Source organism: Streptomyces sp. CC224B (assembly GCF_030010595.1).
Lineage (GTDB): Bacteria > Actinomycetota > Actinomycetes > Streptomycetales > Streptomycetaceae > Streptomyces > Streptomyces longispororuber.
The window spans coordinates 1-57,671 of the sequence record NZ_JASCXL010000005.1; the positions used below are offsets into that span (position 1 = coordinate 1).

A 57,671-nucleotide genomic window follows, 5' to 3' on the forward strand; every position below is an offset into this window, starting at 1 on the left:
GCCGGGGCGCGGCGCGCCCTGGACGCCGGAGCGGACCTCCTGATCTTCCTCGACGTCGACTGCGTCCCCGGCCGCGTCCGACGCGCCCGGCACCCCGGCACCGCCTCCGCCCCCGGCCCAGCTCCTGGGCGCCCTGCACGCGGCCGCGGCGGCCCGCAGCGCCCCGGAGTTCGCCCAGCTCGGGCCGGCCGACCCGGCCGCGGCGGACGACGGGGCGCTGCCGGTGCGCGTGCCCGAGGAGAAGGCGCTGGGCGACGAGGAGCTGCGCTTCGGCCGGGCGCTGCGCCTGCTCAAACAGCCCCAGCCGCACCCGCACCGGCGGGAGTTCGACGAGCAGGCCACGGCCGCGGCGCTCGCCGAGACCGGGCTGCCCGACATCGTGACGCGGGCCGCGCGCCAGCGCTGGCTCGACCTGGTCCTGCTCATCGACGACGGCGTCTCGATGCTCCTGTGGCGGCGCCTGGCCACCGAACTCCGCGCCCTCCTCGAACGCCTCGGCGCCTTCCGCGGCATCCGCGTCCTCGGCCTGGACACCCGCTCACGGCACGCGCCCCTGCTGCGCTCCCGCCCCTTCGACGCGCGCTCCCCGCTGCTCTCGCCCGCCTCGGCCGTGGACCCCTCCGGCGGCACCCTCGTCCTGGTGATCAGCGACGGCGTCGGCGCCTGCTGGCGCGACGGGCGGATGCGCGGCGCCCTGCACCGCTGGGCGCGCCAGGGGCCGACCGCCATCCTGCACGCCCTGCCCGCCCACCTGTGGGGCGGCTCCGGCATCCGCTCCGAGCCCTGGCTCGTCACCACCCGCCGCCGCGGCGCCGCCAACGACACCTGGGACGTGTCCGACCCGCTGCTGCCGCCCGGCCTCGGCGAGGACTTCACCGACGTGCCCGTGCCGGTGCTCGAACCGTACCCTCCGGCCGTCGCCGCCTGGGCGCGCCTCGTGGCCTCGCCCGGCGCGAGCACCGAACTTCCCCTGCTGGTCCCCCCGCACGCCCCGGCGCCGCGCGGCCGGGCCGACACCCGCGCCCCGGACGCCTCCACCGCCGTGCTGCGGTTCCGGGACGCCGCCTCGCCCGAGGCCTACCGCCTGGCCGCGCACCTGGCCGCCGTGTCGCCGCTGACCGTGCCCGTGATGCGGCTCGTCCAGGCGGCGGTGCCCTGGCCGGCCGACACCGCGCACCTCGCCGAGGTGTTCCTCGGCGGCCTCATGCAGCAGGTCGAACCCGCCGACGCGCGCTCGCCCGCCCAGCACCGCCGGTTCGGGTTCACCCGGGACGCGCAGGACATCCTGCTCGACACCGCCTCGCCGATCGACCTGCTGCGCACCACCCGGACCGTCACCGAGCGGCTGCGCGCGCTCGTGGGCCGCTCCCCGGACTTCCCCGCCTGGCTCGCGCACCCCTCCGGCACGAGCGAACTGCTGCCCGGCACCCGGCCGTTCGCCTGGCTGGAGGACCGGCTCCTGACCCACCTGGGCGCCCGGCCGATGGCGGCGCCCGCACCCCGCGGCACCGGCGAGCCGGAGCGGGTGCCGCTGCCGTCGGCCCTGGAGGCGGCACCCTCCTGGCGGCCCCTGCGGGAGCTGACGGACCCGCAGACCCTCGGCCCCTACACGCTGCTGCGCCGCGAGGGCCCCGGCAGCACCCCCGCCGCGTACATCGGCGAGGACGAGGACGGGGTGCGGGTGCTGCTACGCGTGTCCTCCTCCTCGGGCTCACCGGTGGTCCGGCGGGAACTGCTCGACATCGAACGCCGCGCGCTGCGCCGCATGGACGGCGTCTACGCCCCGGCCCTCGTGGCCAGCGACCTGCGCTACGTGCCCATGCCGTGGCTGGCCCTGCGCCTGGACACCCTCGGCGACGGGCAGCCCGCGCCCACCCTGCGCGCCGTCCTGGACGCGGCCGGGCCGCTGGCGGGCACCCCGCTGTTCCTGTGGCTCGGCCAGCACCTGACGCGGGCGGTGGGCCGCTGCCACCGCCGCGGCATCGTGCACGGTTCGCTGGCCCCGGGCGGGGTCCTGGTGACCGAGTCGACCCTGCACATCATCAGCTGGACGTCCGCGCGCATCGACGGGGCGTGGAGCGCCTCGGTGTCGACGACTCCGCCCGCCTCGCCCTACCGGGCCCCCGAGGTGACGTACTGGGGCGAGTCCCGGATCGCGGCCGGTGATGTCTACGCCCTGGGAGCCGTGCTGCTGCACGCGGCAACGGGCCGCCCCTGGCACGGCTTCGAGCACGCAGCCCTGCGCAGGGACCCCCACTTCGCGCGGCTCGACGGCGACCTCGCCGACCTGCTGATGCGCTGCGTGACGGCCGAGCCGGAAGGCAGGCCCACCGTACGGGAGGTCGCCGAGGCCCTCGACACGCGGCGGCCGGGAGCGCAGCCGTGGGACGAGACGGCGGACGACGTCCTGCCGGCCGTCGCGGCGGAGCGCGCGACCGCCGACGAGCCGGAGGACGACGAGAGCGGGGCCTGGGCCCGCACCATCCGGGCGCCGTTGGCGAAGCCGCTGCGGATCGCGGTCGTGGGCGTCAAGGACGGGGCCGGCTGCACCACGACCACGATGATGCTGGGCGCGGTCCTCGCCGACCAGCGCCAGGAGCGGGTGCTCGCCGTCGACGCCGACCGGCACGCGGGCCGCCACGTGCGCCTCGGCGGCCGCGTCTTCCGCAGCACTCTCGTGGGCCTGACGGACCTGGCCGCGGCCCTGCGCGACGTCCGCCGGTTCGAGGACCTCAGCCTGTTCCTGTCCCCGCACCGCTCGGGCCTGATGGTGCTCGCGAACGACTCGCCGACACGGCCGTCGGCCGGGGGCCAGTACACGGACCAGGACTTCCGCGAGGTGCTGCGGACCACGCGGCCGTACTTCCGGATCACCCTGATCGACTCCGACAAGCCGGTACCCCTGACCCTGGAGGACGCCGACCGCATCGTCATCGTCTCGCGCGCCGACCCCGCGGGGCTGACCCAGGCGCAGCACACCCTGGACCGCCTGCTCGCGCTCGACCGCCCCGACCTCATGGAGGACGCCGTCGTCGTCCTCAACCACAGCCGCCCGGCCGCGGGCTGGAATCTCGACTCCGGCGGGATACGCGTGCTGCGCTCCCGCTGCCGCGGCATCGTCACCGTGCCGCGCGACGGCCACCTCGCCATGGCCAGCACCATCGAACTGTCCTGGCTGACGCCGCCCGCGTACAAGGCCTACCTGCGCCTCGCGGCGCTGCTGCTCGGCCGGCGCCCGATGTTCCCGTAGCGGGTGCCGGGTGCCGGGTGCCGGGTGCCGGGTGCCGGGTGGCGAGCGGCGGCGGAGTGCGCGCCGTCAGCCGACCGCGCGCCCCGAGCGGGCCAGCCAGCGCCCCCGGTGCCGGGTGACCTCGACGGGGCGGCCGAAGCAGGCCGTCAGGCGCCCGGCCGTGAGCACCTCGCCGACCGGCCCCCGCGCCTGCACCCGCCCGTCGCGCAGCAGCAGCGCGTGGCCGATGCTCGGCGCCAGCTCCTCCAGGTGGTGGGTGACCGTGACGGTGGCCAGCCCGGGGCGGCCGCGCGCCAGCCGGTCCATGGCGTCGACCAGGTCCTCGCGCGAGGGCAGGTCCAGGGCGTTGAACGGCTCGTCGAGCAGCAGCAGCGCGGGGTCCGCCAGCAGCGCGCGGGCGATGAGGACCCGCGCCCGCTGCCCGCCCGAGCAGACGCCGAACGGCCGGTCCGCCAGCTCCTTGCAGTCCAGCTCGGCCAGCAGCTCGTGCGCCCGCCGCCGGACATCGGGGCCGTACTCCCGCCACAGCGGCTGGACGGTGCCGGTCGCCCCGGTGAGCACGACGGTGTGCGCGGTGGCGTCCTGCGGGACCTTCTGCGCGGAGGACACGAGACCGATGCGGGCGCGCAGTTCGCGCACATCGACGCGGCCGAGGCGGTGGCCGAGCACCTCGACGGTGCCGGTGGTCGGGTGCATGAGCGCGCCGAGCAGCCGGAGCACCGTGGTCTTGCCCGCCCCGTTCGCGCCGAGCAGCGCCCAGTGCTCGCCGGAGCGCACGGTCCAGTCGACGCCGTCCAGGATGACCTGGTCGGTGGTGTGGCGGCGTACGCCCACGCCCGTGAGCGCGGCCACCGCCCGGGCGCCGCCGCCCGCCTCCGCGGTGCTCCTGCCGTCGTCCTCCGCGGCTGTGTTCACGGGGGTCTCCACCGGTTGCGCCTCCTCGTCCCGCCGATCGCGACGCCGTGCCGTGCAGTGCAATGCAGTGCAGTGCAGTGCAGGGTCGTCGCGCGCGTGTCGTTCCGTGCCGTGTGGTGGGCACGGTAGCTGCATACGCCACACTTCTCGTCGCCCGTCCGAACGGTGGACGGCGCGGTACCGGTCGAGGTGCTGCGCACCAGCCAGGACGTGGGGCCCCGTCAGCCCGCCGCGTCCCCCGAGCCGTCGTCGGCGCCGCCGCCGTCGGAGTCGTCGCCCGCCACGCCCTCGACGTACGTACGGACGACCTCGATGTCCCCGATCCGCCCCGGGTCCACGCGCCGCGGGTCGTCGCCGAGGACGACGAGGTCGGCGCGCTTGCCGGGGCTGATGCTGCCCGCGCTGTCCTCCCAGCGGCAGGCGTACGCGGCGTCGACGGTGTACGCGCGCAGCGCCTCCTCCACGCCGATCGCCTCCTCGGGGCCGATGAGCTGCCCGGAGGAGGAGGCGCGTTCGACCATGAACTGGATCGCCCGCAGCGGCGCGCCGTCGGCGACCGGCCGGTCCGAGCTGCCCGCGAGCCGCACCCCGTGGTCGAGGAAGCCCCGCCCCCGGTACAGCCACGGCGCCCGCTCGGGCCCCATCACCGCGGCGTAGTCGTCGCCGAAGTACCGCAGGAACGACGGCTGGACGACGGCGGTCACGCCGAGCGCGGCGAACCGGGCGAGCTGGTCGGGGCGGACCAGACCGGCGTGTTCGACGCGGTGCCGGGCGTCGGGGCGCGGCTTGGCGCGCTGCGCCGCGTCGAGCGCGTCCAGGGCGACGTCGACGGCGCGGTCCCCGATGGCGTGCACAGCGAGCTGCCACCCCGCCCGGTGGCCCTCGACGACGGTCTCCGTGAGCGCCGCCGGATCCGCCTGGAGCTGTCCGGTGGAGTCACTGCCCACGTACGGTGCGGTGAGCGCGGCCGTACGGGCCATCATGCCGCCGTCGGTGAACACCTTCAGGGCGCCCAGCGACAGGTTGCCGTCGCCGAACCCCGTGCGCAGGCCGAGCCCGAACGCCCGCGTGGTGGTGTCCTCGGGCGCGGCCTCGACCGGGCGCAGGGCGTCGGCCGCCACCATGAGCTGGACGCGCAGCGGCAGCCGCCCGGTCTCGTGGGCGAGCTGGAACGCCGCGGCCTCGACGGGGCTGTTGCGGAAGAGCCCGCTGCCGATGCCCGCCTCGGCGCAGCCTGTCACGCCCTCCGAGCGGCACACGCGCCCCGACTCCGCGAGGGCGTCGGCCAGTTCGGTGAGCGCGTACGGCGGGCGCAGGGCGAGGGCCGCGCCCATCGCCTCCTCCGCGAGGAAGCCGTCCGGGCGCGCGGCGGGCGCCGGCAGCTCCGCCAGGACGGCCGAGTTCACCAGGCAGGCGTGCCCGGAGAGGTGCCCCAGGTAGACCTTGCGGCCCGCGCTCACCGTGTCCAGGTCCGCGGCCGTCAACGGCCGGTCCAGTGTGCGCTGGTCGTATCCGCCGAGGGTCACCCAGGCGCCCTCGGGCCGGGCCGCGACGGCCGCCGCCACCGCCGCGAGGACGTCCTCGGCGCGGCGGCTGGGAGCGACGCTCGGGGCCCGCGCCGTGAGGCCCGCCCAGAGGAGGTGGACGTGGCTGTCGATGAAGCCCGGCAGCACGGTCGCCCCGTCGAGGTCCACGACGCGGCGCGCCGGCAGGTCGGCGACGTCGGAGTCGAGCCCCACGACGCGGCCGCGCCAGACGCCGATCTCCTGTGCGACCGGACGGGCCGGATCCATCGTGAGGACGGTGGCGTTGGTGATTCTGGCGCAGAGCACGAACCCATCCCTTCGGGGAGTGAATCTTCATCCTGCACGAGCTATCGTTAGGGAAGCCTAGCCTAAGTTGATGATGGAGGGTGGGGTGGACGAGAGACGGGTGGACCGGCGCACCGGCTGTGCGCACCGGCTCGAGGCCTGGGCCGATGGTGTGGTCGCGGGCCTCGACGCGCAAGAAGACCTCGAACGTTCCTTACAGCGTGCCCTGCGGGGCGCTCCAACTCTGCGCGAGGAGACGGCCGTTCGCCGGGCGGACGCGCTGCGGGCCGCGGCGCTCGGGCTCGGCCCTGAGGGGTGTGCCGTGGCGGCCGGGGTGTCCCGGCGGATGCTGCGTGACTGGCAGGAGCGCGACCCCTCGTTCGCCGCCGCCATGGAGGCCGCGGCGGACCTCGCCGAGCACGACCGGACGCGGGCCCGCGCCGCGGCCGCCCCCGCCGGGCTGAGCCCGGCCGCGCTGCGCGTCGTGCTCAAGGCCGTGCGGGACGGTGCCGTCCAGGCTTCCGCGGCGGAGCTCGGCGGCTGGACCGAGCAGTCCTTCCTGCGGCTGCGGCGCAGGAGCCCGGAGGTCGCCGCGCTGCTCGCCGCCGCGCGCCGGGCGCGCACCAAGAAGGCGGACCGGCGCGGGCGGCACCGGTTCGAGCGGGGGTACCGGCTGGTGCGGGTGGACGAGGGCGAGATGAACGGCGGCGCGGGCACGGGCCGGGGGAGTGCGCACGGCCCGGGCGCGTCGAGCCGGGACGCGTAGCACCCGTCGGCCCGCAGGCAGGGACCACGACGCCGCCGTACGGAGGGATCCGTGCGGCGGCGTTCGGCGGGGCCGGTGGCCCGGTGCCTCAGGGGCGCTGCGTCAGGTACCCGCCCATGGACGTGAAGTACTCGGTGGCGGGCAGCTCCCGGCCGTCCTCGGTGCGGACGCGGGTGATGGCGAGGCCGTGGTTGCGGCCGGTGCGCGCGTCGGCCCCGGCGACGATGACCACGCCCTCGCCCTCGCGGTAGAAGATGCGGCCGGGGGTGCCGCCGTACCGGCCCTCGGACACGACCGCGGCCAGGACCTCCAGGCGCTTGCCCTTGTGGAAGGTGTAGGCGCTCGGGTACGGCTCGGACTGGGCGCGCACCAGGCGCTCCAGGTCCGCCGCCGGCCAGGTCCAGTCGATGCGGCTGTCCTCCAGGGACCGCTTGTGGAAGAAGCTCGCCTGGGACCGGTCCTGCTTGGTGAACCCCGTCTGCCCGGAGGCGATCGCGTCGAGCGCGGCCGTGGTGACCGGGGCGATCAGGTCGACGGTCTTGTGGAACAGGTCGGTGGCGGTGTCCTTCGGCCCGACCGGCACGGACTCCTGGCGGACGATGTCGCCCGCGTCCAGCTCGTCGTTCATCATGTGGGCGGTGACGCCCACCTCGGACTCGCCGTTGATGAGGGCCCAGATCAGCGGGGAGAAGCCCGCGTACTTCGGCAGCAGGGAGTCGTGCACGTTCAGCGTGCCGTGGCGCGGGAGGCCGAAGATGCGCGGGGGGATCCACGTCCGCCAGTTGTTGGCCACGATGATGTCCGGGTCGGCCTCCTTGAGGCGCTCGAACAGCTCGTCGTCGTCGGGGCGGTTGCGGATGAGCACCGGGACGCCGTGCGCCTCGGCGAGGTCGGCGACCGAGTCGTTCCAGATCTTCTCGTACGCGTGCTCGCTCTTGGGGTGCGTGACGACCAGAGCCACGTCGTGCTCGGAGTCCAGGAGGGCTTGCAGGGTGCGATGCCCCCAGGTCTGGTAACCGAACATGACGACCCGCATGGGGTTCCTCCTCAGGACAGGAATGAATCGGCGGTAAGTAAAGCAAGGCTTACCTTATGACGCAATGGGCGCCCCCGGTGCTCCGGTTGGCGGAGCTTGGTGATCGTTCCCGGACGGCGCCTGTCGACACCTGCCGAAGTTTAGCTTAGGCTCACCTAAGTTCGATAGGGGTGTCGCCGAGGCGTGCCCGCTTTCAACGGTTTTGTACGCCTGGCAGTTCGCTCGTCCGTCGCGTGTCGTACGCGCGTTCCGCGCGCCTGACAGGCGGTCGTCCCGCATGAAGAGGAGAGACATGTCGCAGGTTCTTCCTGGAGACGCACCGCTGGTCCACGACGTCATCGGCATCGGCTTCGGGCCGTCCAACGTGGCCATGGCGATCGCGCTGCGCGAGCACAACGCGGGCGTCGGTCCGGAGGAGGCGGTGACCGCGCACTTCTTCGAGCAGCAGCCGAGCTTCGGCTGGCACCGCGGCATGCTCATCGACGACGCGACCATGCAGGTGTCGTTCCTCAAGGACCTCGTGACGCTGCGGAACCCGGCGAGCCGGTACAGCTTCCTCTGCTACCTCAAGAGCCGCGGGCGCCTCATCGACTACGTCAACCACAAGAACCTCTTCCCGCTGCGGGTGGAGTTCCACGACTACTTCGAGTGGGCCGCCGCGCAGGTCGACGACATGGTCTCCTACGGCCATGAGGTCGTCGGCGTCACTCCCGTCGTCCGCGACGGCCTCATAGAGCACCTGGACGTCACCGTCCGCTCGGGCGAGGGGCTCGCGGTCCACCGGGCCCGCAACCTCGTCGTCGCCACCGGTCTGCGGCCCGTCATGCCGGAGGGCGTGGAGCGCGGCGACCGCGTCTGGCACAACTCCGAACTCCTGGCCCGGGCCGACGAGCTGGAGGCCGCCTCGCCCTCGCGGTTCGTCGTCGTGGGCGCCGGGCAGAGCGCCGCCGAGAACGTCGCCTACCTCCACCGCCGCTTCCCGGGGGCCGAGGTCTGCGCCGTCTTCTCCCGGTACGGCTACAGCCCCGCCGACGACAGCAGCTTCGCCAACCGCATCTTCGACCCGGCCGCGGTCGACGAGTACTTCGCCGCGCCCGAGGACGTCAAGCGCCGGCTGATGGACTACCACGGCAACACCAACTACTCCGTGGTCGACATCGACCTGATCCAGTCCCTGTACCGGCAGATGTACCAGGAGAAGGTCACCGGCACCGAGCGGCTGCGCTTCGTCAACGTCTCCCGCCTCACCGGCGTCGAGGAGACCCCCGGCGCGGTCCGCGCCACCGTGACCTCCCTCGTCACCGGCGAGGAGACCCTCCTGGACGCGGACGTCGTGGTCTGCGCGACCGGCTACAGCCCGGCCGACCCCTTCGCCGTCCTCGGCGAGGCCGCCGACCACTGCCTGCGCGACGACCAGGGCCGCGTCCGCGTCGAGCGCGACTACCGCGTCACGACGGACCCCGCCCTGCGCTGCGGCATCTACCTCCAGGGCGGCACCGAGCACACGCACGGCATCACGTCGTCGCTGTTGTCCAACACCGCCGTCAGGGTCGGCGAGATCCTCGACTCGCTCCTGGAGCGCGGGCTCACGTCCGCCGGTCACGGGGCCCGCACGGCCGCCGACGGAGCCGGGAGCGCCGCCCGCTAGGGTGGTGCGCCGGAAGTCGCGGGGCGCCCCCTGCGCCGGGCGCGAGCCGCCCCACCGGGCAGAACTCCCCGCTGGATCAAAGGGATGACGTACGTCGACATGGCCATGACTGCAGTGGAGCGCCCCGTGCCCCGGGGCTCGTCGGAGGCCCGCCGGCGGCGGGTGGTGGGGTTGGGCGCGCTCGCGGTGGTCCTCGTGCTCGTGAGCGCGCTGTCGCTGGCCGTCGGCGCGCGCTCGCTGAGCCCCGGGGACGTGTGGCACGGCCTGTTCGCGGAGCCGGACGCCGACCGGCGGCTCAACGAGATCCGCCTCATCGTGCAGACCGTCCGGGTGCCCCGGACCGTGCTCGGCATCGTGGCGGGCATCGCCCTCGGGGTCGGCGGCGCGCTGATCCAGGGCTACACACGCAACCCGATCGCCGACACCGGGCTGCTCGGGGTGAACGCCGGCGCCTCCTTCGCCGTGGTGTCGGCGATCGCCCTGTTCGGCCTCTCCAACCCGTTCCAGTACGTCTGGTTCGCCTTCCTGGGGGCGGCCGTCGCGGGCGCCGTCGTGTTCGGCCTCGCCAGCATCGGCAGGGGAGCGGGCAACCCCTTGACGCTCGCCCTGGCGGGACAGGGCATCACCGTGTTCCTGGTCGCGATGACCACGGCCATCGCGATGTCCGACCGGGAGTCGCTGAACGCGCTGCGGTTCTGGAACGCGGGCTCGGTGGCCGGCGTGGGCTTCGACATCATCTGGCCGGTGACCGCGTTCATCGCCGTCGGCCTCGTGCTCGCGGCGATCACGCTGCCCGCCATCAACCTGCTCAACCTGGGCGACGACGTCGCGCGCGGCCTGGGCCTGAACATCGCCCTGAGCCGGACGGTCGGCATCGCCGCCATCACCCTGCTCGCGGGCGGGGCGACGGTGGCCTGCGGCCCCATCGCCTTCCTCGGCCTCATGGTCGCCCACGTCGCCCGGTACCTGACCGGGCCCGACTACCGCTGGCTGGTGCCGTACGCGGGGCTGCTCGGCGCCGTCGTCCTGCTGGTCTGCGACATCGTGGGACGGCTGGTCGTACGGCCGGGCGAGCTGGACACGGGGGTCGTCGTCGCCCTGCTCGGCGCCCCGTTCTTCGCGGTCCTGGTGTGGCGCGGGAAGTTCAAGAACGCATGAAGGTCCAGGAGCCCATGAACGGGACAGAAGTGAAGGCATCGGTGGCGCCGGGCGTCCGGCTCGGCGGCGTGTCGTTCGTGTGGCGGCCCTGGCTCGCCCTCGTCACGCTGGTCCTGGCGGCGGTGACGTTCCTGCTGTTCTGCCTGTCCATCAGCGTCGGGGACTTCCCCATCGGCCTGTCCCAGGTGGTCGCCACCCTCTTCGGGCACGGCGAGTCGGTCGACGAGTTCATCATCATGGACCTGCGGATGCCGCGCGCCATGGCGGGGCTCGTCGTGGGCTTCGCGCTCGGCGTCTCCGGGGCGATCACCCAGTCCGTCGCGCGCAACCCCCTGGCCAGCCCGGACATCCTGGGCATCACGTCGGGCGCCAGCGTGGTCGCGGTGTTCCTGGTCACGGTCTCCGGGGGAGCCGCGGCGGCGGTCGTCAGCTCCGTCGGCCTGTCCGCGGCGGCGCTCGCGGGCGGCCTCGGCACCGGACTCCTGGTCTACTTCCTGGCCTGGCGGCGGGGGATCGACGGCTTCCGGCTCATCCTCATCGGCATCTCGGTGAGCGCCGTGATGGAGGCCCTCACCACCTGGCTGCTCGTCAAGGCCGACATCAAGGACGTGGCCCGGGCCCAGGCGTGGCTGGTCGGCTCGCTCCAGGACCGGTCCTGGGACGAGGTCCGGATCGCGCTCTGGTGCACGGTCGTCCTCATGGTCGTCGTGGGCTGCGTGGCATTCCAGTTCAAGCCGCTGCACCTCGGCGACGACGTCGCCGCGGGCCTCGGCGTGCGCTACCAGTGGGTGCGCGCGGCCCTGCTGCTGTGCGCCGTGCTGCTGGCCGCCGTAGGCGTGAGCGCCGCCGGCCCGGTGCCGTTCGTCGCCCTGGTGGCGCCGCAGGTCGCGATGCGCCTCGCGCGGTACCCGACGCCGCCGCTGCTGGCCTCCGGCATGACGGGCGCGCTGCTGCTGATCGGCGCGGACCTGGTGGCGCGCACGGCGCTGCCCGTCACCCTGCCGGTCGGCGTGGTCACCGCCGCCATCGGCGGACCCTTCCTGGTGTACCTCCTGGTGCGGGCCAACCTCAAATAACTGATACAAAGGTGAGGCATGCCTAAATTGGATTGAGGGGGGCTTGTGGTCGCTCAGTACGTCACCGAGACCGGGTCCGAGGCCGTCGACTCCGCGCGCCTCGCGGCCAAGGGTGTCAGCGTCGGGTACGGCGGCAGCATGGTCATCGACGATCTCGACGTGGCGATACCGCCCGGGGTGATCACCACGATCATCGGCCCCAACGGCTGCGGCAAGTCCACCCTGTTGCGCACCCTGTCGCGGCTGCTCAAGCCCGCCAAGGGCGCCGTGGTGCTGGACGGCCAGGACATCGTCAAGCTCAAGACCAAGGACGTGGCGAAGAAGCTCGGCCTGCTGCCGCAGGCGCCGGTCGCGCCGGAGGGCCTGACGGTGGCCGACCTGGTCGCAAGGGGCCGCCACCCGCACCAGAGTTGGCTGCGGCAGTGGTCCTCGGACGACGTCGACGTCGTGGAGCGCGCGCTGGCCATGACCGGGGTGTCCGACCTCGCCGACCGCCCCGTCGACGCGCTGTCCGGCGGGCAGCGGCAGCGCGTGTGGATCTCGATGACCCTCGCCCAGGGCACCGACCTGCTCCTGCTCGACGAGCCCACCACCTATCTGGACCTGGCGCACGCCGTCGACGTCCTGGACCTGGTCGACGACCTGCACGAGTCGGGGCGCACCGTGGTCATGGTGCTGCACGACCTCAACCTGGCGACGCGCTACAGCGACCACCTCGTCGTGATGAAGGACGGGGCGGTCCTCGCCCAGGGGCACCCGCGGGACGTCATCACCGCCGACCTCCTGGAGGAGGCGTTCGGCCTGCGCGCGAAGGTGGTCGACGACCCGGTGGGCGACCGCCCGCTGATCGTCCCGATCGGCCGTACGCACGTCCAGCTCGGCTGAGCGGGCTTCTTCTCCCCGGCACCGGCCAACGGACACCGGCCAACGGCCACCGGCCAACCACACCGGCCCACGAACACCGGACTTCGGGCACCTCACGCCCGAAGCCCCCTTCGGCACGGCTCCGTTCGACGCGGATCCGGCCCGACCGAGGTCCAGCCGAGCCCAGTTGAAAGTTAGGCTAGGCTAACCTCACAACTGCACGATAAGGTTTGCCTGCCCTGACAGGGGCGCATCAGGCAGCGAGAAGGCAAGGGATTTGGGATGCACCTCCACGGAACGACGCGTACGAGGCCCCGGCGGCGGTTGGCGGCAGTCTTGACCGCCACGGCCCTGGGCGTCGGCCTCCTCGCCGGATGCGGCTCCGACAAGGACGACGACAAGGGCGACAAGGGCGACAACGCGGCCCCGGCCGCCGCCGGCAAGTTCCCGGTCACCGTGGAGCACGCGTTCGGGACCACGAAGGTCGACGAGGCCCCCAAGCGGGTCGTCACCGTCGGCTACACCGACGACCAGGCGGTCCTGGCGTTCGGCGTCAAGCCGGTCGGCATGACCGACCAGTACCCGAACCCGGCCGGCAAGTCCCCCGACATCAACACCCAGTGGCCCTGGGTGAAGGACAAGTGGGGTGACACCAAGCCCCAGGTCATCATGAAGAACGGTGACTCCGGCCCCAACTACGAGAAGATCGCCGCCCTCCGGCCGGACCTGATCATCGCGGTCTACTCCGAGATCGACAAGGCCGCCTACGACAAGCTCTCCAAGATCGCCCCCACCGTGGGCCGCACCAAGACCGAGAAGGAGCCGTTCAGCGCCCCCTGGCAGGACAACGCGCTCCACATCGCCAAGGCCCTCGGCCAGGCCGACAAGGGCGCCCAGCTCGTGAAGGGCATCGACGCCAAGCTCGCCGCGGCCAAGAAGGCCCACCCGCAGTTCGGCAAGGAGACCGCCGTCGTCCTGTCCTGGTACAAGGACTCCGTCGCGCCGTTCACCTCCACCGACGTGCGCGGCCGTCTGACGACCGGCATCGGCTACAAGTACCAGACGAAGATCGACAAGGTCGCGGACGGCAACTTCTCCACCACGCTCTCGCCCGAGCGCATCGACCTCGTCGACGTCGACCGCGTCTTCGTCGTCAACGACAAGGCCGACCAGAAGTCCCTGAAGAACTTCAAGCTCTTCGCCAACCTCAAGGCCGTCAAGAAGGGCAAGGTCTCGTACCTGCTGGACAGCGAGGGCCCGGCGGTCGGCGCCGCGATGTCCCAGAGCACGCTGCTGTCCCTGCCGTACGCGATCGACGAGCTCGTCAAGTCGGTCGACTAGGGCCGGGTGTGAGCACTACTGACATGCGCGCCGCCCCGGCGGCGGCGCTGCGCACGGCGACCGGACGCGAGGCCACCCGGTGGGTCACGGCGCACTGCCGCGAGGTGCCGTGGCTGACCGCGGCCACCGTGCTCACCACGGTGGCCGGGGCGGCGCTCCAGGTGCTGCCCGTGCTGCTGCTCGGCCGCGTGGTCGACGCCGTGGTCGAGGGCGAGTCCCGCTCGGTCCTCGTCACCGTCGGAGTGCTGATGGGGGCCGCCGCGCTGCTCGGCGCGGTGGCCACCGCGGCCTCCACGTACCTGATCGGACGCCTCGGCGCCGACCTGCTCGCGCGGCTGCGCGAGGCCGCGGTCCGCGCGGTGCTCGGCATGCCGAGCACCCGGGTCGAACAGGTGGGCCGCGGCGACGTGCTGTCCCGGGTCGGCGACGACGTGGCCGTGCTGTCCAAGGGCATCCGCACGGCCATCCCCACGGTGTTCTCGGCGGGCGTCCTGGTCTTCATCGCCACGGTCGGCATGTTCGGCCTCGACTGGCGGCTCGGCCTCGCGGGCGCCGGCGCGCTGCCCGCGTACGCGCTCGCCCTGCGCTGGTACCTGCCCCGCTCCGCCCCGCTCTACCGCAAGCAGCGCGTCGCGCAGGCCGACCGCGCGCAGGCGCTGATCAGCGGCCTGAACGGCATCGACACCGTACGGGCGTACCGGCTCGAGGACACCTTCCGCGAGAAGGTCACCAGCGAGTCGTGGCGGGTGCGCAACTACGGCATCGAGGTCTTCCGGTTCTTCGGCCGCTTCGTCGGCCGGGAGAACCGCGCCGAGTTCATCGGCCTGGTCCTCATCCTCGTCGTCGGGTACGCCCTGCTGGAGGCGGACGCCGCCAGCCTGGGCGAGGTGTCGGCGGCCCCGCTGATGTTCCACCGCCTGTTCACCCCGCTCGGCGCCATCATGTTCACCTTCGACGAGGCGCAGAAGTCCGGCGCGAGCCTGACCCGCCTCGTCGGCGTGATGGGGGAGGAGGCCGAGGACCGGCTCGTCGGCGACGCGTCCGTCACCGCCGCCGGCACCGCGCCGCAGGCGGTCACGGTGCGGGGGCTGACCTACAGCTACCCCGGCACCACCCGGCCCGTCCTGCGCGACGTCGACCTGACGATCCCGGCCGGCGGCTCGCTCGCCCTCGTGGGCGCCACGGGCGCGGGCAAGACGACGCTGGCCGCGCTGATCGCGGGCATCGGCACCCCGCAGGCCGGGTCGGTGCGCATCGGCCCGACCGACCTCGCCGACGTGGACGAGGCCGCGGCCCGGTCCCTGGTGAGCATCCTCACCCAGGAGACCCACGTGTTCTCCGGCACGCTCGCCGACGACCTGCGGCTCGCCGCGCCGGAGGCGACCGACGCCGCGCTCATGGACGCGCTGCGCACGGTCGGCGCCGCCGGGTGGGTCGAGGCGCTGCCCGAGGGCCTCGACACCCTCGTCGGCGAGGGCGGCGAACGCCTGGACGTCACCAAGGTCACCCACATCGCCCTGGCCCGCCTCGTCCTCGGCCGCGCACCGGTGGTCGTACTCGACGAGTCGACCGCAGAGGCGGGCAGCGAGGGCGCCGCCGAGCTGGAGCGGGCCGTGCTCGCCGCGTGCGCGGGCCGGACCACGCTGTTCGTGGCGCACCGCCTGACCCAGGCGATGACGGCCGACAGCATCGCCGTACTGGACGCGGGACGCGTCGTGGAACAGGGCACGCACGACGAGCTGGTGGCCCTCGGCGGCCGCTACGCACGGCTGTGGCAGGCGTGGCGAGAAGGTAGTTAGGTGGGCCCCATCCCAAGGGGGTGGGGGCCACGTTCATTGCTTGGAAGGAAACGCTGAGTCTTCGATGAACGCTGAGTCTTCGACGATGGAACCGGGCGCTCGTCGCGTACTGCTCCCCGCCACGGGGCCGGCCGACATACGCCGGCGCACGGGCGACCACTCCGACAGGACCATCGCCGAAGCGTGCGCCGTCGGGCTCGCGTACTGGGCGACGGGCGCGAGCCCCGACGGCCTGGACCTCACCCCGAACACCCTGTTCGCGGACGTCCTCGGCTGGGTCGACAACGGCGGCCGCGCGCCCGCCGGCTGGGAGGTCGGCGCGGACGGCCGGAGCATCACCGTGCCCGACGGCGTCGCGCCGGAGCAGGCTCAGCGCGCCCTGGACGACCTGGCCGACTTCCCGGACCGGCCGCTCGGCACCATCAGCCCGGTCGGCGTGGCGGAGCGGCTCGCGACCCTCGCCGAGTGGAACGACACCCACGCCGAGCGGGTCCGCCCCACCGTCGTGGAGATGTTCCTGGAGCAGGTGCGCAGCAGGCCGGACGCCGTCGCCGTCATCGACGAGCACCGGTCCCTGACCTACCGTCAGGCCGCCGAGCTCTCCGCCCAGCTCGCCCACCACCTGATCGAGTGCGGCCTCGGCGCCGAGGAGGTCGTCGGCATCTCCCTGGGCCGCTCCGCCGAGATGGTGATCGGCCTCCTCGCCGTGTTGCGGGCGGGCGGCGCCTTCGTGCCGCTCGACCCGCAGTGGCCCGCCGCGCGCCGGGCCGTCGTCATCGACGACGCCCGCGTCGTGCTCCAGCTCAACACCACCGGCGAACACGCTCCGGGCGAGCCCGACGCCGTCCCCGTCGACCTCGGCGCCTGGGCGTACGGCTCCCACCCCACCGGCGGCACCGGGATCACCCCGGCCGGCGACGCCCTCGCCTACGTCATCTTCACCTCCGGGTCGACCGGACGCCCCAAGGGCGCGATGATCCGGCACGCGGCCATCAGCGAGCGCCTGCTGTGGCAGGTGCACGAGGTCCTCGGCTTCGGCCACGACGACGCCTCGCTGTTCAAGGCGCCGCTGTCCTTCGACATCTCCATCAACGAGATCTTCCTGCCGCTGGTCTCCGGCGGCCGCCTCGTGGTCCTGCGGCCGGGCGGCGAACGCGACCCGCACCACCTGCTCGGCGTCATCGCCGAGCAGCGCGTCACCTTCACCTACCTCGTCTCGTCCATGCTGGATGTCCTCCTGGAGATAGCGGGCGACTCCGGGCGCCTGGACAGCCTGCGGCACGTGTGGTGCGGCGGCGAGGTGCTCACCCCCGAGCTCTACGAGCGCTTCCGCACCAAGCTCGACATCCCGATGTACCACGGCTACGGCCCCGCCGAGACGACCATCGGCGTCTCGCACGTCGTCTACCGGGGTGCCGCCGAACGCCTGTCGACGTCGATCGGCAAGGCCAACCCCAACACCCAGCTCTACGTCCTCGACGACGAGCTGCGCCCGGTCCCGGTCGGCGTCGGCGGCGAACTGTACGTGGGCGGCTTCCTGCTGGGGCGCGGCTACGTCAACGCGCCCGGCCTGACCGCATCGCGGTTCGTGGCGAATCCTTTCGCCGACGACGGCTCCCGGCTGTACCGCACCGGCGACCTCGCCCGGTTCGCCCCGGACGGCTCCCTGGACTTCCTCGGCCGCGCCGACAACCAGATCAAGATCCGCGGCATGCGCCTGGAGATCGAGGACGTCGAGGCCGGCCTCGCCGAGCACCCCGCGGTGCGGCACACCTGCGTCGTCGCGAAGAAGAACGCCGCGGGCGGCACCTACCTGGTGGGCTACGTCATCCCGGCCGCCGGCAGCGAGGACCTGCGCGCCGACGACGTCAAGGCCTGGGCCGGCGCGCACATGGTGGAGTACATGGTGCCCGCCCACGTCGTCGTGATGGAGGAGTTCCCCCTCACCGCGAACGGCAAGCTCGACCGCAGGGCCCTGCCCGAGCCCGTGCTCGGCACCGGCGCGTTCCAGCCTCCCGCCACCGAGAACGAGCGCCTGGTGTGCGCGGCCGTCGCCGGGCTCCTCCAGCTCGACGGGGTCGGCGTCGACCAGGACTTCTTCCAGCTCGGCGGCGACAGCATCCTGGCCATCTCGCTGCTCAGCGCCCTTCGCGACGCGGGCCTCTACGTCACGGCACGGCAGATCTTCACCCACAGCGTCCTCGGGGCCCTGGCGGCGGTGGCGAGCCGCGAGGACGTCACCGCCGTCGACCACGCCGACACCGCGACCGGCCCCGTCGCCGGGTCGCCGATCGTGCAGTGGCTCGGCGCGACCACGGACGCCGTCGACGGCTTCGTGCAGTCGGTGGTCCTCAACACTCCGGCGGAGCTCACCGCCGAGGCCCTGGACACGATCCTCACCGCCCTCGTCGAGCGGCACGCCATGCTCCGCGCCCGGCTGGTGCGCGGCGAGCGCTGGAGCTTCGACATCCCCGAGGCGGACGGCGCCACCGTCGGATGGCAGGAGAGCGACCTGCCGCTGGAGGCGTGCGTGGCGCTCGCCACCGAAGGACTCGACCCGGACGGCGGCGTCATGCTGCGCGCCGTCTGGCGCCGCGCGGACCGCCAGCTCGTCCTCGTCGCCCACCACGTGGTCGTCGACGGCGTGTCCTGGCGCGTCCTGATGGAGGACCTGGCCACGGCCTGGCGGCAGGTGGCCGCGGGCGAGCCCGTCGACCTGCCCGCCGTCGGCACGTCGTTCCGGCGCTGGACGCAGTTGCTCGAACGGGCGGCGGCCGACGCCGACGGCGCGTACTACCGGCAGCCGCTGCCGGGAGCCGACGCGCCCATCGGCCGGCGCGCGCTCGAACCGGCCGACACCGTCGCCCGGGAGCGGATACGCACCGTCGCGGCCGGCCCCGAGGTCACCGCGGCGCTCCTCGGCGACGTCCCCGCCAAGTTCCACGCGGGCGTCAACGACGTCCTGCTCACCGCGCTCGCCGTCACCCTCGCCCGCTGGCGCCGCGACCTCGGGCAGGACCAGACGTTCGCGCACATCGAGCTGGAGGGCCACGGCCGCGAGGGCCGGTTCGTCGCGGCCGGCGCGGGCTTCGAGCCGGAGCTGTCGCGGACCGTGGGCTGGTTCACCACCCTGTTCCCGGTCACCGTCGACCCCGGCGCGGCCACGGACCCGACCGACCCCGCCTACCTGGCCGCCGCCCTGAAGGCCGTCAAGGAGGACCTCGCGCGGGTGCCGGACAACGGCATCTCCTACGGCGCCCTGCGCTACCTCGGCGGCGCGGAGTTCGACGCCCCCGCACCGCAGGTCCTCTTCAACTACCTGGGCCGCTTCGACGCGGGCGCGCCCGGCGACTGGCAGCTCGCGACCACCACCGGCCAGCTCGGCGAGAAGCGCGACCCCAGGATGCGCCTGCCGCGCGCCCTGGAGTTCAACGCGATCGCCGAACCCGCCCCGAGCGGCGAGTACGACCTGGTCACCACGGTCTCCTGGCCCGAGGGGATGTTCACCGACGAGGACATCACCACCCTCGGCCGGTACTACCAGGAGGCCCTGGCCGGCCTCGCCGCGCTGGAGCACGGCGGTCACACCCCGAGCGACTTCCCCCTGGTGCCGCTCACCCAGGCCGACGTCGACGCGCTTGACGGGCCCGCGCTGCGCGACGTCCTGCCGCTGACGCCGCTCCAGGAGGGCCTGTACTTCCACTCCGTCTTCGACGACGACGCGGCGGGCTCCTACGTCGAGCAGCAACTCCTCACCCTGGAGGGCGAGGTGGACGCCGACCGGCTCGCCGCCGCGGCCACCCGCCTGCTCGCGCTCTTCCCCAACCTGGCGGCCCGCTTCGTCGCCCTCGCCGACGGCCGCGTGGTCTCCGTCCTGGAGAGCGGGGTGGAGGCGCCCTTCACCACCCTCGACCGCCCCGGCATCACCGACGCCGAGGTCCGCGCGTACGCCGAGCGGGACCGGCGCGCCGGGTTCGACCTGGCCACCGGGCCGCTGATGCGCTGCACGCTGATCCGCGCGGGCGCCGGCCGCACCGTCCTCGTACAGACCGTGCACCACATCATCGCCGACGGCTGGTCGGTGCCGCCGATGCTCCGCGCGCTCCTGGCCGAGTACCACGCGCCCGGCACGGTGTACGCGCTCGGCGGCTTCCCCGACTACGTGCGCTGGCTCGCCGAGCGCGACGACGAGGAGAGCGACCGCGTCTGGCGCGAGGAACTCGCCGACCTGCCCGGCCCCTCCCTGGTCGCCGAGGGCCACACCCCCTCCGACCGGTTCGCCGACGTCGCCCTGGAGCCCGCCGAGGACGTCGACGCCGCCGCCCGGACCGCCGGCGTGCCGCTCAGCGTCGCCGTGCACAGCGCCTGGGCGGTGACGCTCGGCGGCCTCCTGCACGGCCAGGACGTGGTGTTCGGCTCCACGGTCTCCGGGCGCGACGCGGACGTGCCCGGCATCGAGGACATGGTGGGCCTGTTCATCAACACCATCCCCGTACGGGCCCGCTGGGACGCCGCCACCACCGCGCGCGACCTGCTCGCCGCCGTGCGCGAGCACCAGAGCGCCGTACTGCCGCACCAGCACGTCTCCCTGGCCCGGATCGGCCGCCAGGCCGGCTCCGGCTCCCTCTTCGACACCCTGGTGGTGTTCGACGTCGCCACCGACGTGACCGCCCTGCGCAGGCCCGGCGACACGCTCGTCGTCTCCGGCCTCGTCAACGAGGGCGCCCCGCACTACCCGCTGACGCTCGTGGTCGAGCGCGCCCTCGACGGCCGCCCCCGCTTCAACCTGATCTACGACGGCGAACTGCTGCGCGAGGACGGCGCCCGGACGATCCTGCACGCCTTCACCCGGGCCCTGACCGGCCTGCTCACCCGGCCCGACAGCCCGGTCGCCGACCTGGCGCCCGCCGCCGAGCGCCCCGCGCCGGTCGCCCCGACCACGCTGGCCGGCCTGTTCGACGCCGCCGCCGAGCGCGACCCGGCCGCCACCGCCGTCACCCAGTGCGCCCTCGACGGCACCACCCGCTCCCTGGCCTACGGCGAACTGGCGGACGCCAAGAACGCGCTCGCCGCCACCCTGCGCGCCGCCGGCGTCGCGCCCGGCGAGCGCGTCGCCGTGGCCGTGCCCCGCTCCCTGGAGCAGGTCGTCGCGCTGGTCGCCGTCGTCAGCGCGGGCGGCGCGTACGTACCGCTCGACCTGGCCTACCCCGACGAGCGCCTGGAGTACGTCCTCGCCGACGCGGCGCCCCAGGTCGTCCTCGTCGACCGCGACCACCGGGACCGCTTCACCGGGCTCCTGGCCCGCGCGGGCGTGCCCGCCCGCGTGCTCGTCCAGGGCGAGGAGCCGCCGCGCACCGACGAGCAGCCGCCGCCGCCCGCCGCGGCCGACTGGCACGACCCCGCGTACGTCATCTACACGTCCGGTTCGACCGGCCGCCCCAAGGGCGTCGTCGTCCCGCACTCCAGCGTGGTCACCCTGCTCGCCCACACCCGGCCCGCCATGGACTTCGGCCCCGACGACGTATGGGTGCAGTTCCACTCCTACTCCTTCGACTTCGCCGTCTGGGAGCTGTGGGGCGCGCTGGCGCACGGCGCCGAGCTGCTGCTGCCGGAGTACGCCCTGACCCGCTCGCCGGTCGACTTCCACCGGCTCGTCCGCGAGCGCGGCGTGACCGTGCTCAACCAGACCCCGTCGGCCTTCTACCAGTTCATCGAGGCCGACCGGCACGCCGGGGAGCCGGTCACCGCCCTGCGCCGGATCGTCTTCGGCGGCGAGGCCCTCGACCTCGGACGGCTGCGCCCCTGGGTCGAACGGCACGGCACCGCCGCGCCCGAGCTGGTCAACATGTACGGCATCACCGAGACCACCGTCCACGTCACCCACCGGGTGCTCACCGACGAGGAATTCGCCCGCGGCGACGACGCCAGCCCCATCGGCGGCCCGATCCCCGGCCTGGCCACCTATCTGCTCGACGACCGGCTCCGGCCGGTGCCGCCGGGCCGCGTCGGCGCCATCTACGTCGCCGGCGACCAGGTCGCGCTCGGCTACCTGGGCCGGGCGGGCCTCACCGCGGGCCGGTTCGTGGCCGACCCGTTCGCCGCGGACGGCTCCCGCATGTACCACACCGGGGACCTGGCCCGGCGCACCCTCGGCGGCGAGCTGGAGTTCGCCGGGCGCGCCGACGACCAGGTCCAGCTCAAGGGGTTCCGCATCGAGCTCGGCGAGGTGGAGGCCGCGGTCCGGGACCTCGACGGCGTCGTCGACGTGGCCGTCACCGTGGCGGACAGCGGCGACCACCTGGTCGCCCACGTCGTCGGCCGGGCACCCGGCGACCTCGCGGCCCGCCTGGCGGACAAGCTCCCCGTGCACATGGTGCCGAGCCGCGTCCTGGAGACCGACGCGCTGCCCCTGACGGTCAACGGCAAGCTGGACCGCAAGGCGCTGGCCGCGCGGGCCGCGGAGAGCGCCGGTACCGCCGCGTCCCCGGCCACGGCTGCGGCGTCGCCGGACGCGCGGTGGTCCGCGCCCCTGACGGGGCACGCCACCGACTCCGTCCTCGCCTCCGTCGTCGGCGTCTTCGCCGACACCCTGCCCGGCGCGGCCGTGGACGCCGACACCGACTTCTTCGCCGCCGGAGGCGACAGCATCGTCGCCATCACGCTCATCAACCGGGCCCGCGCGCTCGGCCTGGCGATGGCGCCCAAGGACGTGTTCCTGCACCGGACGCCGCGCGCGCTCGCCGAGCACCTCGGCGCCCGGACGCCGCAGGCCGCGGCGCCCGCGGCCGCCCGCCGCGACGACGGCCCGCTCACCCCCACGCCGATCATGCTGCGCCAGCGCGACCTCGGCGGCTCCCTGGCCCGGTTCGCCCAGGCCCGGACGCTCACCGCGCCCGAGGGCACCGCCTTCGCCGACGTCGAGCGCGCCGCGCGCGCCGTCGTCGCCGCGCACCCGGCGCTGCGGCTGCGGCTGCGCGTCGAGCACGGCGTCTGGGCGCCGTGCGTCGAGCCCGCGCGCGAGGTCACCGTCGTCCGCACGGACGCGACCGACCCGACGGCCGTGGCGAACGACGCCGCCGGACGCCTGGACCCCGAGTCCGGGCACGTCGTCGCCTTCGCCTGGCTGGAGGCGAGCCGGACCCTGGTGGTCACCGCGCACCACCTCGCCGTCGACGCGGTGTCCTGGCTGATCGTCCTGGACGACCTGGCCACCGCGATGAGCGGGGCGGACCTGCCGCCGCCCACCACGTCCTACGCCGAGTACGCCGAAGCGCTGGCGCTCCGGTCCACCCAGGCGGTCGACGACCTCGGCCACTGGATCACCACCCTCCAGGCGCCCACGCCGCTGCCCCCGGCCGAGGGGCTGCGCGAGACCACGGTCGTCCTCGCGCCCGACGTGAGCGACCGCGTCACGCGGACCGCGCCCGCCGCCCTCGGCGTCGGCCTCACCGAGCTGCTGTGCGGCGCGCTGCGCGCCGCCCTGACCCGGATCCAGGTCGCGCCCACCGACCTCGCGGTCGACCTGGAGCGCCACGGCCGCGTCCCGGCCCTCGCACACCACGACTACACCCGCACGGTCGGCTGGTTCACCGCCATCGCGCCCATGCGGCTCAACCCGCACACCGACCCCGTCGCGGCGGCCCGCGAGGTCGCCGAGCGCCAGCCCGACGAGGACGGCCACGCCGCCTACGGCCGGCTCCGCTACCTCAACCCGCAGACGGCCCCGCTGCTCACCGCCCGCCCCCAGGTGCTCTTCAACTACCTGGGCCGCGGCGACGAGTCCGAGGCCCTGCGGATCACCGGCGGCGACCAGGGCAGCCCGTACGCAGTCGAGGTCAACGCCTGGACCGACGCCGCCACCGGCGCCCTGCACGCGGCCTTCACCCTCGCCGAGGGCGTCCCCGACGCCCTCACCCGGCACTGGCTCGACGCCCTGGAGCAGGTCGCGGAGGCCTCCGCGACGGCTGAGCGCACCGCGCCGGTCACGCCCCTCCAGCGCGGCCTGTTCTTCCAGGCCCAGATGGCGGGCTCGGCCGGCCACTACGTCGCGCAGAGCTACTTCGGCTTCGACCGGCGCCTGGACACCGACGCGCTCGCCGAGGCGATGGCGTACGTGATCGCCCGCCACCCCGTGGTGGGCGCGGGCTTCGCCACCGACGACGACGGCAACCCCGTCCAGGTCCTCGCGGCGGGCCGCCGCGTGCCGGTGCGTACGGTCGAGCTGACGACGGACGCCGAGGTCGACGCGTTGCGCGCCCGCGACCGCGACACCGGCTTCGACCCGGGGCGGCCGCCGCTGATCCGGCTCACCGTGGTGCGGCTGCCCGACGGCCGCGACGGCCTGCTGCTCAGCTACCACCTGCTGCTGTGGGACGGCTGGTCCCGCGAGATCGTGCTGCGGGACCTGTTCGACGCCTACGAGGCCGTCCTCGCGGGCCATCCGCTGGACGCGGCCCCGGCGACGCCGAGCTTCGAGGACCACGCCCGCGAGCTCGCCGCCAAGGACCCGGCGGCCTCGGAGCGCTTCTGGGCCGAGCACCTGGCGGGCCTGTCAGGCCCGACGCTGCTCGCCGGCCCCGCGCCCGCCCTCTCCGACGAACTGCCGCGGGCGCTCGTGCACACCCTGACCGCCGACCAGTCCGACCTGCTGCGGAACGCGGCCAAGGCGCACGGCGTCACGCTGAACTCCGTGCTCACCGGGGCGTTCGGCCTGCTCCTCGGCGCCCGCACCGGCCGCGCCGACGCCGTGTTCGGCGTGACCGTCTCCGGCCGCGACGGCGAGGGCCTGGCGGACGTCGTCGGCGTCCTGCTCAACACCGTGCCCCAGTGGACCCGGGCCCGGCCCGGCGACACGGTCCGCGAGTACCTGGAGGCCGTGCAGGCCGCCCGCGTCGCGGCCATGGACCACGAGCACCTGGGCCTTGGCGAGATCCAGCGCGCCAGCGGCCACGAGACCCTGTTCGACAACCTGTTCGTGCTCCAGAACTTCCTGGACATGGACGCGTTCGCCGCGATGAACTCCCGGCACGGCATCACCTCGGTGCAGGCCGACGACTCCACGCACTACCCGTTCACCTGGGTCGTCACCCCCGGCGAGCGGCTCACGGTCAAGCTGGAGCACCGCGACGGCGACACCGCGGGCGCCCGCCGCCTCCTCGACGACTACGTCCGCGTCCTGGAGGACCTCGCCCGCGCGACCGGCCCGGTGGGCGCGCTGCCCGGCCTGGGCGCGGAGCCCCGGCCCGCGGCGCGCACGGACATCGGCACGGACACCGTCGTCGACCGCTTCGACCGGGCCGCCGACCGCGACCCGCAGCGGGTGGCGCTCGTCGCGCACGGCGCCACCATGACCTTCGCCGAGCTGCGGGACCGCAGCCGCGCGGTGGCGGGCGTGCTCGCCGGGCGCGGCATCGGCCCCGAGACGGCCGTGGGGCTCGCGATCCCGCGCTCCCTGGACTCGATCGTGGCGCTGTTCGCGGTGCTGCGCGTCGGCGCCGCGTACGTACCCCTGGAGCTGGACCACCCCGACGAGCGGATCGCCGCCATCGTCGAGGACGCCCGCCCTGAGGTGGTCCTCACCGTGAGCGCCGTGACACCGCGCCTGACCGGTGACCTGTTCGCGGCCCGGGGCCTGATCGGCGCCGGGGACCTGATCGAGCTGGACCGCCCGCTGCCCGACGCCGAGCCGTACACGACGTTCGCGCCCGACGACCCGGACCGGCTGCGCCACCCCGCGTACACGATCTACACCTCCGGCTCGACCGGGAAGCCCAAGGGCGTGGTGACCGAGTACGCCGGTCTCACCAACATGCTGATCAACCACCAGCGCCGCATCTTCGAACCGGTCCTCGCCGAGCACGGCCACCGCACCTTCCGGATCGCCCACACCGTGTCGTTCGCGTTCGACATGTCGTGGGAGGAGCTGCTGTGGCTCGCCGACGGCCACGAGGTGCACATCTGCGACGAGGAGCTGCGCCGCGACGCGCCCGGCCTGGTCGCCTACTGCCTGGAGTACGGGATCGACGTCATCAACGTCACCCCCACGTACGCCCAGCAGTTGGTGGCCGAGGGCCTCCTCGACCACCCCGAGCGGCGCCCGGCCCTGGTGCTCCTCGGCGGCGAGGCCGTCACGCCGACGCTCTGGCGGCGGCTCGCCGAGACCGGGGGCACGGTCGGCTACAACCTGTACGGGCCCACGGAGTACACCATCAACACCCTCGGCGTCGGCACCTTCGAGTGCCAGGACCCGGTGGTGGGCGTGGCCATCGACAACACCGACGTGTACGTCCTCGACCCGTGGCTGCGGCCGCTGCCCGACGGCGTCCCCGGCGAGCTGTACGTGGCGGGTGTCGGCATCGCCCGCGGCTACCTCGGGCAGCCCGCGCAGAGCGCCCACCGGTTCGTGGCGTGCCCGTTCGGCGCGCCCGGCGAGCGGATGTACCGCACCGGGGACCTGGTGGTCCGGCGGCCCGACGGCAACCTGATGTACCTGGGCCGCACCGACCAGCAGGTCAAGATCCGCGGCCACCGGGTCGAACCGGGCGAGGTGGAGGCCGCGTTCGCCGCCCACCCGGCGGTGCGGTTCGCCGCCGCGGTCGCGCAGCCCGACCCGCAGGTCGACGGCGCGTACCGGCTCGCCGCCTACCTCGTCCTCGACGGCGCCGACCTCGCGGCGGTCGCCGCCGAGGTGGGCGCCGGACTGCCGGACTTCCTGCGCCCGACGCACTACGCCGAGGTCGACAGCATCCCGCTGACCGTGAACGGGAAGGCCGACACCAAGGCGCTGCCCGAGGCGAAGCCGCTGGGCGCGCTGACCACGGCGGGGGAGCGCGGCCCGCGGACCGAGACCGAGACCGTGGTGTGCGAGTTCTTCGCCGAAGCCCTGGACCTGGATGATGACGAGGTGAGCGCGGTGAGCGACTTCGTCGCCCTCGGCGGGCACTCGATGCTGGCGGTACGCCTCATCGGGCTGCTCCGCCGCGAGTTCGGCCCCGTCATCACCATCCGCGACCTGTTCACCCTGCGAACCCCCGAAGCGATTGCCGGCCACCTCGATGACCACTCCTGACACGCCCGACACGCAGCGGCCCCGACCGGGGTCCGACATCCTGCGGACCGCACTGCGCCGCAACGTGGGCGCCATGGCCTGGGGCACCGTCCTCATGGGCCTCTACCAGGCCGGGGAGACGGCCTTCCCGATCGCGCTCGGCCTGATCGTGGAGCACACGATGCAGGACCGCAGCCTCGGCGCGCTCGGCCTGTCGATCGCCGCGCTCGCCGTGATCATCACGACCGTGTCGCTGTCGTGGCGGTTCGGCATGCGCATCCTGCAGAAGGCCAACACGACCGAGGCGCACCGCTGGCGGGTGAAGGTCGCGGGCTGCGGCCTCCAGCCGGTGGCCCGGGACGTCGACCTCAAGTCCGGCGAGGTGCTGACCATCGCCACCGAGGACGCCGACCAGACCGCCGACATCATCGAGGTGGTGCCGCTGCTCGTCAGCTCCCTGGTCGCGGTGGTCGTCGCGGCGGTGGCGCTCGGCCTCGCCGACCTCCGGCTCGGCCTGCTGGTGATCGTGGGCACCGTCGGGATCCTGTCGGTCCTGAGCGTGATGTCCAAGCGGATCGGCTCCAGCACCCAGGAGCAGCAGGCCCGGGTGGCCCGCGCGGGCGCGAAGGTCGCCGACCTCATCACCGGCCTGCGCCCGCTGCACGGCTTCGGCGGCAACCACGCGGCGTTCACCTCCTACCGCGGCGTCAGCACCGAGGCGAAACGCCAGGCGATCACCGTCGCCCGGGTGAACGGCGTCTACGCGGGCACCGCGCTGGCGCTCAACGCGGTCCTCGCCGCCGCCGTGTCCATCACGGCCGGGTGGCTGGCCTTCGAGGGCAGCATCACCGTGGGCGAGCTCGTGATGGCCGTGGGCCTGGCGCAGTTCATCATGGAACCGCTGAAGATGTTCTCGGAGATGCCCAAGTACGTGATGATCGCGCGGGCGTCGGCCGAGCGGATGGCCCTGGTCCTCAACGCCCCGCCGGTGACGGTCCCCGGCCCGGGGCGCCCGGCGCCGGGCGGCGACCTGGAGCTCGACTGCGTCCGCCACGGGGCCCTGCGCAAGGTGAGGTTCCACGTGGCCGCGGGGGAGTTCGTGGCCATCGCCCCCTACCAGCCGCGGGCCGCCGCCGACCTCGCCGCCGTCCTGGCCGCCAAGGTCCCGCCCCACGCGTACGACGGGGCGGTACGGATCAGCGGCCAGGAGCTCGCCGAGCTGTCGACGGAGGCGGTCCGCGAGCACATGCTGGTCAACCCGTACGACGGAGAGATCTTCGCGGGCACCCTGCGGACGAACATCGACCCCTCGGGCACCAGCCGCACGGTCGACGAGGCCGTGGAGGCGTCCATGCTGACCGACGTCGTCGCCCTGCACCCCGAGGGCCTCGACTACGGCGTCCGCGACCGGGGCGCGAACCTCTCCGGGGGCCAGCGCCAACGGCTCTCCCTGGCCCGCGCCCTGGCCGCCGACACGGACATCCTCGTCCTGCACGACCCGACGACGGCCGTGGACGCGGTCACCGAGCAGCTCATCGCCCGCAACGTCGCGAAGCTGCGCCGGGGCCGCACCACCGTCGTGATCACCAGCAGCCCGGCCCTCCTGGACGCGGCCGACCGCGTCCTGGTCCTGGACGACGGAGTCGTCACCGCCGAGGACACCCACCGCAACCTGCTCGCCACCAACGAGGAGTACTGCCTGGCCGTGGCCCGGTGAGCTGAGCGCGTACGACAGTGGGCCGTGTCCCGTCCGCAGTACAGCGGAGGGGACACGGCCCACCGGCGTGTGTGCCCGGAGCCGTCAGGAGAGCACCCAGGCGACGTCCCGGAGCAGGGCGTGCCGCCAGCCCGCGCGGTCGTGGCCGGAGGGCGAGCGCGAGACCCGCACGGCCGCCCCGGCCTGCCGGGTCAGGGCCTCGGTCAGCTCGCAGTGGGGCAGCATCCGCGTCTCGTGCTCCCCGACGTCGAACGCGACGCGCAGCCCGGACAGGTCGGGCCGCTCCCGCAGGCGCGCGGCGACCGCGCCGCCCACCGGGCCGCCCAACGGGTCCTTCGCGCGCGGCGCGCCGGGCGTCCACCAGAACGACCCCGACTGGCAGGCGACGCGGGACACCAGCTCCGGGAACTCCAGCGCCGCGTACAGCGCGCTCAGCCCGCCGAGGCTCTGCCCGGCGACCACGAGGCGCTCGGTGTCGGCGGGCACGCCGGTCCCGGCCACCAGCGGCAGCAGCTCGTCGCGGACCGCCTCCCACAGCTCGGGGCGGCACGTGAACTCGGCCTCCCTGTCCTTGGCCGGCAGGAACACGAGCGTGACCGGGGGCATGTCCCCGGCGGCGACGGCCGAGTCGAACGCGGTCACGGCCGGGTGCAGATACAGCCAGTCGTCCCCGTCGAGCAGGAGCACCACAGGACCGCCGCCGCCCGCCGGGTGCACGCGCACGGTGCGCCGCCCGCCGAGCCGCGCGCTGTTCCAGCGCACCCGGGTCTCCGGCAGGGGCAGGACGTCGTCGGCGCCGACCAGGGGCCAGTGCGGCTGCGCCGGGGCGTCCGGGGTGGCGGCAACGGACCGGTCCAGGCCCGCGCCGGCCGGGTTGAACGGGTCGGCGTGGTCCGTGCCGTCCACGCGGAACTGGTACGTCACCCGCAGCCGCGCGGGCGTGCGCACAGTGGCGTACCAGCAGTCGCCGGCGCCCCAGCGGCGCAGCGGCACCGGCTCCGACCAGCTCTCGAAGTGCACGGTCGGGGCGGCTTCCCCGCGCCACAGGAACAGCGTCAGCCAGCCGCCCCCGTCGGCCGGGACCGACGCGGGGGCCCCGGCGGCGGCCCAGAACTCCTCGGTGCCGGGCTCGCCGGGCAGTCCGAACTCCGCGAAGGGAGCGTCCGCTTGGGCCGGGCGGCCGGGGGCGGTACCGGTCGTGGCCGGCTCGCGCATGAGCGTCTCCTTGTCAGGGGAAAGCCTGTCAGGGCTTGTCGGAAACCCTTCAGGACTTGTCAGGGGGAGGGGAGGGGGAGAGAAGCTGGGGGGAGGCAGGTCGCAGGGGCAAGCTTGTGGGTGGGCAGGGAAAATATTAGGCTCATCGATGATTAGGCGAGCCTAACCTAAGGTGAGCTTGCCCTTCCATCCCGACATCTGTCGGCGATCCCGAATCCACTGTTCCGGCACGGCGGTCGTGGCCGCGCCCGAGGAGGCACCAGCATGAGCACCAACCCGTTCGACGACAGCGAAGGCCGCTTCCTGGTCCTGGTGAACGACGAGGGCCAGCACTCGCTGTGGCCGTCGTTCGCCGAGGTGCCCGGGGGCTGGACCGTCGCCTTCGGCGAGGACAGCCGCGACGCGTGCCTGGAGTACGTGGAGTCCCACTGGACCGACCTGCGCCCGGCGTCCCTCGTGGCCTCCATGGGCGCCTGAGTCCCCGCCGCGCCCGAGGGCCCCGGGACGACCGCCAGTTGGGGCGGATGGCACAGTGGTGGTCCGGGGGCGTGCACCACGCCGGTCGTCGGTCAGGCCGGCCTTACTTCCACGTCTCGCCGGACGACACGGCGACGAGCCGTCCTCCGACCGTGGAACCGAGGAAGGAAAGCCTTGATCACGGCTACGCCGCGCACTGTCCCGTACGCGCGCCCGCACCCGCACGCACCCTCCGCGCCGACCCTGTTCGTGCGCACCGCCCGCCGGGAGGACGCCGCCGCGCTCGCCGCCCTGTCCCAGCCCTTCGTGCGCACCGGGGCCCTGCGGGAGCGGCCCCTGACGCTCTACGCCGCCCAGGCGGCCGACTTCCTCGTCGTGGTGGACCGCGACGGCACCTTCGGCGGCTGCGTGGGCCTGCGGGCGTACCCGGCCGCCGAGGTGGCGGACGGCCTGCCCGCGGGCGTGGTGTACAACTTCTGCGTCGCCGGGCACCGGCAGGGCGGCGGCGTGGGGGCCGGGCTGCTGCGCGCCGTCCTCGCCCGGGCGCGGGCCCAGGCGCTCGGCTCGCTGTTCACGGCGACCACGGGCGGCGGCGGGCTGTTCCTGCGCTACGGCTTCGCACCCACGGCCCCCGGTCTCGCGCCCGCGGCCTGGGCGGCCTCCCTGGACCCGCGGCGCAACGCGCGGGTCCTCATGAGGAGCGTGTGACCCCGGGCCTGCGCGGCGCAGCGGCGCCGGCCGCCTTCCGGCACGCCCAGGTCAGCGGCACCAAATCGCCTTGCTTTCCATCGAGTTGGCCCCCGCCGCTGCCCGTCCGTGACGCCCGTTAGGGTGGCCCGGTGACCGACGCGAGCATGGACAGAGTGAACCGCTTCCGGGCCGAGGCGGCGTCCCAAGGGCTGCCGTCGGAGGAGGTGGAGGAATGGATACGTGTCGCCCGTCCGGCGGTGTACCTGGCGGAGGGCGGTGACGGTCCCCTCGCGGCCCGAGTCGGCGGCGACCCCGTGCTGCCGCACGGCGTGCCGAGGCCGTCCAGTCCCTTCGTGGCCTCCGTCGACCTCGCGGCCTTCCCGCCGGGCGTCACCGGCCTCCCGCTCCCCGCCGACGGCCATCTGCTGCTCTTCTCCGGTACCGATGTGGACAGCATCGGGGGACAGGTGCCCGACGCGGTGCTGTACGTCCCCGCCGGGACCCCGACAACCCCGAGCCCTCTAAAACACAGCCGGCGCGAGCCGTACCGGCCGCGTGAGCTCCGTACGGTGTGGCACCAGCCGAGCGCGCAGATGCCGGAGAGCTACGCCCTCGACAGATGGGGCGACACCCCCGAGGACGAGCAGTTCGACCTCGCCGACGAACTCAGCGACGCCTGGGCACGCGTGGGCGGTTACCGCCCTCCCTGGACCTTGCAGATCGGCGGCCACCCGGTCTCGCCCCAGAACGACCCCGTCCACTACGCCCGTGGCCCCGAGGAGACCGGCCCCTCCGAGCAGGGCGGTCCGGCCCACGGAGAGGACGCCGACGACTGGGCCCTCCTGGCCACCTGGAGGTGCGGCGACGACGTCACGGAGCTGGACTCCGGCGTGGCCCACTGGGTAGTCCGCCGCCAGGACGTGGCGGCCCGGCGCTTCGACCGGGTCCACCTCTACGTCGAAATGGCCTGACCGCGCGGGGTAGGACCCACCGACAACGTTCATCAGCCGCTTCCCACCACGCCCACCCGGTCTGTGTCGTCGTGCTCCAGGGCAGGCCCACGACCGCCGGGAGGCGGGTGGTTCATCGGCCACCGGATCGCGGGGCCGCTCCGGTGGCCGGGAATGCGGAGCCCGCCCTCCCGTGGCTCGGGCGGAGGGCTCGGCGGAGCAGCAGGCCGCGAAGGGCAGCCTCGTCCAGGCCCCTGGCCTGTCCGGGGTCCCGGCGGGTCGGCGAACATCTATATATGTCCGCCGACCCGCCGGGACCGCTGGTGGCTACAGGGCGCCTACGGAGGAGGGCTGCGCGGGAGCGCTTGTCCAGCCGCATGACGGCACTGACCCTGCACAGCGTGCTGGAATTTACTCGAACGTGTGACGGGAACCGGAGGGCGCCGGTCGCCGGGCGGTGGGCTGTGTACGTTGCCGCAGGTGCGGCGGATCGGGGAGTTCACCGTGGAACGCCGGCTGGGGGCCGGCGGCATGGGAATCGTGTACCTGGCGTGCAGTGCCGCGGGGCGGCAGGTAGTGCTGAAGGTGATTCGCCCCGAGTACGCCGACGACCCGCTTTTCCGGGCCCGGTTCCGGCGTGAGGTGGCCGCGGCCCGCAGGGTGAGCGGTGCCTTCACCGCGTCCGTGGTGGATGCCGATCCAGACGGCGACCCACCCTGGCTGGCCGCCCAGTACGTCGTCGGCGAGTCCCTGGCTGCGCGCGTGCGTGCACCCGCGGCCCGCTGCCGATGGTGGACATCGCGCGACTGGGCGGTCAACTGGCGGAGGCGCTGCGCGACATCCATTGGCAGGGCATCGTGCACCGGGACCTGAAACCGGCCAACGTCCTGCTGGCGAACGACGGTGTCCGAGTGCTCGACTTCGGCATCGCCAGGTCTGTGACGCAGAGCCGGGCGTTGACCCGCAGCGGCAGCATGGTCGGCACCCCGGCATTCATGGCGCCCGAGCAGTTGCACGGACCCCACGGGGTCTCGCCGGCGACGGACGTGTTCGCACTGGGCAGCGTGCTCGCCTTCGCCGCCCTGGGCCGCAGCCCTTTCGAGGACTCCGACGCCGCCAGCGTCGAGCCGATCGCGGTCGCCTTCGCCGTCGTGCACGAGGATCCCGAACTGGCGGGTGTACCTGACCCGTTGCGTGCCCTGGTCTCCTGCTGTCTGGCCAAGAACCCCGCTCGGCGGCCCGGCGTGGACGAGGTGCTGCGCCTGGCCGTCCCGGACGGTGGGGGGTATGAGCGGCTCCGGCCCGGCACGTCCCACGCGCCGTTGCCGAAGGGTCAGCCGGGGCAGGGTGGGGGCCGTCGCGCTGGCCGTCCTCGCCGCCCTCCTAGTCGTCGGCGATACACCGCAGCCGGGAACGTCGGCGGGCCTCGTCTGTGCCGAGGGCCTGCGCGGTACCGGGGACGACAGGACCCGCGGTTGCGTCGGTCTGTTGGCCGACGGCTCGCCCTCACCCCGCAACCTCGGGTCCTCCAGCACCCTGGCGCCGGTGCTGACGCGGATCATCGCGGAGAACCACCGCGTGGTCGACGCGTCCGCCGCGTCCGGCGGACGGCCGTTCGTGTCCGTCGTCTACATGGCACCGATCACCGCGGAGCACGACGGCACCGGCCTGATGGAATCCGTCCGCCATGACCTGGAGGGTGCCTACCTAGCCCAGCGCCAGGCCAACGCCTCGCCGCGGGGCGCGGGGCTCCGGCTGCTGTTCGCCCAGACCGGCGGCACCACCGAGCAACGCGAGTACACCGTTGGGCACGTGCTCGGCCGTCGGCGCGCCGACCGGATCGTGGCCGTGGTTGGTCTGGGCGGCAGCACCGCCTCCAGCCAGGACATGGTCGGGAAGCTGACGGCCGGAGTCCTGCCCGCGTTCGGCTCGGTTCTCACCGCGGACTCCTGGTCGGGGACCCCCGCCCTGGTGCGGGTCGCGCCGGTCAACGCCGACCAGCCGGCCGCCGCCGTACGGTTCCTGTCGGTGGGCGAACGCGCCGACGACAAGTTCCTGTTCGTCCAGGACGTTGACACCGGGGACCAGTGCACGAGCACCCCGGTCACACAGTTCCGCGCCCGTATACCGGCCGGCCGGCTGGTCGGCGAGGAGCCCCTGTTGTTTGACTCCCCGCAGCCTTCGCTCACCGAGCACTTTCGCGTCCGGCTCGCCGGTCTGTGCACGTCCCGGCCCGACGTCGTCTACTTCGCCGCCGCGGCACCTCCTTGGCCGCCTTCCTCACCGCGCTCGCCGACCGGCCGTGCCGGGATCGCCTTATGACTGTGCTCTCGGGTGACGACACCGTGATGGCCACCCGCACCGACGGCTTCGGCTCCGCGGAGCTGACCGCCACCTTGCGCACGGGCCGGATCGACCTCGTCCACACCGGCCTGGCCCACCCCGGGGCCTGGGACGCCGCCCCCCGAGGCGTTCGACCCTGAGGCCGTAGCTCCCTTCCGGAACGGCACCTTCGCCACCGCGTTCCCGCACAGGGACCTGGAGGACGGTCGGGCGATCATGATGTACGACGCCCTGATGACAGCGGCCAGGACCATCCGTATCACCCGTGCCGTGTCCGATCCCACCGCCGCCGACATCTACCGGACCCTCTCCGCGCTGCGCGAGAAGCGGGCGCTGCCGGGGGCGAGCGGCTGGATTCACCATCGGAGGGGACGGCAGCCCCCAGGACAAGGCCATCCCCATCATCCGCATCGAACCCAGCGGCCGTACGACCATACTGGCGGCCACCTCGGCCAACGGCACCCCACACGTCCCCACCAAGGCGTCCACGCCGACGGACCAGCGGCGGCACGCCGCTGCATCGCCCGGGAGCGGCCTGGTTCCGGAGCGGCAGCCGCGAGGCTCGGGCGCAGCCCCGAACCGCCCGCGGAACGATGGTTGTGCAGGACCGACCGGCACCTCGACGATCCCCAGGAGCTCGGCGTCGGAGCGGGGCACCCAGCTCACCCAGCCACGTAACGATCCCGGCCAACCGGCCCCCAGACGTGACGCCCTCGGGCCCTGAAGGGAACCAGCAGCCGCGCCCTGCACGCGTGCATGCGACCTGTACTCCGCCGTCGAGTGGGCTGCGCACGATGACGGCTGGGAAAAGCAGATCCCACGCCGCCATCCTGCAGCGCGCGATCCTGGCGCGCGACGAGCGCGGCCAGGCCCGCGCCTGGTCCGACCTTGCCGCGCAGACCCGCGCCGAGGGCCGCTGCCGCGTGGCCGTCGGGGAGCTGCCCGGTCTGGTTATCTGCTTTACCCTTCCTGGCGTCGGAATAGAGATCCAACCCTTACGCGATGGCGGATCACGTCTCTCAAAGCGCTTGCGGGACAGGCCTTGGGCGCGAAGAGAGGGCGAACCATCGTGTCGCCGCAATCCAGAAAGCAGATAACGAGCTCCATATAGCCCAAACGTCACTACCGCCAGACGTTTGCCAGCCAAGCGGCATGAGATGTTGATCTCACCGGCCTGTGCCGGAATGACTTGCTCCCATCCCCGTAAATGTTGTTACCTGTAGTGGCCATCTTCGCTCTTAGGGAGGCAATGTCTTCCCGTCAGCGAAAAACTAAGGGGTAGGTATGATCAGACGGAAGATAGCGACGACGGCATTGGCTGGGGCATCGGCGGTTGGACTGCTGGTTGGGTTCACTGCTGAAGTACACGCTGATGAAGCACCCGGGCCCGTCACCACATGGATCGACGGTGGAGTAGTGGAAGATGATGCTCCCGTGGCAGAAGCTGAGCGCGCTCGTGTCGTCTGCGACCGGTGGGTGACGGGTTACACCGGGCACAGTAAATGCTCGGGAAATCCTGTCTCGTCGACATCCCGGCAACGTGCCATGGTGACCTGCATTCGGCCCGGCGGGAGCAAGTTTGTCATCTATGGAGAGTGGAAGACCGTGAAGAGCGGTAAGACTTCCAGTGCGACATGCTCTCCTCATGGCGAGGCCGGCGTGTACAAGGTGGCCACCCATCATGGACATCACGGGTAGCGGTTCCGGATCAGTACGCTGTCGAGCTTTCAGTGATATGCGCGCTGTCGACTCCGAGTCCTCACGATTCGATCCGACAGCGCGCTATCGCGCAATCTCGGTACGCTGGTCGGCAGGTTTTCGCTCACTGAAGAGCCACGTATCGAAGAGCTGAGTCAAATCTTTTCCCGCTTTCGCTTCGCACAGCGCAATGAAATCTTCCGTGTCGACGTTGTCGTGACGGTGCTGCTTCGTCCACGTCCGGATGATGTCGAAGAAGATCCTGTCGCCGGCCGCCTCGCGCACTTTGTGCAGCGTCATGGCGCCTCGACCGTAGACCGGTGAGTCGGAAACCTTGTCGGCACTGGGCGGATCGGTCGGCGGGAAATCCCATATGCCTTCGCTCTCGGGGTGGGTGCCGTCATAGAAGGAATCAAAGACCCTCTGGGCACTCCTGCCGCCGTGGTCCTCCTGCCAGAGCCATTCCGCGTATGTGGCGAACCCTTCGTTCAGCCACATATCGTTCCACTGGCGCGGAGTGACCGAGTTGCCGAACCACTGGTGTGCGATCTCGTGGACCAGCAGCGTGTCATCGGGTGCCTCACCGAAGTACGGCTTGGTCTGGGTCCCCAGCGCGTAGCGGAGGTCGGGAAGGTGGTCGACGACGGCACCGACGGAGGAGAAGGGGTACGGCCCGAAACGTCCGCCGGCCCAGTCGGTGATCTCGGGCACCAAGTCCTGGACGCCTTCGGCGTCTTCGGTCTCGTCTGGATCGACGGCGACGTAGACGGGCAGGTCGTCGGACGTCCAGCCCTTGTGGATCTCGAAGTATCCGACAGTGACGTTGACGAGGTAGCTTGCCATGGGTTCGTCGCTGTGCCATTTCCGGGTAACCCGGCGACCTGTGTCTTCTTCCTTCAGCAACTCCCCGTTGCTCACCACGTCGTACGGGTCGCCGTCTTCGTCCCTGGGCACGCTGACGGTGATGTCGTAGGTGGCCTTGTCGGAGGGGTGATGGTTACCCGGGAACCAGGTCATGGACCCGGTCGGCTCGCCGAGGGCGGTCGAGCCGTCGTCCGTCTCGATCCAGCCCTCGACGCCTCCGTCGGAGTCTTCGATCATCTTGGGCGTGCCGTTGTACCTGATGACGGCTTTGAAGACCTCACCGTTCCTGATCGCCTTTGTCGGCGTCAGCGTCAGCTCGTTCTGGGTGCGCGTGAAGCGAGCATCCGTGCCGTTCACCGTGGCGGTAAGCACCTTGAGTCCGGCGAGGTCGAGGTTGAACCGGCTCAGGTTGTGGGTCGCTCGCGCAGTGATGGTCGCGGTTCCCTGAAGATGATTGGTCTCAGGAACGTAGTCGAGGCTGAGAGCGTAGTGGGAGGCGTCGTAACCCCCGTTGCCCAGTGCCGGGAAGAGGGCATCACCGACTCCGACCGCCCCGGGTTTGGCGTCACGCACCGACGACTCGGTGGAATGTGACGTGGAACCGCTGCAGGCCGTGGTCATGGCCGCGAGCAGCACCGCGGTCAGCGCCCAGCGCGCAGGGCGGGGAACGCTGAGAAGCTCCTTCACAGGGGCTGGGTGGCGATGCGCCGGTTGTGTATGTCGAGAACAAGGACGCTGCGTGCGACGCCGCGGCCGTCGTCTTTGTCCCACCAGTCCGCAAAGGTGCGGGCGAAGGTTCTGGCCTGGCCGTGTGAGGTGTAGTCGGTGCGCACTTCGACGTCGTAGTCGGGCCCGGCGAGCTCGACGGTGAAGAGCTGGTCGCTGCGCCGGGCCAGCTCCGCGTCGCCCTTGGCGCGCGCCCATGCGCGAAAGTCCCGCAAGAGCGCGGGATTCGCTTCCCTCTTGCTCATCGGGTGAGTCGGCGGATCCTTCGGTGCGCCCGTCACCGCGTCCTGGCAGCCCTTCACCCACGACCCGCGGTCCCCGTCGGCGCGGGCGCCAGCATCCAGGGCACGGCGGGCGCAGCCCCCGTGCACCACTTCCCGTACCGCTGCGCCCTTGCCTCCCTCGTCGTAGACCTTGCGTCCTTCGGCGTACCCAGCGGCATAGGCGCGCTTGTAGCCGGGCGTTGCCTCCGTGTGTCGGCCGGGCGAGCCGGAGGGACGTTCTCCTGCGGGCCGCGGTGTGCTGTCGGATCCGCACGCCGAGGTGACCAGCATGCCCGCAGTCACGACGGCGGCCGCGGCTGCATGCCGCCCTCCACGCCCCTTACCCCAACGTGGGCTCATTACCGTGCTCTCCCATCAATCGCGCAATGCGATCAAGTAGAACGCTCCGGCCTGCCCGAGGTTGTCTCACGCAATGTAAAAGAATCTTTACTCAGCATCACATGGACGTGGGGCGTGGCGTGATCCATGATCTTGAGCTTCGTGGGCCTGTGACCAGGGCCTGCACGTCCGTACGAGGGGGAGAGTTGAGGCTGAGACACAGCCTGCCAGTCATGGCCGCCGTGGCTGCCACGATTACCATCCACGCACCCGCCTGGGCCGATCCCACGCCCAGCGACACGCACCCGGCCCCAGCGGCCAGCAAGCCGGAGACATCACCTACTCCCACACCGGGAACCGCACCCGCAGGGACTGCGAGCCCGGCCCCATCAACCGACCGGCCCGGAGCCCCGTCCTCCTCTGCCCCTGAACCCTCCGCCCCTGAACCCTCTGCTCCTGAGCCCTCCGAGTCCGAACCGGACGAGACACCCGGGGATGCGGCCGACGAGCTGGAGAAGTTCTGGACGCCAGAGCGCATGGACCAGGCTGATCCAGTCGAGGAGCAGCAGGCCCGTGAGGCGCAACTGCAGCCGGAAGAGCGCCAGAAGGCGCTGCGTTCCCCTTCGCACCCCTTCAAGGGCATCAAGGAAGTAGGCACCTTCTACTGGGCTGAGCGCGACGAGAACGGCGACCTCTTCTACCGCTTCTGCGGCGGCACGGTCGTACCGTCTCCCGGGAAGAACATGGTGCTGACCGCTGCGCACTGCTTCGACAGCAGTGACCGGCAGGAGAAGCTCGTCTTCGTCCCGCAGCACAGCAAGAGCAAGCCCCGGCCCCACGGAATCTTCCCCATCGCCAAGGGGCAGATCTACGCCGACCCCCGTTACATGCGCCGGGGTGGTGACAAGGACTACACCGGACTGGACTTCGCCTTCCTCAAGACGGGCGCCCGCAGCGACGGCAAGAAGCTCCAAGACGTCGTCGGAGCCATCAAGATCGGCTACAACACTGGCTTCGATCACCCCAAGACCCGCGTGATCGGCTACCCGGGGTTCAAGCCCCAACAGGACCCGCTGGACTGCATATCGCCCATGAAGAAGTACACCACGGGCAACGCGGATGGCTGGAAGGGCGGCACCTTCTCGCAGATCGACTGTGACGGATATGTCTCCGGAACCTCCGGCGGCCCCTTCATCACGGCAGGCAGCGAGGAGCCCCGGGTCATCGGGGTGACGGGCGGCTGGAAGACCGGCGGCCACAGCCCGAACACCTCATATTCGTCCTACTTCGACAACGACCTCAAGCACATCTACGACGCCGCCGCGGCCGGGAAGAAGCCGACCCCCATCGTGCTGCCTTCGGCCTCGACGTGGAAACACGCCACGGACATCGCCTCGGGCTACTTCGCCTTGAAGGGGCAGGTGCCGGAGGACCGCATGGACATGTTCGTCAAATGGTCCGACGGTGAGCTGAGCATCTATCGGGGAGCGGACAAGAGCCTGAACTACTTCGACAAGGAATTCACGGTCAAAAAGCCCAACAAGCTGTGGGCCGACCACGCCAAGCAAGTCGTCGCCGGCGACTTCACCGGGGACAACGGCTCTGACCTCATCGTGCGTTGGTCAGACGGTGAAGTAACCCTGTACCCCTCGGTGGACGAGAAGGGCTTCCACGGCGAGGTCCAACTGGTCGCCCCCAACGCCACCTGGAAGCACGCCGAAGCGATCACAGCGGGCTGGTACGGCGGCAACAAATGGCAGGACGACCTCGTAGTCAGGTGGTCCGACGGTGAGCTGACCGTTTACCAGAACACCGGTGACGGCAACAAGCTCGGTAAAGAAATCAAGGTCGTCAACCCCAACAGGCTATGGAAGCACGCCGTCGAGATCGGCTCCGGCGACTATACCCAAGGCAACACCTGGGACCTCGTCGTGCGCTGGTCGGACGGCGAACTCACCCTCTACGACGATTTTACCGGCACCGGTGACACCTGGGGCGAGCACCAGTGGAAGGCCCCCAACCAGCTCTGGACCCACGCCAAGCTCGTCACCGGCGGGGACTTCAGCGCCAACCCCTGGCCGGACGACACGGTCGTCCGCTGGTCCGACGGCGAACTCAGCCTGTACACCGAAGGAAACGCTTCCGGAATCGGCAAGGAAAACCAGCTCGTCGCCCCATAGACCCCGACGATCTGGAGAGCGCGGTTCGCCGTGCAACCTGGTCAACACTGGATTACGCGAAAGTGAGAAAACATGCGCTCCCTTCGCATGGCCGGCGTGGCTACCGTCACGGGAATGGCCTTGATGGCGGGAATGTTCACGGCGAGCCCGGCCGGAGCAATGAGTGTTCCTAAGTGCAAGAAGTGGTCGTCCAACGGCGGTCACAAGGCGAACCTGAAGTGTGGCTTCACCAACAACCCGGACTTTTACAAGTATCGAATCACCGCTGCGTGCACTGGCCACGCAGCGATACACGGCAAGTGGGTGACTCCAATCCCCAGGAACAAGTACGGCAAGACGTCGAGCGCTAAGTGCGCCGGAAAGGTGCGGGGCCTTGAGCGTGAGTTCGCCCGCGCCTAGCCACTGACGAGCAACGAGCTAAGCACCCTTCTGGGGAGACCTGGGGCCGCTGCTCGTCCGGGCGCGGCGGTCAGTCGCCCGTGCCGTGCTCCGCGTGCCGCGGGGCGGTGTCGGGGACCACCGTCGTGCCCGGGCTGGTCTCCCCGAGGACGCTGCGCAGCACCGCGTGCGGCACGCGGCCGTCGATCACGTGCGCCGCGCCCACGCCGCCGCGCACGGCCCGCAAGCAGCCCTCCATCTTGGGCAGCATCCCGCTGGCCAGGTCCGGCAGCAGCTCGTCCAGGGCGCCGGCCGTCAGGCGCGGTATCACCTCGGTGCTGTGCGGCCAGTTCGCGTACAGCCCCTCGACGTCGGTGAGCACCACCAGGCGTTCGGCGCCGAGGGCGACGGCGAGGGCCGAGGCGGCGAGATCCGCGTTGACGTTGTAGACCTGCCCGTCCTCGCCGCGCGCCACGGGGGAGACGACGGGGACGTGCCCCCGCTCCAGGAGCGTGCGCACCATGCCGGGGTTCACGTCGACGACGTCCCCGACCAGGCCGATGTCCACCGGACGCCCGTCCACCCAGGCCGGCCGGCGCACGGCCGTCATGGTGTGGGCGTCCTCGCCGGTCATGCCGACGGCGTAGGGGCCGTGGGTGTTGATGTGCCCGACCAGCTCCCGCTGGACGCGGCCCGTCAGCACCATGCGCACGACGTCCATGGTCTCCGGCGTCGTCACCCGCAGGCCCGCCTCGAACCGGGTCTCCAGGCCGAGGCGTTCGAGCATCGCGCTGATCTGCGGCCCGCCGCCGTGCACCACGACCGGGCGCAGCCCCGCCCGCCACATCTGCACGACGTCCTCGGCGAACGTCCGCTGGAGGTCCGCGTCCACCATGGCGTGCCCGCCGAACTTGACGACGACCGCGCTCTCCCGGAGCCGTCGCGCCGCCGGAGGCTGGTCGGGTTCGCCGGCTTCCTCGATCTCTGCGGGAGTCCCGCTCGCGAGGAATCCCCGGGCAGCGGTCGTGCTCACGGAGCCACTCCATTCATGGGCAGGCCCACCCTCCTGGGGTGGGCCGAAGGCAACAGTCGTGCCGGCCGCCGGGCCCGTGGGCGAACGCTCACCCCGGCCCGCGACCTCAAGATTCACTTAGATTAGCCTAGCCTAAGTGGAGTTTCGGAGTCGCCGCGGCGGAGGCTTGGCGATCGACGGCCTCGCGCCCGCATATGATTGCCCCTCAGGCGTTGCAAGGTGAGGCTTACCTTACCTACCATGTGCCTGCTTAGGGAGGCGATGAAGCGGGTGAACGCAGTGAAGAGCGGTCCGGACATGACGGAAACGCAGGGGGAGACGGGCGTGGTCTACGACGTCCTGGGGATCGGATTCGGCCCCTCGAACCTGGCTCTGGCGATCGCGGTCCACGAACACAACGAACGGGCCGACGAGAGCGACCGGATACGCGCCGGTTTCCTGGAGAAGCAGCCGTCGTTCGGCTGGCACCGGGGCATGCTCATCGACGACGCGACGATGCAGGTGTCCTTCCTCAAGGACCTGGTCACGATGCGCGACCCGAAGAGCGCCTTCAGCTTCCTGTGCTACCTCCAGGAGCGCGACAGGCTGGTCGACTTCCTCAACCAGAAGACGCTGTTCCCGCTCAGGGTGGAGTTCCACGACTACCTGGAGTGGGCCGCGACGGGCGTCGCCGACCTCGTCGAGTACTCCGCCGAGGTCGTCGCCGTCCGCCCGGTCACGGAGGGCGGCGAGGTCACCTGCTTCGACGTGGTCAGCCGCGACCCCGCGGACCCGGACCGCACCGTGGTGCGCCGCGCCCGCGCCATCTGCGTGGCCACCGGCCTGGAGCCGCACCTGCCGCCCGGCACCGTCAGCTCCGAACGGGTCTTCCACAACAGCGAACTGATCCCGCGCGTGGCCGCGCTCAAGGACGCCGGGACGCCGGTGCGGCGCGCGGTCGTCCTCGGCGCCGGGCAGAGCGCCGCCGAGTGCGTCGACTACCTGCACCGCCACTTCCCGGACGCCGAGATCTGCTCCGTCTTCGCCAAGTACGGGTACACCCCTGCCGACGACAGCCCCTTCGCCAACCGCATCTTCGACCCCGAGGCCGTGGACCTGTTCCACCGCGCGCCCCGCGAGGTGAAGCAGTCGCTGTTCGACTACCACCGCTCCACCAACTACTCCGTCGTGGACATCGACCTCATCGAGTCGCTGTCCAGGACCATGTACCAGGAGAAGGTGCAGGGGCAGCAGCGCCTGCGCATGCTGAACGTCTCCCGCATCCGCGACATCGACGTACGCGCCGACCGCCTCGACATCGGCGTGGAGTTCCTGCCCACCGGCGAGCGCGAGACCCTCACCTCCGACCTGCTCGTCCACGCGACCGGCTACCGGCCGCGCGGCATCGGCGAACGCCTGGGCGAGATCGACAAGCTGTGCCTGCGCGACGACGAGGACGAACTGGTCGTCTCCCGCGACCACCGCGTGGCCACCGACCCCCACGTCTCCGCAGCCATCTACCTCCAGGGCGGCACCGAGCACACGCACGGACTGACGTCGACGCTGCTGTCCAACACGGCGGTGCGCGCGGGCGAGATACGCGACTCGCTCCTCGCCCGCCGGCCGGCCCGCACGGCCTGACCGGCGTACGCCACCACAGTCCCGGCGCGTTCCGGCTCCTCAGTACAGCACCACGCAGCCGCGGGCGCGCAGGGCCGCGACCGTGGCCGCCGTGGCCGCGCCGTCCCGCAGGTCGTTCCAGCGCAGGTCCAGCTTCTCCAGCGACGGCAGCTCGGCGAGCCAGGCGGGCAGGTCGCGCAGCCGGTTGGACCGCAGGTCGAGGCGGCGCAGCGCGGGCAGCCCGCGCAGCGCCTCCGGCACCGCCGCGAACGCGTTCTCGCGCAGCTCGAGTTCGCGCAAGGAGCTGAGCCGCCGTACGCCCTCGGGGAGGGCGGCGAGGTCGTTGCCGCGCAGCCACAGCTCCCGCAGCGAGCGCAGCGAGCCGAGCGACGCGGGCAGCGCGGCGAGCCGGTTGTGCTGGGCGCGCAGCTCGACGAGGCCCGCCATGGCGCCGAGGCTCTCCGGCAGGGCGGTGAGCCGGTTCTCGCCGACGTTCAGATAGGCGAGCCGCGTCAGCCGGCCCAGCTCCTCGGGCAGGGACGTCAGGCGGTTGTCGTGGAGGTACAGGAAGTCGCCGAGCGCGGTGAGGTCACCGAGCTCCGGCGGCACGAACGTGAGCCGGTTGTGGCCGAGGTCCAGGGTGCGCAGCGCGGTGAGCGTCCCGATGCGGGCGGGCAGCTGCGTCAGCGCGTTGTCGGGCAGCAACAGCACGTCGAGGCCGGGGTGGCGCCACACCTCGTCCGGTACGGCGTCCAGCCCCGCCCGCCAGTAGTTCAGCACGGCCCCACCGATCACCGGCACACCCCTCTCCCCGGCGCCGGACACCGGCACCCTCTCCGGACCACCGGCCATCGGCGCCCCCTTCCCGAAGCACCGGACATCGGCACCCCGCCCCCGGAGCACCGGCCACGGCACCCCGCCCGAAGCGCGGACACCGGCACCCCGCTCCGCAACACCGACCACGGCCGCACTCCGCGCCGGACCATGGCGCCCCGCCCGGAGCACCGGCCATCGGCACCCTTCTCCGAAGCACCGGGCCCTGGCACCCCGCCCGATGCACCGGTCACAGCACCCCTCTCCGCAGCACCGGCCCCGGCACCCTGCCCCGGAAAGGCCGCGCCCCGCACCCGGAACGACCAGCGCCCCGCTCGTGAACCGGCAGAACCTATCATCTGATCCTGCCCACCAAGCCCAGCCCACCCCGGCCTCTACCCCGGCGCACGCGGCGGCGTCCACCCGGCTCGTCCTCGCCCTCGGCCTCGCCGCGACCGCCCGCCACGACGGGCACGGCGGTGCCGCCGACGACCTCGACACGCCGGAGGGCCTCACCGCCCGGGCGCGCGACCACGCCGCCCCGGTGCCCGAAGACCCTGGCCGGGCGGTGCTGCCGCGCCGACGGCGCCGCCCTGAGCCGCGCACGGTCGCCGCGCCTCACCGTCCGTACGCGGTGCGCCCCGGCGAGCCGAACCCGGCGGACGCCCGGCTGCTGCTGCCCCTCGCGGAGGCCGTCACCCGGCTGAACGAGGCCGTGGCGCGTGCCCTGCCGACCTGGCGGCCCGGCTCCGGTCCCGCCGGGTCGCGCGGGCCGCGCACGCCCCCGGTGACCACCACGGCCACCGGTTTCCCCGCCGCCGCCCCCGCGCCGGAAACGGCACCGCGGGCACGTACCATGGCCGCATGTCCTTCCTCCGCCGCCGCAGCTCCGCCACGCCCGCAGGGCCGGACTTCGATGTCCTGGCCATGGACCCGGGGGACTGGCCCGGCAACCTCGGTGCCGGTCTGCTGCCCGCCCCCGACGGCAGTTGCCAGGGCGTCTTCCTGCGCTACGACCTGTTCGGCGGCCGCGGCCCCGCGATGATCATCGGCAATCTGCCGGAGGGCTCCCCGGCCCGCGACCTCGCCGACGGCGAGGCGCCCTTCGAGGTGGCCCAGCTCCTGCTCGCGCTGGAGAACGAGGAGGAGGTCACCGTCGTCGCCTCCGAGGACGTGCCGGTGATGCAGGGCGACAACCTCCTCATCGTGCGCCGGCTGCGCCTGTCGGAGAGCCGCATCTCCTGCGTGCAGTTCGACCGCAGCGACAACGTCCTGGTGACCATCGCGGCCTGGGACCGGCCCATCACCGACGACCTGTACGCGCTCCTCAAGCCGCTGCCCGCCGAGCTGTTCCAGCAGGGCTGACCCGCCGCGCCCCGACGCCGGGCCCGGACCCCGCGAGGGTCCGGGCCCGGCGTCGTCGTCCCGGGGGCCGCGCGGCGGCCCGCAGGGCGTGCCCGTACGGTCAGGAGCCGGACGGCACCACCCGCACGTCGGCGGCGCGTACGAACGCCACCCGGTGACCGAACTGGATCTGGTAGTACATGTCCTTGCCGCGCACCACGCGGTGCGGCTTCAGGTCGAACGTCGGCGCGTAGAAGTACTCGCCGGGCAGCTCGGCGCCGATCGCGTACTTCTGCCCCGCGAGCAGCTTGTAGGGCAGCGGCGAGACCGCCTGCACCGGGACCTCCGGTGGGTACGCCTCCTTCTCCGGGTAGGCGCGGCCGTACACCGGGACCTCGCTCACGCCGTCCTTCGGCGTCACCGTCAGGCCCCGCGCGTCGACGGCCGTGGGCTGCTTCCGCGGGTTCTTGAACCAGGCCTTCTGGCCGAGGTACCACACGGCCGTCCAGTCACCCCTGCGCTCGGCGACCGCGTACTGCTGGCCGGTCGACAGGCGCGAGCCCGTGTCGTTCACGTCGATCGTGGACGGCTCGCCGCCCGGCCGCAGCCCGATGTCCTTGATGAGCGGCGCGTCCTCGCTGGGCGCGCTGTACACGCGCACCGCACTCGACCCGTGCGGCGTGCACGTCTCACCCGGCTTGGCGCAGCCGGTGAACACCGGCCTGTTCTGCTCGAACCGCGGCGCCACCGTCACCAGGCCGCCCTGGGGTCCCGCCGTGCGGTGGAACGGCTTGCCGAGCAGCGTGAAGTAGTGCTGCCAGTCCCAGTACGGCCCCGGGTCGGTGTGCATGCCGCGGATGGTGGCCGCCGTGGTGCCCGGGACCGTGTCGTGGCCCAGGATGTGCTGCCGGTCCAGCGGGATGCCGTACCGCTTGGCGAGGTACTTCACCAGCCGCGCCGAGGAGCGGTACATCGCCTCCGTGTACCAGGTGTCGGGCGCCGTCAGGAAGCCCTCGTGCTCCAGGCCGACGGACTTGGCGTTCACGTACCAGTTGCCCGCGTGCCAGCCGACGTCCTTGGTCCGCACGTGCTGGGCGACGTGGCCGTCGGAGGAGCGCAGGGTGTAGTGCCAGGACACGTACGTCGGGTCCTGGACCATCTTGAGGACGCCCTCCCAGCGGCCCTCGGTGTCGTGCACCACGATGTACTCGATGCCCTGGGAGTCGGGCCGGTCGGCCTTGTCGTGGTTGCCGTAGTCGTTGTCGCCGAACTCCTCGTACGGGGCCGGGATCCACTCGCAGGCCAGGGACTTGGGGCAGTCCGTCTCGGCCTCGGCGGCCCGGCGCAGGCCCATGCGCTCGACCTGGGCCGTGTCCGGCTTCAGGCCGGGCCGGGCGGTGAGCGCCACGCGCTGCCCGGCGTCGGTCGTGCGCCGCTGGCCGTCGCGAATGACCGCGAACACCTCGTTGGCGTACGCGGCGGCGCTCGCCTGCTCGTCGGCGCCGGAGAACGCCGCGACCGCGCCGTACCAGTCGGCCGGGTCGTCGGTGAGGGGCTCGCCGAGGCGCCGCTGCGCGGCGGCGAGCAGGGCCGCGCCGCCGCGGACGTTCGCCGCGGCGTCCCGCCGCAGCTCGCTCTCGGGGATGCCGCTGACCCGCGCGGCCTGCTTCAAGGTCTTGAGCCGGGCCGGGACTTCGGAGTCCTCGGGCACGTGGCGCGGCTTCAGCGGGGGGCGGGAGGTGTCACCGCGCGGGTCCTCGTCGCCCTCGCTGTGGTGCGGGGCCGTGGCGAGCGCGGTGCGGGCGTCGGTCAGGTGCATGGGGCCGTAGCCGCCGGTGACACTCGGGGCGCCGCCGTGCGCGTCCCACCGGGACTGCAGGTAGGACACGCCGAGCAGCACGCTCTGCGGTACGTCGTACGCGGTGGCGGCGGACGCGAACGCGCGCTGGAGCGCGTGCGGCCCGGCGGGCCCGTCCGCGGCCGGTGCCGGGGCGGCGCCGAGGAGCGGCGCGAGCAGCGCGGCCGCCGCGAGGGCGCCCGCCGTCCTGGTGGTGCGTCTGCGCGCTGCGGATACGGGGGCGTGGGCGGATCCTCGCAAGACAGCCTCCTGAGACTTCTGGGCCGGTGCGGACTTCTGGGCCGGTACGGCGGGGCGGGGCGTGCGGGGGCCGGGGCGTGGGTCAGTGGTACCGGCTCCCCGACGATCCGTCAATCTCCCTCCCTACCAGGGCTTTCCCATGTCAGGGGCGGTTCACCGGGTTTTCGCCGCGGGCGACGCGATCGCCTGCGGCGCGTCAGTGGAATGGACCAATGCGCAGTGGCCCCATGCGGGCCGTGGCGGCGGACCGGGCGGTTCCTCGCGCGGGAACTCTTGACGGCGTTCCGTCAATAAGTATGGTCTAGGCCAATGGGTCGGCCAGGAGCCGGGCCGGCTCGTCCCTCATCCCCCACCTCAGAGGGAGCAGAGATGAACACCAAGCGGAAGCTCGCCGCGGGCATAGGGGCGGCGTGCGCGCCCCTCCTGGTCCTCGCGTCGGTCACCCCGGCCAGCGCGCACGGCTACATCAACTCGCCGCCGAGCCGCCAGGCGCAGTGCGCGGCGGGCACCGTCTCCTGCGGCGAGATCAAGTGGGAGCCGCAGAGCGTCGAAGGTCCCAAGGGGCTGCGGAGCTGCAGCGGAGGCAACGCGCGGTTCCGTGAGCTCGACGACGACAGCAAGGGCTGGAAGGTCTCCGACGTCAGCCGCTCGCAGCAGTTCACCTGGCGGCTGACGGCACCCCACCGCACCAGCACGTGGCAGTACTTCGTGGACGGACAGAAGGTCAAGGAGATCAACGACAACGGTCGCCAGCCTCCCACGACCGTGACGCACACCGTCGACTTCGGCGGCCTCACCGGCCGGCACAAGATGCTCGCGGTGTGGAACATCTACGACACCGCGAACGCGTTCTACGCCTGCGTCGACATCAACATCAGGGGCTGACGCCACGGCCCTCGCGGCGCCCGGGACACAGCCGCGCCCGGCCCCGCGGGGGTCGCACCCGCCTCCGCCCCGGTCACCACCGGCCCCGCGCGGGCACAGCGGAAGCCAGCGATACGCCTCTCTCCTTCGGCGTACCGCCGGCCCGTCGGTCCCGTACGTCAGCGCGTGCCGACCGCCGCCCGTACCGCGCGGCGGGCCATCTGGCAGTCGTCGTGCAGCCGCCGCAGCAGCAGCCGCTGCTCCTCGCCGGACGGCACGGCCCCGGGGTGGGCCGGGCCCGCCGGGCCGCTGTCGCGCAGGGTGCGCTGCACGGCCGTCTCACACCTCCTGATCTCGCAGGTCAGCACCAGCATCAGATTGACCAGGAACGCGTCGCGCGCGGCCGGGCCCGCCTGCTGGGCGAGCTGGCTGATCTCGCGACGCGCCACCGGGGCGTCGCCGAGGACCGCCCACAGCGTCGCCAGGTCGTAGCCGGGCAGGTACCAGCCCGCCTGCTCCCAGTCGACCAGGACGGGACCGGCCGGGGACAGCAGGATGTTGGACAGCAGGGCGTCGCCGTGGCAGAACTGCCACATCGCCTGCGGGTTCGACGCGTACGCCTGCGCCATGCCGTGCAGCAGCTTCTGCAGGTCGCCCATGTCCCGGTCGGTGAGCAGCCCCAGCTCGTGGAAGCGGGAGATGCGCCGCGGGTAGTCCAGCGGCTTGCCGAACGTGTCGTTCGGCGGCTGCCACTGGTTCAGGCGGTGCACCGCGCCCACCGCCGCCCGCACGTCCGCCCGCGGCGGGGGCTCCACGGGGTGCCGCTGCAGGGCCGCGACCCGGCCCGGCATCCGCTCGATCACCAGGGTGCCCTCGTCCGGGTCGGCCGCGATGAGCCGCGGCGCCCGCACGGGCGGACGGTGCCTGACGAACGAACGGTATGCCGCTATTTCGTGCCGGATCCGCTCCGACCACAGGGACGAGTGGTCGAGCAGGCACTTGGCGACGGCCGTGCTGCGGCCCGTCGTCCCGACGAGCAGGACCGTCCGGCCGCTGCGGCGCAGCACCTGCACCGGGTGGAACTCCGGGCAGAGGCGGTGCACCGACGCGATGGCGGTGCGGAGCTGCGCACCCTGGGGGCCGGACAGGTCGAGTCTCCCGCTGAGCGGTCCGTTGGCGGTGGGACGCCGCGCCCGGCCGGCGCCGAGCGGGGCCGCCGCGGGGCGCGCCGGAGCCAGATAGGGGCCACCCTGCGCGGGGACCTCCGGGGACCGGACGGGACCGCGGGCGGCAGGGTGGGGACGCAGCGGCCGGGGCGGGGCGGACACGGAGGACGATGCTGCGTACATGGGCGATACAGATCCCTTCGTGTGCCGACGAGTTGCGACGCCCTCCCGCCCCGGCCTCCGTGGGTGCACCCTGGGGAATGCCTCGTGGCGGCCGGGTCGGGGTGGCGCACTTCTACCTGACACCCCGAGGCCCCTGGCACACCATGTGGCGCACCCTGGCGAACCCTGGCGAATAGTCGCTCAGCAACTGACAGAGGGCTACTGTCAACTCAGCCGAGAACCTGGGGGCTTGACGTGAACGGACAACCCAACACCCGCCTGTCGGACCTCTTCGGCCTCGCCGGCTGGTCCAAGGGCGAACTCGCCAGACTGGTGAACCGGCAGGCGGCAGCGATGGGTCATCCGCAGCTCGCCACCGACACCTCCCGGGTGCGGCGCTGGATCGACATGGGAGAGATCCCGCGCGATCCGGTGCCACGGGTTCTGGCGGTCCTGTTCACCGAGCGTCTCGGCCGTGTCGTGACCATCGAGGACCTCGGTCTGGTCCGGCACGGGCGCGTAGGCAGACAGCGCGGCGCCGGGGGCGTGGAGAACCCGGACGGCGTGCCGTGGGCGCCCGAGCGAACCGCCGCGGTCCTCACCGAATTCACGGGAATGGACCTCATGCTCAACCGACGCGGTGTGGTGGGCGCGGGTGCCGCGCTCGCCGCCGGCTCCGCACTCAGCAGCGCCATGCACGACTGGCTGCAGACCGATCCGACCCTGAAGGCCGACGCCCCCCGTCTCGACGACCCCCTGCACGCCGACCCCGCCGGATTCGACCGCTACGAGGCCGTCCCCATCGGGTCCCAGGAGATCGAGGAGCTGGAGCGCTCGGTCGAGGTGTTCCGCGCCTGGGACGCGTCCCGCGGTGGAGGCCTCCAGCGCAAGGCCGTGGTGGGCCAGTTGAACGAGGTGGGAGGCATGCTCTCCTACCGACACCCCGACCATCTGCAGCGACGCCTGTGGGGCGTCGCCGCCAACCTCGCCGTGCTCGCCGGCTGGATGTCCCACGACGTCGGCCTCGAACCCACCGCCCAGAAGTACTTCGTGATCGCCGCGCACGCGGCCCGCGAGGGGGGCGACCGGCCGCGCGCCGGGGAGGCGCTCTCCCGCGCCGCGCGCCAGATGGTGCACCTGGGCAAGCCGGACGACGCCCTGGACCTGATGAAGCTCGCCAAGTCCGGCTCGGGCGACCAGACCCTGCCGCGCACGCGGGCGATGCTGCACACCATCGAGGCCTGGGCGCAGGCGTCGATGGGCAGGGGCCAGGCGATGCGGCGCACGCTCGGCCGGGCCGAGGACCTGTTCGTCTCCGACAAGGGCGACGTGCCGCCGCCGAGCTGGATGCAGATGTTCGACGAGGCGGACCTGCACGGCATGCAGGCCCTCGCCTACCGCACGCTCGCCGAGCACGACCCGTCGGCCGCGCACGTCGCCCAGCGCCACGCCAAGGAGGCCATCGCCCTGCGCGCCAAGGGCCGCGACCGGTCCACGATCTTCGACTACATCTCGCTGGCGTCGGCGTGCTTCATCGCCGACGACCCTGAGCAGGCCGACCGGTACGCCCGGCTCGCACTGGTGTCGATGGGGTCGAACTCCTCGCACCGCACCTGGGACCGGCTGCGGGAGATGTACCGGCTGACCGCGCAGTACGCGGGCTACCCGAAGATCGAGGACCTGCGCGAGGAGATCAAGCACGCCCTGCCGAAGGCGAAGGGCCGAGGGGGAGGCAGGTGGGCGCAGGCCTGAGACAGCCGCTCCGCCCCGTCGGTACGCCGCCCCGAACCCGGGCGTGCGGTCGCCCGCCGTCCGCGCCGCGGCCGGCTAGGGGGCGACGTGGGCCACGAGCAGGCAGGCGTCGTCCTCACGCGGGGCCTCGCCGCACTCCTCGACCGTGATACGGACACAGTCCTGAGCCGTCCTCGCCTCGGCGAACCGCGGCGCCAGGGCGAGCAGCCGCTCGGTCGCGGCATCTCGGGAACGCCGCGGCACCAGGCCGTCCGTGTACAGCAGGAGGAGGTCACCGGGGCGCAGGGGCTCCTCGGCCTGCTCGTACGCCGCGCCGGACGTCGCACCGAGCAGGACGCCGTCCGGTGGCGTCAGCGCGCGCCCCGTCCCGTCGCGGAACAGCAGCGGGGCGGGGTGTCCGGCCTGCGCCCAGGTCAGCACGTGCCGCTCGGGGTCGTACAGGCAGCACACGGCGCTGCCGAGGGCGGGCTCGGCGGCGGTGTCGAGGAGCTGGTTGAGCCAGCCCATGAGCGGGCCCGGCTGCGTGCCCGCGACGGCCATGCCGCGCACCGCGCCGACCAGCATCGCCATGCCCGAGGTCACCGCGACGCCGTGGCCGGTGAGGTCGCCGACGCTGAGCAGCGTCCGGCCGTCGGCCAGTTCGAGCGCGTCGTACCAGTCGCCGCCGATCAGCGCGCTCGACGACGACGGCAGGTAGTGCGCCGCCAGGTCCAGGGTCTGGGGGCCGCCGCGCGGGAACCGCAGCGAGCCGCGCCACGGCGGCAGCACGGCTTCCTGCAGCTCGACCGCGAGGCGGTGCTCGGTCCGGTCGAGGTGCTGGCGGCGCCGGAGCGAGTCGCGGCTCTCGTGCACCGCGCGCTCGCTGCGGCGCAGTTCGCTGACGTCCCGCAGGACCGCCCACATGGAGGCGGTGGAGCCGTCGGGGGCGAGCACCGGCTCGCCCGTCATGTGGACCTGGCGCTCGCCGCCGTCGGCCCGTACGACGCGGAACTCGCCGTCGATGGGCTTGCCGTCGACCAGGCAGTCCGTGACCATCGCCGTGAGCAGGGCGTGGTCGCCGGGGTGCACGAGCGAGGGCAGTTCGTCGAGGGACAGCGGCGGCGCGGCCGGGTCGCGGCCGAGGATCCGGTACAGCTCGTCGGACCAGCTCGCCTCGTCGGTGAGGAGGTTCCACTCGGCGCTGCCCACGCGGCTCAGCAGCGATTCCTCCGTCGGCTCCGGCCGCGCCGCCCCCTCCCGCGGCGGGTGCGCGCGCGGCGGGCCGTCCCGCAGCTCGGCCAGGTGGCTGTGCAGGTCGTTGAGCTGGTGCACCGCGAGGTCGCAGAGCGCGCGCTGCCACCGGCCCTCGGGGCCGCCGTGGTCGGCCCGGGTCTCGCGCCGCACGGCGTCGACCTCGCCGCGGAGCCGGCGCGTCTGCGTGATCAGCGCGTCGACCGCGCCGCGCTCGGGCGGCTGGGCGGGTCGGTCCGCGAAGACGTGGGACGGCATGGGGACTCCGTAGACGATGCGGTGCGGCCCGACCGGCTCGCGCGGCCGCGCCGGCGGGGCTCGCCGACCGGCTGCGCTGCCGGGGTGCCTTGCTGCTGAGGGGGGCGCGTTGCTGCTGGGGGGTGCGTTCCGACTTACGTAACAACTCTTCGACCGCTACCGACTCTGGCACAGCGGACTCAGGCGCGTAAGGGATTTGGCAACACCCGATGTGGTCGTGCTGGTGGCATATGTCGCCGTCCTGGTGCGCAGGCGGCGGTCTCCGGCCACGGTGACGCGATTCCATGCCTCGGTGCCGTAACACCACGGCCGCCGACCGGCGTGCGGCAGGCATGACCCGCGCCCGGGCACCGGGACGTGCCGGGGCGCGGGGGGACCACGGAGCGCGCGTCTCCGTGGTCCCTGCGCCCGGCGTGCGAAGGGGCGGTGCGGGGCGTCAGCGCGGGACGGGGGAGCGGCGCTGCTCCGCTGCCGCGGGCTTGGGCAGGGTGCAGCCCGGGCGGCTCAGGTCGATCTTGTTGCCGGTCCCGACGCAGGGGACGACGGTGTAGGTCTGCTGCGCGTACCCGATGCTGCGGCGGACGGTGACGTTGCCGTTCTCGTCGACCTCACAGGGGTTGTTGTCGGTGCAGCGCTGCCCGCTCTCGTTGATGGTGTTGTTGACGGCCACGACCTTGCCGGTGGCGTCGTCGATCACCGGGGAGCCGGAGGTGCCCCCGATGACCTGACAGGGCGAGGTGTAGCGGACGGAGTCCTTCCAGGTCCAGCGGCCCTCCTTGAGCCGGTAGGCGAAGCCGTCGATGTTGCACTTGTACATCCGCTTCCAGTAGCCGGAGGCGACGGTGATGGCCCGGCCCGCCTGCGGGTGCGCGGCGTCGAGGTCCAGCGCCTTGATGCCGAAGCGGCTCTCGATGTCGCGGTAGGTGCTGGTCAGCTCGTACAGCGAGAGGTCGGTGTCGGTCATCGTCCCGTACGCGATCTTGCCGGCCCGCACCGTGCCCGCGTTGCCGCCGCTCGCGTTCAGCAGGGTGAAGCTGCGCGAGGACGGCCGGTCGACGATCACCTGGCCCGGGCCCGGGAAGCCGGTCTCCAGGCAGTGGCCGTTGGACAGGACGAGCGCGCGGTCGGTGGGCTGGGAGCTGGGCACGCGGACGACGGAGCCGGAGCAGTTGCTGAGCGCCACGGTGCCGGCGAAGGTCACGGCCTTCGCCTTGGTCCCCGGCGCAGCCGCGGCCGTGGACCGGTCCGTCGCGCGCTGGTCGGCGACGGGGGCCTCGTTGCTGACGGCCGACGCGGGGAGAGCCGTCGCACCGAGGAGCAGCGCGGTGAGGGCCGCGCCGACGAGAGGCTTGTTCATGTGGGGGTCCCCTCTGATGACTGTGTGACCGAAGGTCCTTCGGTTTTGTCATGTGCATCTTTGGGGTAACCCGTCGCCAGGACAAGAGCGCGGAGGGTCAGCGGAGGGTCAAGTGCGCGCGGACGCGGGTCCGTTCCCGTAGGCGCGGGCGCGCCTGGCGTCCGCGTGGGGAAGCGCGCCGGGGGGATGCCACCCGACCGGTCCGGTGGAGTGAGCGGAGAGGGCAGGATTCGAACCTGCGTGGGTGCGGACACCCGACTGAAGCGAACTCCGGTCCCCGATAAGCCACTCCGGGCACCTCTCCCTGGGCCCGGGAGGAAAGGAGGTGCATCCCTTCGTCCCGGTCACATCACCAAGTATCCACCGCGCGCTGACCGTTCGCTGACGGCGCGCTGGAGCTCGTGGGCGCACCCACGGGCCCGGCGCGCCACCTCGTCCGCGCCGCGCGGCTGTCGGTGGTGGTGCGGCGGTCACGCCCGCAGGTAGCGGATCACCGCGAGGACGCGGCGGTTGTGGTCGTGCGAGACGGGCAGCCCCAGCTTGTCGAACACGGCAGCTACATGCTTCTCCACCGTGCCCGCGGAGACCGCGAGCGCCCGGGCGATCGCCGCGTTCGTGCGGCCCTCCGCCATCAGGGTCAGCACCTCGCGCTCCCGCTCGGTCAGCGGCGCGAGCTCCGCCGCGCGGTGGCTCGCCCCGGCGAGCTGGGTGACGACCTCCGGGTCGAGGGCGGTGCCGCCCGCGGCGACGCGCTCCAGGGCGTCGGTGAACTCCGCGACGTTCGCGACCCGGTCCTTCAGCAGGTAGCCCACGCCGGCCGAGCCGTCCGCGAGCAGCCGCGTGGCGTACTTCGTCTCCACGTACTGGGAGAACAGCAGCACTCCGGTGCCCGGGTGCGCGCGGCGGACGTCGACGGCGGCCCGCAGGCCCTCGTCGGTGTGGGTGGGCGGCATCCGGATGTCGACGACGGTGACGTCCGGCCGGTGCTCGGCCACCGCGGCGCGCAGCGCGTCCGCGTCCCCGACGGCGGCGCACACCTCGTGGCCGCGCTCCACGAGCATCTGGGCCAGCAATTCCCGCAGGACGGCGGCGTCCTCGGCGATCACGACACGCATGGCGGCATGGTCTCACGCGTGCAGCGGCAGCTCGACGACGGCCGTCGTCGGCCCGCCCGCCGGGCTGTGCACGGTCAGCCTGCCGTCGACCGGGCGGACCCGCTGGACGAGACCGGCCAGGCCGCTGCCCGCGCCGATCGTCGCGCCGCCCCGGCCGTCGTCGACGATCCGCAGCCGCAGCACGCCGTCGCGGCACTCCTCGACCGTGAGGTCGGCCCGCGTGGCGCCGCTGTGCTTGATCACGTTGGTGAGCAGCTCGGCCGCACAGAAGTACGCGATGGTCTCGATGGCGGGCGTGGGCCGCCGCGGCACGTCGGTGGTCAGCCGGACGGGGACGCTGCTGCGGGCGGCGAGGGTGGCCAGCGCGTCGGGCAGGCCGTCGTCGAGCGCGGGCGGGTGCAGCCCCCGGGCGAGGTCGCGCAGCTCGGTCAGGGCCTCGGTCGCGTTCCGGTGGGCGCCGTCCACGAGCTGCCGTACGCGGGACAGGTCGGCGGGGCCCACGGCGGGCGCGGTGTCCTCGGGGTCCGCCGGGCCGAGGCGCTCCTTGACCATGTCCAGGCTCATGGCGACCGCGACGAGCCGCACCTGCGCGCCGTCGTGCAGGTCGCGCTCCAGGCGGCGCAGCAGCGCCACCGAGTCGTCGACGGCGAGGGCCCGCGTCTCCTCCAGGTCGCGGACCCGGTCGGCGAGCCGGTCCCTGCCCAGCAGTGCGCGCAGCAGCCACCGGTCGGCCTCCACGACCAGGCGCGTCGACCAGGGGGCGAGCAGCAGCAGGGCGAGACCGAGCGCGAGGGCCGCGAACGTCCCGGCGAAGGTGTCCACTTCGAGGCCGCCGACCGGGACGGGCGTGAGCACCGGCATCCCGCCCGCCCCGCCGGAGCCCGGCCGCTGCCCGAACACCGCCCACCGCAGCGGAGCCGTCACGTTCACCAGGCCGGTCAGCCACCACAGCACCGCGTACATCCCGAGCGCGCTCACGGGCAGCTTGACCAGGACGTACGACACCGCCCGCCACCCCGCGCCGTCCCGCAGCCGCGCGTCGAGCCGCCCCAGGAGGCCTCGGCCGACGGGCGGCGGCCCCGGAGGGGGCAGCCGCTCCCCGAGCAGCCGGGACGCCAGGCGCCGGTGGCCCGCGCCCAGCGTCCGCGCGAGCCACACCCCCGCCACCAGGACCAGTACGCCCACGACGGCGCCGACCAGCGACACCGTCAGACCCGCCCCGAGGGCCAGCAGCACCGTCACGACGACACCCCCGGCCAGCCCGACCGGGAAGGCGAGCAGGCAGTACACCGCCTCCCGCAGGGCGCGCAGGGTCAGCGGTGCGCGCAGCAGCGTACGGGCGAGGGAGCGTACCGGGGCGGGAGAGGGGCGGGTGGCGGCCCCGCTGGTGTCGTGCATGGTGATCATTTTCTCGTCGGGCGGCGCGTGGGACCAGCGGCCGCCACGGGCGACAGCGGGGCCCCGGGGGCGCCCCCCCCCGCCGGGGGGGGGCCCCCCCCCCCCGGGGGGGGGGGGGGGGGGGGGGGGCCCCCCCCCCCCCCCCCCCCCCCAGGGGCGGCCCTCTTCAGGCTAGGGCCTCCGCCGCCCCCGCCGGAATGCGGCTTTCCTCCGGCCTGCCCTGAGGTTTTCCCCCAGGAACGCGCCTGGGGGACGCGCCGAACGCCTGCCGTCAGTCGAACTGCCCGGGCACGTAGTCACCCCCGGGCTTGCGCGTGATGACGTTCAGGCGGTTGAAGGCGTTGATGGAGGCGATGGTCGACACCAGGGCGGCGAGCTGGTCCTCGTCGTAGTGCTTGGCCGCGTTCGCCCAGGCCTCGTCCGTGACCCCGCCGGCCGGGTCGGCGATCCGCGTGCCCTGTTCCGTCAGTTCCAGGGCGGCCCGCTCGGCCTCGGTGTAGACCGTGGCCTCACGCCAGGTCGCCAGCAGGTGGAGGCGGACGGCCGACTCCCCGGCACGCGCGGACTCCTTGGTGTGCAGGTCGACGCAGAAGCCGCAGCCGTTGATCTGGCTCGCGCGCAGCGCCACCAGCTCTCGGGTCGTGGCCGGAAGCGACGAGTCCACAAGTGTCCTGCCCGCCGAGACGAGGTGCTTCAGAAAACCGGCCGAGACCGGGTTGGTGAGGAAGTCGAGACGGGGTTCCATGCTGATCTCCTTTGACTGCCCGCGCCGGTGGCGGGTCGGAAAGCGGGGCGCGCACGGGTTCGGCGCGCTCCACAGATCCGACGAGACAGCCCTCCGGAATGTGAGGTGGCGTGTCGACCACGTGTACGTGGGGACCGGCGTACGAGGCACCGCACACAGGTGAGGCACAGTGGTCCCTTCCTCGCG

At 72.9% G+C, this 57,671-nt stretch carries 36 protein-coding genes, 1 tRNA gene and 1 pseudogene; 21 read left to right on the top strand and 17 right to left on the bottom strand.

The annotated features are described in order from the left end of the window. Positions 1-73 precede the first annotated feature (73 nt). A pseudogene (locus tag QK440_RS03380) lies at positions 74-3,250 on the top strand (SAV_2336 N-terminal domain-related protein); the annotation flags it as partial. 66 nt (positions 3,251-3,316) lie between these two features. Here QK440_RS03380 and QK440_RS03385 read toward each other — a convergent pair. Both QK440_RS03385 and QK440_RS03390 read right to left on the bottom strand, forming a co-directional pair. Next, positions 3,317-4,102, bottom strand: a complete 786-nt coding sequence (locus QK440_RS03385; protein ID WP_282791522.1) for an ATP-binding cassette domain-containing protein — start codon at positions 4,100-4,102, stop codon at positions 3,317-3,319. A gap of 284 nt (positions 4,103-4,386) precedes the next feature. Continuing rightward, positions 4,387-5,997, bottom strand: coding sequence for an amidohydrolase (locus QK440_RS03390; protein ID WP_282791415.1), 1,611 nt, complete (start codon positions 5,995-5,997; stop codon positions 4,387-4,389). 85 nt (positions 5,998-6,082) lie between these two features. Between QK440_RS03390 and QK440_RS03395 the strand changes: the two genes are divergently transcribed. Next, complete coding sequence (locus QK440_RS03395) at positions 6,083-6,742, top strand: hypothetical protein (protein WP_282791416.1); 660 nt, start codon at positions 6,083-6,085, stop codon at positions 6,740-6,742. An 88-nt stretch (positions 6,743-6,830) separates the two neighbouring features. On the opposite strand, the gene QK440_RS03400 is transcribed toward QK440_RS03395, so the two are convergent. Continuing rightward, on the bottom strand, positions 6,831-7,778 hold the full coding sequence (locus tag QK440_RS03400) for a methionyl-tRNA formyltransferase (RefSeq protein WP_282791417.1): 948 nt from the start codon (positions 7,776-7,778) through the stop codon (positions 6,831-6,833). 292 nt (positions 7,779-8,070) lie between these two features. Between QK440_RS03400 and QK440_RS03405 the strand changes: the two genes are divergently transcribed. The 8 genes from QK440_RS03405 to QK440_RS03440 all read left to right on the top strand — a co-directional run bounded on the left by QK440_RS03405 (position 8,071) and on the right by QK440_RS03440 (position 28,428). Further along, the gene (locus QK440_RS03405; RefSeq protein ID WP_282791418.1) at positions 8,071-9,426 is read left to right on the top strand and encodes a lysine N(6)-hydroxylase/L-ornithine N(5)-oxygenase family protein; all 1,356 of its coding nucleotides are present in this window, start codon (positions 8,071-8,073) and stop codon (positions 9,424-9,426) included. Between the two features lie 99 nt (positions 9,427-9,525). Beyond that, positions 9,526-10,584: an iron ABC transporter permease gene (locus QK440_RS03410; RefSeq protein ID WP_282791523.1), complete on the top strand. Its 1,059-nt coding sequence runs from the start codon at positions 9,526-9,528 to the stop codon at positions 10,582-10,584. Between the two features lie 14 nt (positions 10,585-10,598). After that, a complete protein-coding gene (locus tag QK440_RS03415) occupies positions 10,599-11,660 on the top strand; it encodes an iron chelate uptake ABC transporter family permease subunit (protein ID WP_282791419.1) in 1,062 nt (353 codons plus the stop codon). A gap of 45 nt (positions 11,661-11,705) precedes the next feature. Continuing rightward, a complete protein-coding gene (locus QK440_RS03420) occupies positions 11,706-12,545 on the top strand; it encodes an ABC transporter ATP-binding protein (RefSeq protein ID WP_282791420.1) in 840 nt (279 codons plus the stop codon). 261 nt (positions 12,546-12,806) lie between these two features. Beyond that, positions 12,807-13,865: an iron-siderophore ABC transporter substrate-binding protein gene (locus QK440_RS03425; protein ID WP_282791421.1), complete on the top strand. Its 1,059-nt coding sequence runs from the start codon at positions 12,807-12,809 to the stop codon at positions 13,863-13,865. 8 nt (positions 13,866-13,873) lie between these two features. After that, positions 13,874-15,664, top strand: coding sequence for an ABC transporter ATP-binding protein (locus tag QK440_RS03430; RefSeq protein ID WP_282791422.1), 1,791 nt, complete (start codon positions 13,874-13,876; stop codon positions 15,662-15,664). 85 nt (positions 15,665-15,749) lie between these two features. Continuing rightward, a complete protein-coding gene (locus QK440_RS03435; RefSeq protein WP_282791524.1) occupies positions 15,750-26,732 on the top strand; it encodes a non-ribosomal peptide synthetase in 10,983 nt (3,660 codons plus the stop codon). Further along, complete coding sequence (locus QK440_RS03440) at positions 26,719-28,428, top strand: ABC transporter ATP-binding protein (RefSeq protein ID WP_282791423.1); 1,710 nt, start codon at positions 26,719-26,721, stop codon at positions 28,426-28,428. The genes QK440_RS03435 and QK440_RS03440 overlap by 14 nt, the downstream gene beginning before the upstream one ends. 84 nt (positions 28,429-28,512) lie before the next feature. Here QK440_RS03440 and QK440_RS03445 read toward each other — a convergent pair whose 3' ends face one another. Next, positions 28,513-29,643, bottom strand: a complete 1,131-nt coding sequence (locus tag QK440_RS03445; RefSeq protein WP_282791424.1) for an alpha/beta hydrolase-fold protein — start codon at positions 29,641-29,643, stop codon at positions 28,513-28,515. A gap of 264 nt (positions 29,644-29,907) precedes the next feature. Here QK440_RS03445 and QK440_RS03450 point away from each other — a divergent pair, with 264 nt between their 5' ends. The 6 genes from QK440_RS03450 (at position 29,908) to QK440_RS03475 (ending at position 34,243) form a co-directional block, all read left to right on the top strand. Further along, entirely contained in the window at positions 29,908-30,120 is a 213-nt protein-coding gene (locus QK440_RS03450; RefSeq protein ID WP_282791425.1) for an MbtH family protein, read from the top strand. A gap of 249 nt (positions 30,121-30,369) precedes the next feature. Next, entirely contained in the window at positions 30,370-30,828 is a 459-nt protein-coding gene (locus tag QK440_RS03455) for a GNAT family N-acetyltransferase (protein ID WP_282791525.1), read from the top strand. Positions 30,829-30,959: 131 nt separating this feature from the next. Beyond that, on the top strand, positions 30,960-31,781 hold the full coding sequence (locus QK440_RS03460; protein WP_282791426.1) for a DUF1963 domain-containing protein: 822 nt from the start codon (positions 30,960-30,962) through the stop codon (positions 31,779-31,781). 459 nt (positions 31,782-32,240) lie between these two features. Further along, positions 32,241-32,633, top strand: coding sequence for a hypothetical protein (locus QK440_RS03465; RefSeq protein WP_282791427.1), 393 nt, complete (start codon positions 32,241-32,243; stop codon positions 32,631-32,633). Between the two features lie 474 nt (positions 32,634-33,107). Beyond that, positions 33,108-34,082 (top strand): hypothetical protein, encoded by a 975-nt coding sequence (locus tag QK440_RS03470; RefSeq protein ID WP_282791428.1) that lies wholly within the window; start codon positions 33,108-33,110, stop codon positions 34,080-34,082. Then, a complete protein-coding gene (locus QK440_RS03475) occupies positions 34,079-34,243 on the top strand; it encodes a hypothetical protein (protein ID WP_282791429.1) in 165 nt (54 codons plus the stop codon). The genes QK440_RS03470 and QK440_RS03475 overlap by 4 nt, the downstream gene beginning before the upstream one ends. A gap of 1,642 nt (positions 34,244-35,885) precedes the next feature. On the opposite strand, the gene QK440_RS03480 is transcribed toward QK440_RS03475, so the two are convergent. Together QK440_RS03480 and QK440_RS03485 are read right to left on the bottom strand one after the other, a co-directional pair. Next, complete coding sequence (locus QK440_RS03480) at positions 35,886-37,352, bottom strand: M1 family metallopeptidase (protein ID WP_282791430.1); 1,467 nt, start codon at positions 37,350-37,352, stop codon at positions 35,886-35,888. Beyond that, on the bottom strand, positions 37,349-37,945 hold the full coding sequence (locus QK440_RS03485; RefSeq protein ID WP_282791431.1) for a hypothetical protein: 597 nt from the start codon (positions 37,943-37,945) through the stop codon (positions 37,349-37,351). The genes QK440_RS03480 and QK440_RS03485 overlap by 4 nt, the downstream gene beginning before the upstream one ends. Before the next feature lie 584 nt (positions 37,946-38,529). Between QK440_RS03485 and QK440_RS03490 the strand changes: the two genes are divergently transcribed. Then, positions 38,530-40,173: a trypsin-like serine protease gene (locus tag QK440_RS03490; RefSeq protein WP_282791432.1), complete on the top strand. Its 1,644-nt coding sequence runs from the start codon at positions 38,530-38,532 to the stop codon at positions 40,171-40,173. A gap of 469 nt (positions 40,174-40,642) precedes the next feature. Here the strand turns inward: QK440_RS03490 and argB are convergent, their stop codons facing one another. Then, on the bottom strand, positions 40,643-41,446 hold the full coding sequence (argB, locus tag QK440_RS03495; RefSeq protein ID WP_282791526.1) for an acetylglutamate kinase: 804 nt from the start codon (positions 41,444-41,446) through the stop codon (positions 40,643-40,645). A 435-nt stretch (positions 41,447-41,881) separates the two neighbouring features. On the opposite strand from argB, the gene QK440_RS03500 reads away from it, so the two are divergent. Beyond that, positions 41,882-43,204: a SidA/IucD/PvdA family monooxygenase gene (locus tag QK440_RS03500; RefSeq protein WP_282791433.1), complete on the top strand. Its 1,323-nt coding sequence runs from the start codon at positions 41,882-41,884 to the stop codon at positions 43,202-43,204. Positions 43,205-43,243: 39 nt separating this feature from the next. On the opposite strand, the gene QK440_RS03505 is transcribed toward QK440_RS03500, so the two are convergent. Continuing rightward, entirely contained in the window at positions 43,244-43,978 is a 735-nt protein-coding gene (locus QK440_RS03505) for a leucine-rich repeat domain-containing protein (RefSeq protein WP_282791527.1), read from the bottom strand. Positions 43,979-44,614: 636 nt separating this feature from the next. Further along, entirely contained in the window at positions 44,615-44,854 is a 240-nt protein-coding gene (locus QK440_RS03510; RefSeq protein WP_282791434.1) for a hypothetical protein, read from the bottom strand. Between the two features lie 6 nt (positions 44,855-44,860). Between QK440_RS03510 and QK440_RS03515 the strand changes: the two genes are divergently transcribed. Then, positions 44,861-45,361 carry a hypothetical protein gene (locus QK440_RS03515; RefSeq protein WP_282791435.1) on the top strand — a complete coding sequence of 167 codons (501 nt, stop codon included), beginning with the start codon at positions 44,861-44,863 and terminating at the stop codon, positions 45,359-45,361. Between the two features lie 100 nt (positions 45,362-45,461). On the opposite strand, the gene QK440_RS03520 is transcribed toward QK440_RS03515, so the two are convergent. Continuing rightward, entirely contained in the window at positions 45,462-47,438 is a 1,977-nt protein-coding gene (locus QK440_RS03520; RefSeq protein ID WP_282791436.1) for a peptidoglycan recognition family protein, read from the bottom strand. Between the two features lie 369 nt (positions 47,439-47,807). On the opposite strand from QK440_RS03520, the gene QK440_RS03525 reads away from it, so the two are divergent. Continuing rightward, entirely contained in the window at positions 47,808-48,323 is a 516-nt protein-coding gene (locus tag QK440_RS03525; protein WP_282791437.1) for a lytic polysaccharide monooxygenase auxiliary activity family 9 protein, read from the top strand. A 158-nt stretch (positions 48,324-48,481) separates the two neighbouring features. Here QK440_RS03525 and QK440_RS03530 read toward each other — a convergent pair whose 3' ends face one another. Then, positions 48,482-49,651, bottom strand: a complete 1,170-nt coding sequence (locus QK440_RS03530; protein WP_282791438.1) for an aminoglycoside phosphotransferase family protein — start codon at positions 49,649-49,651, stop codon at positions 48,482-48,484. Between the two features lie 234 nt (positions 49,652-49,885). Here QK440_RS03530 and QK440_RS03535 point away from each other — a divergent pair, with 234 nt between their 5' ends. Further along, positions 49,886-51,382 (top strand): hypothetical protein, encoded by a 1,497-nt coding sequence (locus tag QK440_RS03535; protein WP_282791439.1) that lies wholly within the window; start codon positions 49,886-49,888, stop codon positions 51,380-51,382. A gap of 75 nt (positions 51,383-51,457) precedes the next feature. Here the strand turns inward: QK440_RS03535 and QK440_RS03540 are convergent, their stop codons facing one another. The 6 genes from QK440_RS03540 to QK440_RS03565 form a co-directional block, all read right to left on the bottom strand. Continuing rightward, on the bottom strand, positions 51,458-52,870 hold the full coding sequence (locus QK440_RS03540; protein ID WP_282791440.1) for a SpoIIE family protein phosphatase: 1,413 nt from the start codon (positions 52,868-52,870) through the stop codon (positions 51,458-51,460). A gap of 436 nt (positions 52,871-53,306) precedes the next feature. Further along, positions 53,307-54,227 (bottom strand): serine protease, encoded by a 921-nt coding sequence (locus QK440_RS03545; protein ID WP_282791441.1) that lies wholly within the window; start codon positions 54,225-54,227, stop codon positions 53,307-53,309. Between the two features lie 215 nt (positions 54,228-54,442). Continuing rightward, positions 54,443-54,531 (bottom strand) — tRNA-OTHER (locus QK440_RS03550). A 166-nt stretch (positions 54,532-54,697) separates the two neighbouring features. Continuing rightward, positions 54,698-55,342, bottom strand: a complete 645-nt coding sequence (locus QK440_RS03555) for a response regulator transcription factor (protein WP_282791442.1) — start codon at positions 55,340-55,342, stop codon at positions 54,698-54,700. A 12-nt stretch (positions 55,343-55,354) separates the two neighbouring features. Then, positions 55,355-56,740 (bottom strand): sensor histidine kinase, encoded by a 1,386-nt coding sequence (locus QK440_RS03560; RefSeq protein WP_282791443.1) that lies wholly within the window; start codon positions 56,738-56,740, stop codon positions 55,355-55,357. A 271-nt stretch (positions 56,741-57,011) separates the two neighbouring features. Further along, positions 57,012-57,485, bottom strand: a complete 474-nt coding sequence (locus QK440_RS03565) for a carboxymuconolactone decarboxylase family protein (protein WP_282791444.1) — start codon at positions 57,483-57,485, stop codon at positions 57,012-57,014. Positions 57,486-57,671: the final 186 nt, after the last annotated feature.

Bases quoted from the DNA above. Each gene is read 5' to 3' on its own strand.
- QK440_RS03400 (WP_282791417.1), bottom strand. From the start codon at position 7,778: ATGCGGGTCGTCATGTTCGGTTACCAGACCTGGGGGCATCGCACCCTG.
- QK440_RS03405 (WP_282791418.1), top strand. From the start codon at position 8,071: ATGTCGCAGGTTCTTCCTGGAGACGCACCGCTGGTCCACGACGTCATC.
- QK440_RS03410 (WP_282791523.1), top strand. From the start codon at position 9,526: ATGGCCATGACTGCAGTGGAGCGCCCCGTGCCCCGGGGCTCGTCGGAG.
- QK440_RS03415 (WP_282791419.1), top strand. From the start codon at position 10,599: ATGAACGGGACAGAAGTGAAGGCATCGGTGGCGCCGGGCGTCCGGCTC.
- QK440_RS03425 (WP_282791421.1), top strand. From the start codon at position 12,807: ATGCACCTCCACGGAACGACGCGTACGAGGCCCCGGCGGCGGTTGGCG.
- QK440_RS03435 (WP_282791524.1), top strand. From the start codon at position 15,750: ATGGAACCGGGCGCTCGTCGCGTACTGCTCCCCGCCACGGGGCCGGCC.
- QK440_RS03440 (WP_282791423.1), top strand. From the start codon at position 26,719: ATGACCACTCCTGACACGCCCGACACGCAGCGGCCCCGACCGGGGTCC.
- QK440_RS03445 (WP_282791424.1), bottom strand. From the start codon at position 29,643: ATGCGCGAGCCGGCCACGACCGGTACCGCCCCCGGCCGCCCGGCCCAA.
- QK440_RS03450 (WP_282791425.1), top strand. From the start codon at position 29,908: ATGAGCACCAACCCGTTCGACGACAGCGAAGGCCGCTTCCTGGTCCTG.
- QK440_RS03475 (WP_282791429.1), top strand. From the start codon at position 34,079: ATGACTGTGCTCTCGGGTGACGACACCGTGATGGCCACCCGCACCGAC.
- QK440_RS03485 (WP_282791431.1), bottom strand. From the start codon at position 37,945: ATGCTGGTCACCTCGGCGTGCGGATCCGACAGCACACCGCGGCCCGCA.
- QK440_RS03490 (WP_282791432.1), top strand. From the start codon at position 38,530: ATGGACCAGGCTGATCCAGTCGAGGAGCAGCAGGCCCGTGAGGCGCAA.
- argB (WP_282791526.1), bottom strand. From the start codon at position 41,446: ATGGTGGACGCGGACCTCCAGCGGACGTTCGCCGAGGACGTCGTGCAG.
- QK440_RS03500 (WP_282791433.1), top strand. From the start codon at position 41,882: ATGACGGAAACGCAGGGGGAGACGGGCGTGGTCTACGACGTCCTGGGG.
- QK440_RS03510 (WP_282791434.1), bottom strand. From the start codon at position 44,854: ATGGTACGTGCCCGCGGTGCCGTTTCCGGCGCGGGGGCGGCGGCGGGG.
- QK440_RS03515 (WP_282791435.1), top strand. From the start codon at position 44,861: ATGTCCTTCCTCCGCCGCCGCAGCTCCGCCACGCCCGCAGGGCCGGAC.
- QK440_RS03525 (WP_282791437.1), top strand. From the start codon at position 47,808: ATGAACACCAAGCGGAAGCTCGCCGCGGGCATAGGGGCGGCGTGCGCG.
- QK440_RS03530 (WP_282791438.1), bottom strand. From the start codon at position 49,651: ATGTACGCAGCATCGTCCTCCGTGTCCGCCCCGCCCCGGCCGCTGCGT.
- QK440_RS03540 (WP_282791440.1), bottom strand. From the start codon at position 52,870: ATGCCGTCCCACGTCTTCGCGGACCGACCCGCCCAGCCGCCCGAGCGC.
- QK440_RS03545 (WP_282791441.1), bottom strand. From the start codon at position 54,227: ATGAACAAGCCTCTCGTCGGCGCGGCCCTCACCGCGCTGCTCCTCGGT.
- QK440_RS03555 (WP_282791442.1), bottom strand. From the start codon at position 55,342: ATGCGTGTCGTGATCGCCGAGGACGCCGCCGTCCTGCGGGAATTGCTG.
- QK440_RS03560 (WP_282791443.1), bottom strand. From the start codon at position 56,740: ATGCACGACACCAGCGGGGCCGCCACCCGCCCCTCTCCCGCCCCGGTA.
- QK440_RS03565 (WP_282791444.1), bottom strand. From the start codon at position 57,485: ATGGAACCCCGTCTCGACTTCCTCACCAACCCGGTCTCGGCCGGTTTT.